Genomic DNA, 57,671 nt, shown 5'->3' with positions numbered 1-57,671 from the left:
TCCCGTACGTTCCACTCCGTGAGTCAGGTAGACCGGAGGTCAGATGTCGCCGCACCGCACTGCCGCACTCCCGCACGGGGCCCGCACCGTCCTGCCCGTCCAGCGGGCCGGCTCGACCGGCCTGCGCACCCTGGTCGTCGGGGCCGGCTCCGCCGGCACCGCCCTGGTCCGCGACCTGGACCGGACCCCGGACTTCGGCCTCCACCCGGTCGGCGTCCTGGACGACGACCCGGGCAAGGCCGGCCTGCACGTCTCCGGCAGCCCCGTCCTCGGGCCGCTGGCCGACCTCACCGACCTGGCCCTCGCCCACGACGTCCAGGTCGTGGTGCTGGCCATCCCCGGCCTGCCGCACCAGCGGGTGCGCGAACTCGCCACCGCCGCGGCCGCCGCCGGCGCGGCCGTCCGCTACCTGCCGTCCTTCCTGTCCGCGCTGCGCCGCGAGGTGGTCGGCTCCGACATGCGCACCCTGGACGTCAACCGGCTGATCGGCCGGCACGAGGTCCACGTGGCCTCCCCGGACGTGCGCACCGTCATCGAGGGCCGGCGCGTCCTGGTCACCGGCGCCGGAGGCTCGATCGGCAGCGAACTGTGCCGCCAGGTCCAGGCGTTCGGGCCCGCCGCGCTCTACATGCTCGACCACGACGAGTCCAACCTGCACCGGCTCCAGCTCGACATCTGGGGCGAGGCGCTGCTCACCGACGAGTCCCTGGTGATCGCCGACATCCGGGACCGCCCCCGGATCCAGCAGATCTTCCGCGACCTGCGGCCCGACGTGGTCTTCCACGCCGCCGCGCACAAGCACCTGCCGCTGCTGGAGCGCCACCCCAGCGAGGCCGTGAAGTCCAACGTGCTGGGCACCGACCACCTGGTGGAGGCCGCGCTCGACACCGGCGTGGAACGCTTCGTGCTGATCTCCACCGACAAGGCCGCCGACCCGACGTCCGTGCTCGGCGCGAGCAAGCGGCTGGCCGAACTGATCGTCCAGGCCAACGCCCGCGACGCCCGCAACCTCGGCACCGGCGTCTTCGCCGCCGTCCGCTTCGGCAACGTCCTCGGCTCGCGCGGCTCGCTGCTCTCCGTGCTGGAGGAGCAACTGCGCAGCGGCGGCCCGGTGACCGTCACCCACCCCGACGTCACCCGCTTCTTCATGACCATCGAGGAGGCCGTCGGCCTGGTCCTGGAGGCCGGGCGGATGGCCGAGGGCGGCGAGGTGTTCGTCCTCGACATGGGCGAGCCGGTCCGGATCGTCGACCTGGTGCACAACTTCGCCGAACAGGTGCAGCTCGACGCGGACGAGGTGGAGATCCGCTACACCGGCCTGCGGGCCGGGGAGAAGCTCAACGAGGCCCTGTTCTCCGACAACGAGGAACGCCTCCCCACCGCCCACCCGCGCATCTTCGCCACCGTCGCCGACCACGCCACCGTCCCCGAGGACCTGGCCGGCGGCCTCACCGGCCTCTACGGCGCCGCCACCGTCAACTCCGACCCCGAAGTCCGCGAACGCCTGGCCGCCCTCCTCCCGGGCTACCAGACCGCCCGCACCAAGCCCCTGGCCCTGTCGACCCCGTACCCGGACGGCTTCTAGGCGCACGAACGCGAAGGGGGCGGACCCCGGGTCTCGCCGTTCCCCGGGCCCCTGCCGGGGCTTCAGCCCGCGCGGTCGAAGGGAGCGACCAGGTTGCGCAGGAGGGCGGCGAGTTCGGTCTGCTGGGCGGGGGCGAGCTGGGAGAGGATCTCGCGCTCGTGGGCGAGGAGGCCGGCCAGGGCCTGGTCGGCCTTGTCGCGGCCGGCGTCGGTGAGGCGGACCAGGACGCCGCGGCGGTCGTCGGGGTCGGGGAGGCGGACGACCAGGCCCTTGGCGGTGAGGCGGTCGATGCGGTTGGTCATGGTGCCCGAGGTGACCAGGGTCTGGGTGAGGAGCTGGCCGGGGGAGAGCTGGTAGGGGTCTCCGGCGCGGCGCAGGGCGGTGAGGACGTCGAACTCCCAGGGTTCGAGGCCGTGCTCGGCGAAGGCGGTGCGGCGGGCCCGGTCCAGGTGGCGGGCGAGGCGGCTCACCCGACTGAGGACCTCAAGCGGTTCCACGTCGAGGTCGGGGCGCTCTCGGCGCCATGCTGCGACCAGGCGGTCGACCTCGTCCTCCATGTCGATCAGTGTATCGGGGGGTGTGTCGATGTGAAGTCTCTTGACATCAAGAGATAACAAAGGAAGTCTCGCCGGTAACAGGAATATCTTGACGTCGAGATACTTCGGGAGCCGCGCCATGCCCGCCCACTGGGACGCCGACCAGTACCTGCGCTACGCCGACCTGCGGGGACGCCCGTTCGCCGACCTGCTCGCCAGGGTCCCCGAACTGCCGCCCGGCCCCACCGTGCTGGACCTCGGCTGCGGGCCGGGCAACTCCACCGCCGCCCTGCGCCGCCGCTGGCCGGACGCCCGGCTGCTCGGGCTGGACTCCTCGCCCGAACTGCTCGCCGAGGCCCGCGGCGCCGGGGGCGAGCCCACCGCCGAGTACCTGGAGCGGGACGTCACGGCGTACGACCCGGCGCCCGAGCGGCCCGACCTGATCGCCTCCAACGCCGCACTGCACTGGATGGACACCGACACCGCCGACCACCTCGACCTGCTGCCGCGCTGGGCGGCCGCGCTGCGCCCCGGCGGGGTGATCGCCTTCCAGTTGCCCGGCAACTTCGCCGCCCCCAGCCACACCCTGCTCGCCGAACTGCGCCGCGCCCCGCGCTGGCGCGGACGCCTGGCCACCGCCCGCCCGGACGCCTCCTGCCACGAGCCGGAGCGCTACGCCCGTGCGCTGCTGGATGCCGGCTGCGCCGCGGACGTCTGGGAGAGCACGTACACGATGGTGCTGCCCGGCCCCGACCCGGTGCTGGAGTGGGTCAAGGGCTCCACCCTGCGCCCGGTGCTGGACCGGCTGCCCGGGGCGGCGGAGCGGGCGGAGTTCCTGGCCGAGTACGGGGCGCTGCTGCGCGAGGCGTACCCGAGGACGGAGCACGGCACGCTGTTCCCGTTCCGCCGGGTCTTCGCGGTCGCGGTCCGGAAGTGACGGCGGGTCACCTGGCGCCGGGCAGCGCCGGGTGGCGGCCCAGCACCACCACGCCCACCACGACCGCGACCAGCCCGGCGCTCTGCCAGGCCAGCGCCGCCGGGGTGAGGCGCAGCCGGTCGCCGAGGAAGCCCACCGCGCAGGCGATCCCGGCCAGCGGCTGGGCGGCGGTCAGGGCGGGCAGCGACATCCGCAGCGGCGCCGCCTCGAACGCGGACTGCACCAGCAGCAGGCCGATCACGCCCAGCCCGAGCACGGTGTACGGCGGCCAGGAGGCCAGCGCGGCGGCCGCCCCGTCCCGGTCGATCCGGTCGAAGGTGGCGCGGGTGAGCGCGTCCTGGAGGCCGTAGAGCAGCCCGGCGGCCAGCGCCAGCAGGGTCGCCTCCTCGAACAGCGGCAGTTGGCGGGCCACCGTGACCAGCAGCAGGGCCAGGCCGGAGACGATCCCGAACACCAGCCAGTACCGCAGCGGCCCGGCGGCGGGCCCGCCGCCCTCGGGCCGGCCGGCCGCGATGAACGCGGTGACGCCGAGGGCGATCAGGGCGACGCCGATCCAGCCGGAGCGGCCCAGCCGGGTGCCGGTGATCCGGCGGGCCAGCAGCATCGCCCAGACCAGGTTGGTGGCCAGCAGCGGTTCCACCAGGGTGACCTCGCCCTGGCTGAGGGCCAGCGCGGAGAGCGCCTGGCCGCCGATCATGAAGGCGATGCCGAGCAGCCAGTCCGGCATCCGCATCAGGTCCAGCAGCAGCCGCCAGCGCAGCAGGTCGCCACCGGGCGCGCGCTGGGCGGCGTGCTGCTGCAGGACGAATCCGGCGCCCAGGCAGCAGGCCGCGCCGAGGGACAGCAGGAAGACCGCCACGGGTGCTCCTGTCGCGGGGCGGCCCGGGGGGCCCCGGGCCGGTCGTCAGTTCTTGCGGTCGCCGACCAGCTTGGGGTGCCGCTCCAGGCCCTCCAGGCCGTGCCAGGCGAGGTTGACCAGGTGGGCGGCGACCTCCGCCTTGCCGGGCTTGCGCACTTCCAGCCACCACTGGCCGGTCAGTGCCACCATGCCGACCAGCATCTGCGAGTACATCGGCGCCAGCCTGGCGTCGAAGCCCCGGGACTTGAACTCCAGGCCGAGGATGTCCTCGACCTGGGTGGCGATGTCGCCGATCAGCGAGGCGAACGAGCCGGTGGCCTGGGTCACCGGCGAGTCCCGGACCAGGATCTTGAAGCCGTCGGTGGAGGTGTCGATGTAGTCCATCAGCGCGAACGCGGCCTGCTCCAGCAGCTCGCGGGAGTGCCCGCCGGTGAGCGCGCCGGTGACCATGTCGAGCAGCAGCTGCATCTCGCGGTCGACGACCACCGCGTACAGGCCCTCCTTGCCGCCGAAGTGCTCGTACACGACGGGCTTGGAGACCCCGGCGCGCTCGGCGATCTCCTCGACCGAGGTGCCGTCGTAGCCGCGTTCGGCGAAGACCGACCGGCCGATCTCCAGCAGCTGCTCGCGGCGCTGCTTGCCGGTCATCCGCACCCGGCCGCCGCCCTTGCCCCCGGCGCGGCGCGCGGGTTGATGGCCGGTGCTGTCTCCGTTGGTCCCGTTCACCCCTCCATCATGCTGTAGGCGCTGACTCATGCGGCGCGGCGGGCGGCGATCCGCTCCGCGCCGGGCCAGCGGACGTCGTGCGCCCAGCCCGCCCGTTCGAACCAGCGGATGACCCGGGCGGAGGAGTCGACCTGGCCGCGGAGCACGCCGTGCCGGGCCGAGGTGGGGTCGGCGTGGTGCAGGTTGTGCCAGGACTCGCCGCAGGACAGCACGGCCAGCCACCACACGTTGCCGGAGCGGTCGCGGGACTTGAACGGGCGCGAACCCACCGCGTGGCAGATCGAGTTGATCGACCAGGTGACGTGGTGCAGCAGCGCGACCCGGACCAGCGAGCCCCAGAAGAAGGCGGTCAGCGCGCCCTGCCAGCTCCAGGTGGCCAGGCCGCCGACCAGCGGGGGCAGGCCGAGCGAGACCAGCGTCCACAGCCAGAACAGCCGGGAGATGCGCCTTATGGCCGGGTCGCGGACCAGGTCGGGGGCGTACTTCAGCTGCGGGGTCTGCTCCTCGTCGAACATCCAGCCCATGTGCGCCCACCACAGGCCCTTGAGCAGCGCGGGCACGCTCTCGCCGTAGCGCCACGGCGAGTGCGGGTCGCCGTCCTTGTCGGAGTAGCGGTGGTGCTTGCGGTGGTCGGCGACCCAGCGGACCAGCGGGCCCTCGACGGCCAGCGAGCCGAGCACCGCCAGGCCCAGGCGCAGCGGGCGGTTGGCCTTGAACGCGCCGTGGGTGAAGTAGCGGTGGTAGCCGACGGTGATGCCGTGGCAGGTCAGGAAGTACATGCCGACGGCGAGGCCGGCGTCCAGCCAGGACAGCCCCCACCCCCAGGCCGCCGGGACGGCGGCGAGCAGGGCCAGGAACGGCACGGCGATGAACAGGGACAGGGTGAGGCGCTCCAGCGCGCCCTGCTTCTCGCCGCCCCTGGTGGCGGACAGCGCGGTGGCGTCCCGCTCGGCGGCGGTTCGGTCGTTCTCGGCGGCGCGCGGCGGCGCCTGCCCGGCCTGGATGGTCATGGCGCTCCCGGGGGTGAAGGGACCGGCAGATACCTACGTATCCGTAACTTACGGCATCGTAGGTAGCGGGCCCGGGCAAGCGGAAGGGCCCCGGACGGACGTGTCGCACTGTTCGCCCGCCGGGCCCCGGCCCGTCGTCGGGCCGGGGGAGGGGCGTCGTTCGTGTGCCTTCGCGGAAGGTGGTGGAGCAACGGGCCGTCAAGCCGTAGGCTGTGCTGGGCGCGCGACGCGCCCTTTCCGCCGTGGTGTAATGGCAGCACAGGGCCCTTTGGAGGCCTTTGTCTGGGTTCGAATCCTAGCGGCGGAGCCCGTTCCGACCGGTTTCCGGTCGGCCCGACCGTTTCGGTCGGTTTCCGTTGCTTTCCGCTCGGTATTCTCGGTGCGCCCTCAACCCCGCATCGACCGAGGAGTCCTCCCGAGTGAGTGCCAACCAGCCCGCCGCCGTGATCGTGCTCGCCGCCGGGGGCGGTACCCGGATGAAGTCCAAGGCCCTGCCGAAGGTGCTGCACGAGATCTGCGGGCGCTCCCTGGTGGGCCACGCGGTCAGCGCGGCCCAGGAGTTGACGCCGCGGCAGCTGGTGGTGGTGGTCGGCCACCTGCGCGAGCTGGTGCAGGCCCACCTGACCGAGCACTACCCGGCCGCCCGCCAGGTCGTCCAGGACGAGCAGAACGGCACCGGCCACGCCGCGCGCACCGCGCTGGCCGCGCTCGCCGCCGACGGCGTGGAGCTGGACGGCACCGTGCTGGTCACCTCCGGCGACACCCCGCTGCTCACCGGCGCCACCCTGGCCGCGCTGACCGCCGCGCACGCCGAGCAGGGCAACGGCGTCACCGTGCTGACCGCCCGCGTCCCCGACCCGACCGGCTACGGCCGGATCCTGCGCGGCCCGGACGGCGCGGTCGCCGCGATCGTCGAGCACAAGGACGCCAGCGCCGAGCAGTTGGCCGTGGACGAGATCAACTCCGGGGTGTTCGCCTTCGACGCCAAGCTGCTGGCGCTCGCCCTGTCGCTGGTCGGCACCGACAACGCGCAGGGCGAGGAGTACCTGACCGACACCCTGGAGATCCTGCGCCGCGAGGGCCACCGGGTCGGCGCGGTGGTGGCCGCCGACCACCGCGAGATCGTCGGCATCAACGACCGGGTGCAGCTCGCCGAGGCCCGCCGGCTGCTCAATGACCGGCTGCTGGAGAACGCCATGCGGGCCGGCGTCACCGTGGTCGACCCGGCCTCCACCTGGTTCGACGTCCAGGTGACCTACGAGCCGGACGCGCTGGTCCACCCGAACACCCAGCTGCACGGCGCCAGCCACCTCGGCGAGGGCTGCGAGGTCGGCCCGAACACCACGCTGACCGACACCCCGGTCGGCGCGGGCGCCCGTGTGAGCAACACCACGGCCGACCGCGCCGAGATCGGCCCGGACGCCGCCGTCGGCCCGTACGCGTACCTGCGGCCGGGCACGAAGCTGGCCCGGGGGGCGAAGGCCGGCACCTACGTCGAGATCAAGAACTCGGAGCTCGGCGAGGGGGCGAAGGTGCCGCACCTGTCGTACATCGGGGACGCGACGATCGGCGAGGGCACCAACGTCGGTGCGGCGTCCGTCACAGTGAACTACGACGGCGTGAACAAGCACCGGACGGTCATCGGGGCCCACTGCCGCACGGGTTCCGACAACATGTTCATCGCTCCGGTGACGGTCGGAGACGGGGCCTACACGGCCGCCGGATCGGTGATCACCAACGACGTCCCGGCCGGTTCGCTGGGCGTCGCGCGGGCCCAGCAGCGCAACATCGCGGGCTGGGTTGAGCGGAAGCGGCCGGGTTCGGCCTCGGCCCGCGCGGCCGCCGAGGCGGGTGGGACGCAGTAGTCGGACGGGGCGGCCGGGATCTTGAGGAGTGGTCCCCGGCCGTCGACCGCGGCCCGGGGCGCGTAACCTGAAGTACATACGTGCGCCATCGGGCCTGTCCGGCCGCGCCTCGGCGTACTCACCCAGAGTGGCAATACATCGAGGAGACGGTGCAGTGAGCGGGATCACGACCTCCGGTGAGAAGAAGCTCAAACTCTTTTCCGGCCGTGCCCACCCCGAACTTGCCGAGGAGGTCGCCCGCGAACTGGGCACCGAACTCGTCCCGACCAAGGCCCTGGACTTCGCCAACGGCGAGATCTACGTCCGCTTCCTGGAGTCCGCCCGCGGCGCGGACTGCTTCGTGATCCAGAGCCACACGGCTCCGATCAACCAGTGGATCATGGAGCAGCTGATCATGATCGACGCGCTCAAGCGCGCGTCGGCCCGCAGCATCACCGCGATCCTCCCGTTCTACGGCTACGCCCGGCAGGACAAGAAGCACCTCGGCCGCGAGCCCATCTCGGCCCGCCTGGTCGCCGACCTGCTGCGCCAGGCCGGCGCCGACCGGCTGATGGCCGTGGACCTGCACACCGCGCAGATCCAGGGCTTCTTCGACGGCCCGGTGGACCACCTGTTCGCGCTGCCGATGCTCGCCGACTACGTGGGCGACCGCGTCCCGGACCGCTCCAAGCTGACCGTCGTCTCCCCGGACGCCGGCCGGGTGAAGGTCGCCGACCAGTGGTGCGACCGGCTCGGCGCCCCGCTGGCGATCATCCACAAGCGCCGCGACATGTCGCAGGCCAACACCATCGTGTCCGCCGAGGTGGTCGGTGACGTCAGGGACCGGGTCTGCGTCCTGGTCGACGACATGATCGACACCGCCGGCACCATCTGCGCCGCCGCCGACGCGCTCTTCGACGCCGGCGCCTCCGACGTCCTGGTCGCCGCCACCCACGGCGTGCTCTCCGGCCCCGCCGCGGACCGGCTGAAGAACTCCCGGGTCAGCGAGTTCGTGTTCACCAACACCCTGCCGACCCCGGCCCAGCTCCAGCTGGACAAGATCACCACGCTGTCGATCGCCCCGTCGATCGCCGCCGCGGTGCGCGAGGTGTTCGAGGACGGATCGGTCACCAGCCTCTTCGAGGGCGTGCACTGACCCCCCGTCAGCCGACGGATCGGCCCCCGGCTCCGCACGGAGCCGGGGGCCGATTTCACGTCCGCGCCACCGCCCGGTTAGTCTAGGGAGACTGCTCGGCGAGGGATGCCCGTTAGGTGCTCCGTGATCGACGCGCGAGAACGATGCGCCTTGATCGAACCGCCGAGCGTTCCCCCAACGTACTTGAGGGTGTGGCCCGGCGGTTCTGTCGTTCCTGCACCCCTTCGCTTCACGAGGAGTGCAGCCGTGTCCGAGATCCGCCTTGCCGCCGAAGCCCGCACCGAGTTCGGCAAGGGTGCCGCCCGCCGCGCCCGCCGCGCCGGCTTCGTCCCCGGTGTCGTGTACGGCCACGGCCACACCCCGGTGCACCTGAACCTGCCCGGCCACGACCTGATGATGGCCCTCAAGACCCCCAACGCCCTGCTGGTCGTCCCGATCGACGGCAAGGACGAGTACGTGCTGCCGAAGGCCGTGCAGCGCGAGGCCATCAAGCGCTCCATCGAGCACGTCGACCTGCTGCTGGTCAAGCGCGGCGAGAAGGTCACCGTCGAGATCCCGGTCCACACCGAGGGCGAGCTGGCCCCCGGCGGCAACCTGATCGAGAACGTGCTGAACGCCCTCCCGATCGAGGCCGAGGCCACCCACCTGCCCGAGTCGGTCACCGTCTCGATCGAGGGCCTGGAGGCCGGCGCCTCCATCACCGCCGGCGACATCACCCTGCCCTCCGGCGTGACCCTGGCCGTCGAGGCCGACGCCGTCGTGCTGCAGGTCATCGGCGCCCAGGCTCCGGAGGCCAGTGAGACCGAGGAGGCGGCGGACGAGGCCGCCGCCGGCGAGGCCGTCGAGGCCTGACCACCGCCTTCCCGCCGCTGCCCCGGCCCCCGTCCCGCCCCGTGCGCGGACGGAGCCGGGGCAGCGGCGTGTCCGGGATGATGTGACGGTACGGAGAACACCCGCGTGAGGAGCGGCATGAGCGAGTACGACGGCCCCTGGCTGGTGGTGGGCCTCGGCAACCCGGGCAAGGAGTACGCCCGCAACCGGCACAACATCGGCTTCATGGTGGTCGAGCTGCTGGCCCAGCGGATCGGCGCCAGGTTCAAGGCGCACAAGAGCCGCGCCCAGGTCGCCGAGGGGCGGCTGGTCGGCAGGCGGGTCGTGCTCGCCGAGCCGATGAGCTTCATGAACCTCTCGGGCGGGCCGGTCACCGCGCTGCGCGACTTCTACAAGGTGCCGACCTCGGCGGTCGTCGCCGTCCACGACGAGCTCGACCTCGACTACGCGGCGCTGCGGCTCAAGACCGGCGGCGGCGACAACGGCCACAACGGCCTCAAGTCGATCACCAAGTCGCTCGGCCCCGACTACCACCGGGTGCGCTGCGGCATCGGCCGCCCGCCCGGCCGGATGGAGGTCGCCGACTTCGTGCTCAAGGACTTCTCCGCCACCGAGCGCAAGGACCTCGACTGGTTTGTCGACCGGGCCGCCGACGCCGTCGAGGCGCTGCTCTCCGAGGGCCTGGAGCGGGCCCAGCAGAACTACAACTCCTGACCGCGGCGGGCCGGGCGGCGCGCACCGGAGGCCGCTGCCTTCCGTACACAACGTTCATGCAACGCTTGCCCGGAGGAAGCTGACCTGGGGTCAGAAACGGCGCGGGATCCGATACCGTCGAGGCCGGTACAACAAGGATTGAAGTGCCGTCTATGGGGGTATGGGCCGTGATCCGGTCGAAGCGCGTGGGCAAGGTCGTCGGAGGCACCGTCCTGTGCCTGGCCGCCGGGGGGTGGGGGGCCCAGGCCGCCGCGGCCGTCGAGCCCAGCACCGTTCCCGAGCCCGCCGCCGCCCGGCTCGCGCCGCCCACCGGCTCCGTCGGCGCGGCCGGCGCGTACGCCGTCGGCGGCGGCCTGGTGGTGGTGGCCGGCGGCGCGGCCGCCTGGCTGCGCAAGCGCAAGAAGGCCTGAACGGCGGCGGCCCGCCCCCTCGGTGACGAGGGGGCGGGCCGCCGCGGTCTCCGGCCGGGGCCGGATCAGCCGGTGTTGCGCAGGCCGGCCGCGATGCCGTTCACGGTGAGCAGCAGCGCGCGGGCCCGCAGCGGGTCCTCCGGGCGGCCGGCCGCGACCTCCTCGCGCTGCCGGCGCAGCAGCGCGACCTGCAGGTAGGAGATCGGGTCGAGGTAGGCGTCGCGCACGGTGAAGGTCTGCTTGAGGACCTCGTTGTGCTCCAGCAGCTCCGACTCGCCGGTCAGCCGCAGCACCTCGCGCAGGGTGAGGTCGTGCTCGGCGACGATCTGGTCGAAGATGTGGTGCAGCTCGGCCGGGACCAGCTGCTCGACGTAGTGGCGGGCGATCCGCAGGTCCGTCTTGGCCAGCGTCATGGCGACGTTGGACAGGAAGTTGCGGAAGAAGTGCCAGTTCCCGTGCATCTCGTCGAGCACGTCCGTCAGGCCGGCCGCGCGGGCCGCCGCCAGGCCGGAGCCCACGCCGTACCAGCCGGGCACGATCTGCCGGGACTGCGTCCAGCCGAACACCCACGGGATGGCCCGCAGGCCGTCCAGGCCCGCGCCGCTGTCGGGGCGGCGGGACGGGCGGGAGCCCAGGTGCAGCGAGGCCAGCTGGTCGACCGGCGTCGCGGCGAAGAAGTACTTCGGCAGGTCCTCCTGCTCGACCAGCGCCCGGTACGCGGTGTGCGCGGCCTCGGAGACCCGGTCCATCGCGGCGTCCCAGCGGGCCAGCTCCTCCGGGGCCTGGCGGGGCGCGGTGTGCAGCGCGGACGCGGCCAGCGTGGCGGAGAGGGTCAGCTCCAGGTTCTCCCGGGCCAGCGACGGCAGCAGGTACTTGTCGGAGATCACCTCGCCCTGCTCGGTGACCTTGATCTCGCCCTCCAGGGTGCCCCACGGCTGGGCCAGGATCGCCTCGTGCGAGGGGCCGCCGCCGCGGCCGACGGTGCCGCCGCGGCCGTGGAAGAGCCGCAGCCGGATGCCGTAGCGGTGCGCGACGTCGCGCAGCCGGCGCTGGGCGCGGTGGATCTCCCACTGCGAGGTGGTGATGCCGCCGAACTTCGAGGAGTCCGAGTAGCCGAGCATGACCTCCTGGATGTCGCCGCGCAGCGACACCAGCAGCCGGTACGACGGGTCGGAGAGCATCTCGTCCAGGATCCGGTCGGCCTCCTGGAGCTCGTCGGTGGTCTCCAGCAGCGGCACGATGCCGATCTTGGCGATGCCCGCGTGCAGGTCGATCAGGCCGGCCTCGCGGGCCAGCACCACGGCCGCGAACACGTCGTCCGCGCCCTGGCACATCGAGATGATGTACGACTCGACGATCTCGTCGCCGAAGCGCTCGAAGCCCTCGCGGATGGTGGTGAACACGCCCAGCGTCTTGGCGCCCGCGGCGTCCAGCGGGGCCGGGGTCGGGGCCAGCGGGCGGCGCGAGCGCATCTCCTTGGACAGCAGCCGCTGGCGGTACTCGCGCGGCATGTCGGTGTAGCGCCAGGCCTCCTCGCCGAGCCGGTCGAAGAGCTGGCCCAGCGCGTGGTGGTGCGCCTCGGCGTGCTCGCGCACGTCCATGGTGGCCAGCTGCAGGCCGAACGCCTCGATGGTGCGGATCGCCCGGGCCAGGCGGCCGTCGGCGATCAGGCCGCCGCGGTGGGCCCGCAGCGAGTCCTGGATCAGGCGCAGGTCGGCGATCAGGTCCCGGGTGCCGACGTAGTCGCGGCCCGGGACGGACGGGGTGCCGGCGGCCAGCCGGTCGCGGGTGTTCTCCAGCTTGATCCGGATGCAGGTGGCCTTCAGCCGGTACGGCTCCTCGGCGTTCATCCGCTTGTAGCGCGGGCTCAGCTCCGGCAGGTGCGCCAGGTCGTCGTCCAGCGAGGCCAGCAGCTCCTCCGAGGCCCCGGCCAGGCGCACCGAGGTGGAGAGCGAGGCGCGCAGGTCGTCGACCGCCGCCAGGGCGTCCTTGATGCCGTACTCGTGCTGGAGGTTGAGGACGTCCCAGGTGACCCGCGGGGTGACGTTCGGGTTGCCGTCGCGGTCGCCGCCGATCCAGGTGCCGAAGGTCAGCGGGCGCACGCCCTCGGGCAGCGTCAGGCCGACCCGGGCCAGCTCCTCGTGCAGCTCCTCCAGCACCTCCGGGACGGCGTCGCGGTACAGCTCGTCCAGGTAGTAGACGGCGTTGCGGGCCTCGTCGGTGGGCTCGGGGCGGGCGATGCGCAGCTCGTCGGTCTGCCACAGCAGGTCGATCACCTCGGCGAGGCGGCGGTCGGCCTGGCGGCGGGCCGAGGTCTGCCGGGCGCTGTCGACCCGGCCGGTGGCGGCCTGCTCGCGGTGGATGCGCTCCAGCAGCTCGCCGACCCGGCGCAGCTTGTTCAGCACCGAGCGGCGGGCCGCCTCGGTGGGGTGCGCGGTGAACACCGGGCGCACCGCGAGGTTGGCCAGGGTGTCCGCCAGGTGCTTCGGGTCCGCGTCCTTCAGCTGGTCCACGGTCTGCGACAGCAGCGAGCCCTCGCGGGCCCGGCGGGAGGCGAACTCCCGGCCGCGGTGCACCTGCTCGGTGACGTTCGCCAGGTGGAAGTAGGTGGAGAAGGCGCGCACCAGCTTCGCGGCGGTGTCCAGGTCGATCTCCGCCAGCAGCTGCGCCGTCGCCTCGCCGTCGGTGCGGCTCAGCAGGCGCACCTGCTCGACCAGGCCCAGCAGTTCGGGGCCCTCCTGGCGGACCAGGGTCTCCCCGAGCAGATCGCCGAGGCGGCGGATGTCCGCACGCAGCGCGGCATTGTCGTCCGCGTCGGCGATCACGGAGGGGTTGTCCGCCGGAGTGGGGACCGGAGCGGTCACGGCTGTCTCCCTGTGGTGGTGGGGTTCGGCAACGGCTCTGACATCACCGCGGTGCGGGTGACGGGTGCGGACCGCGCTGTCCGACGGGCAACAGCATAGGTGGCACGGGGTGCCAGCACGGAGAGGTGGCCGGATGGCGGACAGGTCGCGGGGGGCGACTGCGTATCGTGTCGGTCATGAGTGAGAAGCCGGCGGGGGACGGCCTGTGGTGGTGGGCGCGTAGGCGCAGCGCGGTGCTGGACGTGGGACTGGCGGTGGTCTCCGGGCTGGAGTGCGCCTTCGGGGCGTACGGGCTGCTCCGGGACCGGCTGGGCTGGGGACTGCCGGTCACGGTGGTGTGCGTGGTGCTGGGGGCGCTGGCCGGGGCGTCGCTGCTGGTGCGGCGCCGGTGGCCGGTGGTGCCGGTGGTGGTGGCGCTGGTGTTCGTGCCCGGCTTCTTCGGCGTGGTGCTGCTGGTGGTGTCGCTGTACACGCTCGCGGCGACCTGGGAGTGGCCGCTGCGGCGGGCCCGGATGGTGGTGCTGTCGGCGGTCGCGACGGTGGAGACCTTCGGCATGGTGCTGCTCGCGATGACGGAGCCGCCCGAGGCGCCGACGGCCGAACCGCTGCCGCCGAACTGGGTGCTGGCGGTGATCGCGGCGTTCGTCGCGGTCGGCATGGCGGTCGCCCCGATGGTGACCGGCCTGTACGTGGGGGCCCGGCGGCGCCTGGTGGAGTCGCTGGAGGACCGGGCGCAGGGCCTGGAGACCGAGCTGACCCTGCTGGCCGAGCAGGCCAGGGAGCGGGCCTGGCGGGCCCGGGCGGAGGAGCGGACCAGGATCGCCCGCGAGATGCACGACGTGGTCGCGCACCGGGTCAGCCTGATGGTGGTGCACGCCGCCGCGGTGGAGCGGATCGTCCCCAAGGACCCGGCGAAGGCCCAGCAGTCGGCGAAGCTGATCGGCGAGACCGGCCGGCAGGCGCTGGACGAGCTGCGGGAGATCCTCGGGGTGCTGCGGATGACCGAGCCGCAGGAGCAGGTGGAGGCCCCGGTGGGCGGCCTGGCCGAGCTGCCGGAGCTGGTCGAGCAGTCCCGGGTGGCGGGCATGGCGGTGGCGCTGACCGTCACCGGCGAGCGCCGGGAGTACGTCGCGGAGGCCGAGCAGACCGCGTACCGGGTGGTCCAGGAGGGCCTGACCAACGCGCACAAGTACGCGGGCGGGGCCCGGGTGTCGGTGCTGCTGGCGTACGTGCCCAACGGGGTGCGGGTGTCGGTGGTCAACGAGTGCCCGGGCGGGGCGGCGCAGGTGGCGCTGCCGAGCGGCGGCAACGGGCTGGTCGGGATGCGCGAGCGGGTGGTGGCGCTCGGCGGCGCCTTCCACGCCGGGCCGGACGACGGCGGCGGGTTCCGGGTCGAGGCGGTGCTGCCGTCCCGGCTGCGGCGCCCGGTGGTGCCCGGCGGCTGACCGGTCAGTCCGCCGCGGTGCGCAGCCGGTGCGGGGCGAGGCCCAGCACCAGGGTGCCGATCGCCCGGTCGACGCTGGGGCCGAGGTACCACTCGCCGGTGTGGTCGAGGCTGTAGACCCGGCCCCGCTCGTCGATCGCCAGCAGGGCCTGCCCGTACAGCTCCTCGCCCAGCGGGGCGAGCCGGGTGTCCAGGGCGCGGCCGAGGTCGGCCAGGGTGCGCGGGGCGTGCAGGCCGCAGCGCGGGTCGAGCAGGAACGGGGTGCGGGCCAGCGTGTCGCCCGCCCCGGGGACGTCGAAGGCCAGGCCGCCGAACTCGGCCCAGGCCTCGATCGCGGCCGGGAACACCGAGTGCTGCGGCTCCAGCGGGCCGCCGTACGCGACCAGGGCGTCGGCCCACTGCTCGGCCTGCCGGATCTCCCAGCGGCCGGGGTGCCAGCCGGCCTGCTTGAGCGCGGCGGCCACGTCGGCCGGGAAGCGGGGCTGGGTGCGGACGGTGCTGGCGTTCAGGGCGTGCTCCGGTGGTTCGGGGGACGGGGGCCTTCGGGCGCCGCGCGGCGCTCAGCGGCCGGGCGGGCCGACCGCGACGCTGGCCACGTTCAGGTGGTCCAGCAGCGGGGCGCAGGAGCGGCACGGCGGTGCGTGCGTGCCGTGCGCCGGGTCGCCCTCCTCGCGGATCCGCAGCGTGGTCATCCGGGCGCCCTTGAGCGCCTTGCGCGCCTCCTGGACCGTCATCGGCTTGCGCGCGGCCCGCTTCGAACGGGACGCGTCGACCTGGCCCAGGTACTGGGACAGCAGCGCCGCCTCCGGGCAGCGGCCCATGAAGCGCTCGCGCTTCTCCACCGGCAGCGCCGCCAGGAACTCGCCGACCAGCGGGTGCAGCATCGGCGCCGGCTCCGACTTCTCGCCGGCCAGGGTGTGCACCTCGCCGCCGCGCAGCGACAGCGCGGCCGCGACCGCGGGCAGCAGGCTGTCGCGCTGGTGCCGCAGCACGGGCGGGCCGGACTGGTCCATTGACTGCTCCTCGGCGTTGTGCGGCGCACCGGCAGTTCTCCGCTGCCGGGGGTCTGCTGACGGACGGTGTGGATCACGCACGGTAGCGGGACCCACGGACAGTGAATCCTCGCCCAGAGCGTCCAGCCTGCCAAACCGATTCGGGGCGCGCCGCGCCGGGGTGCGGACACGGGGCGCACGGAGGTGTACGGAGGGCCGAACCGCCGCCGCGCACGCCCCCGGTGGCCGTCACGGGTTTTGCCGATTGTGCCCCGACCGGCCCGGCCGGGCCGGTACCGTTCGAGCGACGCGGCGGCAAGGGGGGTCTTGCGATGGGGTCGAACGTCGTGGCGCACGAGGCGCCAGGGGAACACGTGCCCACACCGGGCAGCACCGAGCAACAACCCGACCGGCGGATCGGCCTGGCCGTGATCGGCGCCGGCTACTGGGGGCCGAACCTGGTCCGCAACGCCCAGCAGACCGCCGCGCTGCGGCTGCACTGGCTGTGCGACCTGGACGAACAGCGCTCCCGGAAGGTCCTCGGCGAGTACTCCACGGTCGCCTCCACCACCTCGTACGAGCGGGTGCTCGCCGACGAGCGGGTCCAGGCGGTGGCCATCGCCACCCCCGCCGGCGCGCACCACCGGCTCGCCCGGGCCGCGTTGGAGGCGGGCAAGCACGTCCTGGTCGAGAAGCCGATCACCACCACCGTCGAGGAGGCCGCCGACCTGGTCGCCCTCGCCGAGGAGCGCGGCCTGGTCCTGATGTGCGACCACACCTTCTGCTACACGCCGGTGGTGCGCCGGATCCGCGAACTCGTGCACGGCGGCGAGATCGGCGACGTCCAGTTCTTCGACTCGGTGCGGATCAACCTCGGACTCGTCCAGCCCGACGTCGACGTGCTGTGGGACCTCGCCCCGCACGACCTGTCCATCCTCGACTTCGTGCTGCCGCCGGGCGTCGAACCCGTCGGCGTCAGCGCCCAGGCCGCCGACCCGATCGGCGCCGGCCGGGCCTGCGTCGCCTACCTGACGCTGCGCCTGTCCAACGGCGCGCTCGCCCACTGCCACGTCAACTGGCTCTCCCCGACCAAGGTCCGCACCACCCTGATCGGCGGCTCCCGCCGCACCCTGGTCTGGGACGACCTCAACCCGCAGGCCCGGCTCGCCGTCCACGACCGCGGCGTCGACCTCACCCCGCCCGACGAACTCACCGACGCCATCCGGCACCGCGCCCTGATCTCCTACCGGGTCGGCGACGTGGTGGCCCCCGCCCTGGTCGAACAGGAGGCGCTGCGCAACGTGATGGGCGAGTTCGCCGCCGCCATCACCGAGGGCCGCGCCCCGCTCACCGACGGCCGCGCCGGACTGCGCGTGCTGCGCCTGCTGCACGCGGCCTCCCGCAGCCTCGAACTCGGCGGCGCGACCGTCCCGGTGGACGGCACCGCCGGCACCGCGGCCGACACCGCCGCCCTGATCACCCGCCAGCCCGCCACCCAGCAGAAGGCCGTCGCCCGATGAACGCCGCCGTCACCCTCGAAGGCTCCCGCTGCCTGGTCACCGGCGGCGCCGGAACCATCGGCTCCACCGTCGTCGACCAGCTGATCGAGGCCGGTGCCCGCGAGGTCGTCGTCCTCGACAACTTCGTCCGCGGCCGCGCCGCCAACCTGGCCCGCGCCCGGGAACTCGCCGCCCCCGGACAGCTGAAGGTCGTCGACGGCGACATCCGCGACCGCGCCCTGCTGCGCGAACTGCTCGCCCCCGGCACCGACGCGCTGTTCCACCTCGCCGCGATCCGGATCACCCAGTGCGCCGCCGAACCCCGGCTCGCCCTGGAGGTCATGGTGGACGGCGCCTTCGACGTGGTCGAGGCCGCGGCGGAGACCGGCGTGGGCAAGGTCGTCGCCTCCTCCACCGCCTCGGTGTACGGCCTGGCCGACACCTTCCCGACGCCCGAGACCCAGCACCCCTACAACAACGACACCCTGTACGGCGCCGCCAAGGTCTTCAACGAGGGCCTGCTGCGCAGCTTCCACGCCATGTACGGCCTCGACTACGTCGCGCTGCGGTACTTCAACGTGTACGGCCCCCGGATGGACGTGCACGGCCGCTACACCGAGGTGTTCATCCGCTGGATGGAGCGGATCACCGCCGGACAGCCCCCGCTGATCTTCGGCGACGGCACCCAGACCATGGACTTCGTCCACACCGAGGACATCGCCCGGGCCAACCTGCTGGCCGCCGCCGCCCCCGTCACCGACCGGGTCTACAACATCGCCTCCGGCTCCGAGGTCTCGCTGCGCGGCCTCGCCGACGCGCTGCTCACCGCCATGGACTCCGGCCTCGACGTCGAGCACGGCCCCGCCCGGGACACCGCCGGCGGCGTGGTCCGGCGCCTGGCCGACGTCTCCGCGGCCGAGCGCGACCTCGGCTGGAAGCCCGAACTCGGGCTCACCGACGGGCTGCGCCGGCTCGTCGCCTGGTGGCGCGAGCAGGCGTAACCCCGCGCGGCCCCCGGGCCGCCAGTCCCGCGCGACGCGAAGGAGCACCACCACCGTGTCCACCATCCCCGTCATGATCCCGTGGCTCGGCGACGAGGAGGCCGAGGCCGCCGCCGAGGCGGTCCGCTCCGGCTGGGTCGCGCAGGGCCCCCGGGTGGCCGCGTTCGAGCGGGCGTTCGCCGAGCACCTCGGCGTGCCGCACGCCGTCGCCGTCTCCTCCTGCACCACCGCCCTGCACCTGGCGATGATCGGCGCCGGCGTCGGCCCCGGCGACGAGGTCGTCGTCCCCTCGCTCTCCTTCATCGCCACCGCCAACGCCGTCACCTACGTCGGCGCCGTCCCGGTCTTCGCGGACGTCGACCCGGCCACCGGCAACCTCACGCCCGAGACCGTCGCCCCGCTGCTCACCGACCGCACCCGGGCCGTCGTCGCGGTCGACCAGGGCGGCGTCCCCGTCGACCTGGACGCGATCCGGGCGCTGGCCGCACCGCGCGGCGTCACCGTGGTCGAGGACGCCGCCTGCGCGGCCGGCTCCACCCTGCGCGGCCGCCCGGCCGGCGCGGACGCCGAGATCGCCGCTTACTCCTTCCACCCGCGCAAGCTGCTCACCACCGGCGAGGGTGGCATGGTCACCTGCCGGGACGCCGGTCTCGCCGCCCGGCTGCGGCGGCTGCGCGAGCACGGGATGAGCGTCTCGGCCGCCGACCGGCACGCCGGCGCGGGCGGCGCGGGCGTGGTGGAGACCTACGACGAGATCGGCTTCAACCACCGGATGACCGACGTCCAGGCGGCCATCGGCCTGGTCCAGCTCGGCAAGCTGCCCGCGATGGTCGCCCGGCGGCGCGAACTCGCCGACCGCTACCGGGAGTCGCTGGGGGAGGAGCTGGCCGCCCGGCTGGTCCGCGACCCGGCGCACGGCACCTCCAACTTCCAGTCGCTGTGGCTGCGGCTGCCCGAGGACGCCCCCGACCGCGGCGAGGTCCTGGCCCGGCTGGCCGCCGACGGCGTCTCGGCCCGGCGCGGCATCATGGCCGCCCACCTGGAGGCCCCGTACAAGGGCACCGCGCGGGTCCCGCTCCCGGCCACGGAGGAGATCACCGCGCGGACGCTGATCCTGCCGCTGTACCACTCGCTCACCCACGAACAGCAGGACCGCGTCGTCTCGGCGCTCAAAACCGCGCTGGGACGGTAGACCTCCCCCCTGCACCCCGGCTCCGCCAACGAGAGGCCCACCCCGTGACCGACATCCCCCTGGTCGACCTGCACGCCTCGCACGCCGAGATCGCCGACGAGGTCCGGGCGGGCTTCGACGCGGTGCTGGCGAGCGGGGCCTACATCAAGGGCCCGGACGTGACCGCATTCGAGCGGGAGTACGCGGCGTTCTCCGGCGTCGGGCACGCGGTGGGGACGGCGAACGGCACCGACGCGCTCGAACTCGCGCTGCGGGCACTGGAGTTGAAGCCGGGCGGCGGGGTGGTGCTGCCCGCGAACACCTTCGTGGCGACCGCCGAGGCGGTGGTCCGGGCCGGGCTGCGGCCCGTCCTGGTGGACGTGGACGAGGAGCACCTCCTGATCGACGTCGAGCAGACCGCCGCCCGGGTGACCGAGGCCGTCGCGCTGATGCCCGTCCACCTGAACGGCCAACTCGCCCCGATGGAGGGCCTGCTGGAGATCGCCGACGGCCTGCCGGTGGTCGAGGACGGCGCCCAGTCGCAGGGCGCCACCCGGCACGGGCGGCCGTCCGGCGCCTGGGGGCGGATCTCGGCCACCAGCTTCTACCCGGGCAAGAACCTCGGCGCGTACGGCGACGCCGGCGCCGTGGTCACCGACGACGCCGAACTCGCCGACGCGGTCCGGCTGATCGGCGACCACGGCTCGGCCCGCAAGTACGTCCACGAGAAGTTCGGCTTCAACTCCCGGATGGACACCCTGCAGGCCGTGGTGCTGCGCGCCAAGCTCCGCCGGCTGCCCGGCTGGAACGAGCTCCGCCGGGCCGCCGCCGAACGCTACGACAAGCTGCTCGGCGGCCTGGACGGCGTCACCGTGCCGCGCACCCTGCCCGGCAACGAGCACGTCTGGCACCTGTACGCGGTCCGGGTCGAGCACGGCCGCGACGGCGTGCTGGCCGCCCTCCGGGAAGCCGGGATCGGCGCCGGCGTGCACTATCCCGTCCCGGTGCACCTGCAGCCCGCGTTCCGGCACCTGGGGCACGCGGAGGGCGCGTTCCCGGTCACCGAGCGGGCCGCCGGGCAACTGCTCACCCTGCCGCTGTTCCCGCAGATCACCGAGGGACAGCAGGCCCGGGTCGCCGAGACGCTGGCCGCCGCGCTGCGCCGGCGCTGACCCGCGGCGGGTGCCCGCCCGGCCGGTGCCCGGCCGGGCGGTCCGACGGGGTGGGCCCGTGCCCCTGAACGCGAACGGCCGTTGCCCTACGCTGGTCCCCGAGGAAATCGGCTTCTGCCAGTGGGGGACCACAGATGACGACAGGTCGGCCCGGCACCGCCGCCGCGCCCAACGCGGCGTACGCGGGCCAGGTGGTGCAGTTCCCGGACCCGGTCCGGGCCCAGCGGCACCCCCAGGGCGTGCGCGTCGACGAGAACGGCTACCCCGACTTCGCGCCGTACGCGGCCGCCGCCGCCGAGGTCGCCGACCCGCCGGAGGGCTTCGGCGTCGACGAACTGCGCCTGACCGACTACGTCTCGGCCAACGCCGCGCTGTACACCGGGGGCCACGAGCTCTGGGCCGACCTGGAGACCGCCGTCGCCACCCCGCCCGGCTGGACCTGGCACCACGCGGTGGGCGGCGCCCCCGCGGGCTGGCGCCGGATGGAACTCGTCCCGGTCGAGGTCAAGGCGCTGCTGCGGCACCACGGCGGCCTGGCCCGCTCCACCGCCGACCACACCCGCCGCGGCACCCGCCCGCTCCAGGACCGCCGCCCCGCGCACTTCGCGCTGGCCAAGGACGGCGGCGACCCGCTCGCCGTCACCGAGGACCTCGTCCAGCGCGCCGAGCAGCGCCTCGGCCACCCGCTGCCCACCGCCTACCGGGACTTCCTGAAGCTCACCGGCGGCCGCGGCCCGGTCGGCGTCGCCCTCGACGTCGACCTCGGCCTGCTGGTCGACCAGCCCTTCCTCACCCTCAGCGAGGAGTACGGCACCCAGGACCTGGTGTACGCCAACAAGTGCCTGCGCGACCACCTCACCAAGGACCACCTCGCCGTCGCCTACCTGCAGGGCGGCCTGCTGACCGTCAAGGTCCGCGGCGAGGGCACCGGCTCGGTCGGCTTCCTGCCCTACGACGACGCCCGCGACGACGGCTCCGAGGAGCCCGTCGAGCAGCGCGTGCAGCGCCTCCTGCTGCCCTGCGGCGACAGCTTCGACGCGTTCCTGCTGCGCCTCGCGGGCAGCCCCGCGGAGCTGGAGACCGTCGCCGAACTCATGGTGGACGGCGGGTTCGCCCGCGCCGTCCCGGTGAACTGACCGAAGGACGAGGGTGGGACGAGACGTGGTGACCACGTACGCGCAGGCGCAGGAGACCGCCGAGGACTGGATCAACGCCGGGGTGCCGCGCTCGCAGCACCGCGAGGTGAAGGTCCGCGAGTTCGACCTCGGCTACGTCTGCTGGGCCGTCGACGGCAGCGAGCACACCGGCGGCCCCGGCACCTCGCCGCGCCTGGTGATCGCCCGCGACAGCGGCGCCAGCACGCTCTGGCCGCCGCTGCCGGTCAACGAGGTGGTCCGGCAGTACGAGGAGCTGTACGGCACCGAGAGCGCCCCCAACCCGGCCGGCGCCGCCAAGCCGGTGCGCGGGGCGGTCGAGGCCACCTCCTTCCTGCTCAGCCCCCCGCAGTGGCTGCAGGAGGCCGGGGCCGCCGCGATCGCCGCCGAGGCCGACCGTCTCGCCGCGCCGCCCGCCGCCGCGCCCGCGCCCGCCGCCGCGCCCGCGCCCGCCGCCGCGCCCGCGCCCGCGCCCGGGCCGCAGCCGCCCGTCCAGCAGGCCGCGCAGGCGCCGGAGCCCGGCGGCGAGGGCCCCAGCTACTTCACCGGCACGTCCGGCGCCGGCCTGCCCGTCCCGCCGCCGGTCGGCGCCCCCGGCTCCGAGGACGCCACGGTGCTCGCCCCGGGCGGCCTCGTGCCGCCGCCCGGCGCGCCCGTGCCGCCCGGGGCCACCCCGCCGTACCCCGCGCCCGGTGCGCCCGCCGCTCCCGGGCCCGCGGTCAACTACGCGGCGACCATGCTCGCCACCGACGGCCCGCCCGGACTGATGGGCCTGCCCGGCGCCCCCGGCCCCGGCGCGCCGCTGCCCGGCGTTCCCGGTGCCCCCGGCGTTCCCGGCCAGCTCGGCCGCGGCGGCCCGGGCGCGCCCCCGCCGCCCCCGCCCAGCGACCTGCTGCCGTCCAGCGGCGGCCCGGCGCAGGTCCAGCTCGGCCGCGGCGGTCCGGGCGCGCCCCCGCCGCCCCCGCCGAACGAACTGCTGCCCTCCTACGCCGGCCCCGCCCAGGGCCCGGGCGGCCGCGGCGGCCCCGGCGTGCCGCCGCCGCCCGCCCCGGCCGGCCTGCGCGCCGAGGGCGCGCCGCCCGCCGCCGCCCCGCCCGCGCCGGAGGCCGCCGCCGTCGCCTACCAGGCCACCCAGCTGGCCCCGGCGATCGAGCTGCCGCCGGGCGCCACCCCGCCGTTCCCGATGCCCGGCGCCCCCGGTCCGCTCCCCGGCGCGTCGGCCCCGCAGGGCGCGCCGCCGTTCCAGGCGCCCCCGCCGCCGCCGTTCCCCGGCGCCCCGCAGCCGGGCGGCTTCCCGCCCGGCGCGCCCGCGCCCGTGGCGCCGCCGCCGGCCGGCCCGCCCACGGTCGGCCCCGGCACCACCGCCGTGGTCAACTACCGGGGCCCGGACGGTTCCGAGCTGAGCATGGTGATGACCTCCGAGCTCGGCACCCCGCACCCCGAGTGGAAGGCGTTCCAGGAGCTGCGCCGCCTCGGCGTACCCGCCGACCAGGTGCTGGAGGTGCACACCGACCTGGAGCTGTGCGACCTGCCCGGCGGCTACTGCGCCCGGATGGTCCGGGCGTCCTGGCCGAACGCCCGGATCAGCCACACCGCCCCGTACGGGCGCGACGCCGCCGCCCGGCAGGCCGGCATGAACGTGCTCAGCGAGCACGTCGAGCAGATGCACCAGCTGGTGTCCGCGCCGCCGCGCCCGCGCACCGTCCGGGTGCCGCTGCCCCCGCCCGGCACCGTCCCGGTGCTGCCGCCCCCGCCGCCGCAGCAGCTCGCGGCGGAGTTCGGCAGCATGTTCGGCCCCTCGATGTTCCGGTTCGAGCAGCGCGCGGTGGCCCGCCAGGGCGTGCCGGAGCCGGTGGCCCAGACGCTGATGTGGATCGGGCTGCCGCGCGAGTTCCCGCCGTTCTTCTGGGCCCAGGCCCAGGAGGGCCGCCCCATCCCGACGCTGGCCGAGCTGGCCGCCGAGCGCGGCCTGCCGCCCGGCCCGGACTTCGGCGGCTACCTGGTCCTCGGCAACGACTACGGCCGCCAGCTGTGCGTCCAGTACGGCACCGCCGCGGTGGTCGCCGTCGACGTCGAGAACCCGGCCGAGCCGCCGCGCTTCGTCAACACCGGCGTCCCCGAGTTCGTCGGCTGCCTGGCGGTGCTGGCCCGGATGTGGCGGCTGCGGCTCGGCCTCAACCCCGAGCAGGCCGGCCGCTGGACCACCGACTTCCAGGCCCAGCTGATGGCCGTCGACCCGGCCGCCGTGCACACCCCCGAGAGCTGGTGGGCGGTCCTGGTCGAACAGCTCTGGGACGGCCTGCTGTAGTGCCCCGTCGCGCGGCCGGTTTCTCCGGCCGCGCGACGACCCCCTGTTTGGTTTGCGTTCGTATCTGCGCAAAATAGGTCAATGGGGCGGTTCGTCCGCCCCACCTGCACCCAGGCAAACCCGGCGGGGCCGCGCAGCCCGCGAGCACGAGGAGAACAGCCGAAATGAGCGACGCCGTGTCCCAGTACGGCTTCACCCCGTCCCGGCGCGGCTACGCGCCCGACCAGGTCGACGCGGCCGTCACCGCCCTCAGCCGCGCACGCGACGAGGCATGGGAGCGGCTCAGCGTCCTCGGCGGGGGCCTGCGCGAGATGGAGAAGCGCCTCGCCGACATCAAGCAGACCGCCGAGGAGGCCCCCGACCCGGACTTCGCCGAACTCAGCGACCAGGCCGCCGTCCTGCTCGGCATCGCCCTCAACGAGGCCGACGCCATCCACGCCAAGGCCAAGCGCGCCGCCGAGGACGCCCGGGACGCCGCCCACGAGGCCGGCGAGGCCGCCGCCAGGGCCGCCAAGGAGCACGCGGCCAAGCTCCGCGAGGAGACCGACCAGTTCGTCCGCCGCACCGACGAGCGCAGCCGTGCCGAGGCCGAGCGGATCCGGTCCGAGGCCGACGCCGAGTGCCGCGCCCTCCTCCACGCCGCGACCGGTCACGCTGCCCGGGTCCGGGTCGCCGCGGCCAACGCCTCCGAGCAGTCCGAGAGCGCCCTCGCCGAGCGCCGCCGCAAGGCCGACGAGGAGTTCGCCGCCGCCGAGGCCGCCGCCGACGCCGCCGTGGCCAAGGTCACCGCCGCGGCCGACGCCCGGGTCAAGGAGGCCGAGCAGCACCGTGAGGCGATGCTCGACGAGGCCCGCCGCCTCGACGCCGAGGCCCAGGCCAAGGCGGACGCGGCGATCGCCGCCGCGAAGGAGAAGGCCGCCCGGATCAAGGCCGCCAGCGACCGCGAGCAGGCCGACTTCACCAAGCGCCTCGACAAGGTCCAGACCCACCTCGACCACATCAAGGGCACCCTCGCCTCCCTCACCGGCGCGGCCGTCGGCGCCATCGAGGACCCGGAGGACGCGGCCGAGGCCGTCGCCGCCAAGAAGGCCGACCTCACCAAGCCGCCGGCCACCGACCAGCCCACCACCGTCCTGGGCCCGGTCAAGCCGAAGGCCGGGCAGGGCGACCCCCGCAAGCCCTACGTCCCGGCCGCCCCCGCCCAGCCCCCGGCCCCGCCCGCCAAGCCCGCGAGCTTCGCCAAGGAACCGCTCCTCCCGAAGCCCGGGGCGGAGCCGGACGCCAAGCCGGAAACCAAGCCGGAAGCCACCGTGGAGGACCGGATCGTCCCCAAGATCGTCATCGTCGACGACGGCATCGACCACGACACCCGCCCGGACCGCAACCGCATCCAGCGCCGGGGCTGAGAACCCCCGGCGGCGCTCTCCCCCTCGCCTACAGGACCTCGACGGTCGCTCCCGTCAGCCGGCGGCGGCAGTCGAGGACGTAGCGGGCGTGGGTGGTGACGGCCTCGTAGTCGAACTCGTCGTGGTCGGCGAGCAGGACGACGGCGTCGGCGGCGGCCAGTTCCTCGGGGGTGGCCTCGACCCGGTGGACGGCGGCGAGCGGGCCGCCCTCGTGGGCGGCGGTGCGCTGGCCGGGCACGTGCGGTTCGGCGACGTGGACGCCGGCCACCACGTGCGGGTCCGCGGCGCGGACCTCCGCGCCCTGGCGGGTGAGCAGGTCGACGACCCGGGCCGCCGGGGTCTCCCGCGCGTCCCCGGTGTTGGCCTTGTACGCCAGGCCCAGGACCAGCACCCGCGAGCCGTTCACGCTGCGGCGGCGCTGGTTGAGCGCCTCGGTGAGGCGGCGCACCACGTAGTCCGGCATGTGGCTGTTGACGTCGTTGGCGAGCTCGACGAACCGGAAGGACTGCCCGAGGGCGCGCTCGACCCGCCAGGACAGGTACGAGGGGTCGATCGGCAGGCAGTGCCCGCCCACGCCGGGGCCCGGGGTGAAGCGCAGGAAGCCGAACGGCTTGGTGGAGGCCGCGTCGATGGCCTCCCAGACGTCGATGCCGAGGTCGTGGGCGAACATCGCGAGCTCGTTGACCAGGGCGATGTTGACGTGCCGGAAGGTGTTCTCCAGCAGCTTGGTCAGCTCGGCCTCCTTGCAGGAGGAGACCGGCACGGTCCGCTCGACCAGCTGCCCGTAGAAGCCGGTGACGGCCTCCAGGCCCTCGGGGGTGGTGCCGGAGACGACCTTCGGGGTGTTCTCCAGCTTCCACACCGGGTTGCCGGGGTCGATCCGCTCGGGGCTGTAGCCGAGGTGGAAGTCGGCGCCCGCCCGCAGCCCCGAGCCGGCCTCCAGCAGCGGGGCGAGCAGTTCCTCGGTGGTGCCCGGGTAGGTGGTGGACTCCAGCACCACCGTCGCGCCGGGCTTCAGGTGCCGGGCCAGCAGCCTCGCGGACGCCTCGATGTAGGAGAGGTCGGGCGCGCCGTCGCGCAGCGGCGTCGGGACGGTGATCACCGCGACGTCGAACCCCGCCACGTCCGCCGGGTCGGCGGAGGGCAGGTACGCCCCGGCGTCGAGCAGCGGACGCAGCCGCTCCCCGGGGATGTCCTCGACGTACGACTCGCCGACCGCGAGCCGCTTGATCCGGCGCTCGTCCACGTCGTACCCGACGACCCGGTGGCCCACCTCGGCGGCGCGGACCGCGAGCGGAAGTCCGACATAGCCCTGACCTGCGATGACGACGCGCATGACGAAGAAACCCCCTGGAAACGACCGGTGTCCCCACACCTTCTTCACACGAGGGTACGGAGCGGCGGCCTCCGTGCGGGCGGCTTCGCCCGAAGTGGTGCGCGAGCGGCGGGAGGGGCCCGGACGCCAGGACGCCGAGAGCCGCGGCGCCCGCCCGGGAGCGGACGCCGCGAGTCCCGGCGTGAGTGGCACGGGCGCCCCCACCCAGGGTCGCCCGGCCTTCGCACTCCCGACCCCCATCGAGGTGCGACCGCGCTTCCACAGCCATCCCCCACGGTTGGATGCGGCCTGCGCTGACATCAATGGTGCGCGGTGACCATGGACGCACAGTGACAGCAATGTGTCGGCCGCATGATCTCTGGACGAGCCCGTACCCCGGAGGGGAACCGGGAGGAGAACGGGGGGAGAAGGAGGGCGGGCCGTCCGCCGAGTCGGCCGTCGCGGGCCGTTGTGGGCGCCGCACCGCGTGCGCGGCGGCGGCGCGGCGTAGGCTGGACACCCCCCGGGGCGCACCGCGTTCCGGGCTGTCGCGCTGCCCGGCCGACTCCTGCGCCGGGCCACTCCCCGTCGTGGAGAAACTGACGTATGAGCCTGTCCGGACTGCTCGATGTCGTCGTACGGGACGCCGCCCTCGCCGAGGCGATCGAGGCGGCGGCCACGGGGCACAGGCAGCACCTCGACCTGGTCGGCCCGCCCGCCGCCCGGCCGTTCGCGATCGCGGCGCTGGCCCGTTCGCTGGCCGCCCGCGCGGGTGAGCGGGGCCGGCCGGTGCTGGCCGTGACCGCCACCGGCCGGGAGGCCGAGGACCTCGCGGCGTCGCTGCGCTCGCTGCTGCCCCCCGACGCGGTCGCCGAGTTCCCGGCCTGGGAGACGCTGCCGCACGAGCGGCTCTCCCCGCGTTCCGACACCGTCGGCCGCCGGCTGGCGGTGCTGCGCCGGATCGTCCACCCCAGGGCCGACGACCCGGCCGCCGGGCCGGTGCAGGTGGTGGTCGCGCCGGTGCGCAGCGTGCTGCAGCCGCAGGTGAAGGGGCTGGCCGAGCTGGAGCCGGTGGCGCTGCGGCGCGGCGAGCAGCACGACTTGGGCGAGATCGCCCGGCGGCTGGCGGCCGCGGCCTACGCCCGGGTCGAACTGGTCGAGAAGCGCGGCGAGTTCGCGGTGCGCGGCGGCATCCTGGACGTCTTCCCGCCGACCGAGGAGCACCCGCTGCGGGTGGAGTTCTGGGGCGACGACGTCGAGGAGATCCGCTACTTCAAGGTCGCCGACCAGCGCTCGCTGGAGATCGCCGAGCACGGCCTGTGGGCGCCGCCCTGCCGGGAGCTGCTGCTGACCGACGCGGTCCGCGCCAAGGCCGCCGCGCTGGCCGCCGACCACCCCGAGCTGGGCGAGATCCTGGACAAGATCGCGCAGGGCATCGCGGTCGAGGGCATGGAGTCGCTGGCCCCGGTGCTGGTGGACGACATGGAGCTGCTGCTCGACGTGCTGCCGACCGGTTCGATCGCCGTGGTGTGCGACCCGGAGCGGGTCCGCACCCGGGCCGCCGACCTGGTCGCCACCAGCCAGGAGTTCCTGGCCGCGTCCTGGGTGGCCGCCGCGGCGGGCGCCGACCGCCCGATCGACCTGGAGGCGATCGACGTCTCGGCCGCCTCGCTGTGGTCGCTGGCGGACGTCCGGGAGCACGCCGCCGGGATCGGCCTGCCGTGGTGGTCGGTCAGCCCGTTCGCCACCAGCGACTCCAGTGTGAGCGACATCCTCGAGTTCGACGCGGACACGCTCACCCTCGGCATGCACGCGGTCGAGGCGTACCGGGGCGACACCGCGCGGGCCATCGCCGACGCCAAGGACCGGCTGGCCGCCGACTGGCGGGTGGTGATGGTGACCGAGGGCCACGGCCCGGCGTCCCGGCTGGCCGAGGTGCTCGGCAACGAGGGCATCGCGGCCCGGCTGGTCGCCGACCTCGCCGAGGCCCCGACCCGGGACGTGGTGTACGTCTCCTGCGGCTCGATCGAGCACGGCTTCGTCGACGAGGAGCTCAAGCTCACCGTCATCACCGAGACCGACCTGTCCGGCCAGAAGTCCTCCACCAAGGACATGCGCCGGATGCCGTCCCGCCGCCGCAACGCGATCGACCCGCTGGCGCTGGCGGCCGGCGACTACGTGGTGCACGAGCAGCACGGCGTCGGCCGGTACGTGGAGATGGTGCAGCGCACCGTGCAGGGCGCCACCCGCGAGTACCTGGTGCTGGAGTACGCGCCCGCCAAGCGCGGCCACCCCGGCGACCGGCTGTTCGTGCCCACCGACCAGCTCGACCAGGTCACCAAGTACGTGGGCGGCGAGGCCCCGACGCTGCACCGCCTGGGCGGCGCGGACTGGGCGAAGACCAAGCAGCGGGCCAAGAAGGCGGTCAAGGAGATCGCCGCCGACCTGATCAAGCTGTACTCGGCCCGGATGGCCGCCCCCGGCCACGCCTTCGGCCCGGACACCCCGTGGCAGCGCGAGCTGGAGGACGCCTTCCCGTACGCGGAGACGCCCGACCAGCTGACCACCATCGCCGAGGTCAAGGCCGACATGGAGAAGTCCGTCCCGATGGACCGGCTGGTCTGCGGCGACGTCGGCTACGGCAAGACCGAGATCGCCGTGAGGGCGGCTTTCAAAGCCGTCCAGGACGGCAAGCAGGTGGCGGTGCTGGTGCCGACCACGCTGCTGGTGCAGCAGCACTTCTCGACCTTCGCCGAGCGGTACGCCAACTTCCCGGTCAACGTGAGGGCGCTGTCCCGGTTCCAGACCGACACCGAGGCGAAGGCCGTGCTGGAGGGCCTGTTCGACGGCTCGGTGGACGTCGTCATCGGCACCCACCGGCTGTTCTCCTCGGAGACCAGGTTCAAGGACCTGGGCCTGGTGATCGTCGACGAGGAGCAGCGCTTCGGCGTCGAGCACAAGGAGCAGCTGAAGAAGCTGCGGGCCAACGTGGACGTGCTGACCATGTCCGCGACCCCGATCCCGCGCACCCTGGAGATGGCGGTCACCGGCATCCGTGAGATGTCCACCATCACCACCCCGCCGGAGGAGCGGCACCCGGTGCTGACCTTCGTCGGCCCGTACGACGAGAAGCAGATCTCCGCCGCGATCCGGCGCGAACTCCTGCGCGAGGGCCAGGTGTTCTACATCCACAACCGGGTCGAGTCGATCGACAAGGCGGCCGCCCGGCTGAAGGACCTGGTGCCGGAGGCCCGGGTGGCGACCGCGCACGGGCAGATGGGGGAGACCCAGCTGGAGAAGGTCGTGGTCGACTTCTGGGAGAAGGAGTTCGACGTCCTGGTCTCCACCACCATCGTCGAGTCCGGCATCGACATCTCCAACGCCAACACCCTGATCGTGGAGCGCGGCGACACCTTCGGCCTCTCCCAGCTGCACCAGCTGCGCGGCCGGGTCGGCCGCGGCCGCGAGCGCGGCTACGCGTACATGCTGTACCCGCCGGAGAAGCCGCTCACCGAGACCGCGCACGAGCGGCTGGCCACCATCGCCCAGCACACCGAGATGGGCGCGGGCATGTACGTGGCGATGAAGGACCTGGAGATCCGCGGCGCCGGCAACCTGCTGGGCGGCGAGCAGTCCGGGCACATCGCGGGCGTCGGCTTCGACCTCTACATGCGGATGGTCGGCGAGGCGGTCGCCGAGTTCCGCGAGTCGCTGGACGGCGGCGGGGAGCCGGAGGAGGAGCCGCTGGAGGTGAAGATCGAGCTGCCGGTGGACGCGCACGTCCCGCACGACTACGCGCCGGGGGAGCGGCTGCGGCTGCAGGCGTACCGCTCGATCGCGGCGGTCAACTCGGAAGCCGACATCGTGCAGGTCCGCGAGGAGCTGACCGACCGCTACGGCAAGCTGCCCGAGCCGGTGGAGAACCTGCTGCTGGTGGCGGGGCTGCGGCTGTTCGCCCGGCGCTGCGGCATCGGCGACATCACGCTGCAGGGCAACTTCGTCCGGTTCGGGCCGGTCGAGCTGCGGGAGTCCCAGCAGCTGCGGCTGAACCGGCTCTACCCGCGCACCCAGGTCAAGTCCGCCGCCCAGCAGCTGCTGGTGCCGCGGCCGGGCAGCGGCGGCCGGATCGGCGGCAAGCCGCTGGTCGGGCGGGAGCTGCTGTCCTGGTGCGCCGAGTTCCTGAGCACCATGTTCGAGGACCTCAAGCGGTAGGACGCCGAGCGGTGGGAGACACCGGGCGACAGGGCGCCGAGCGGGCGCCCGCGCACCCGTCAGCGGGGGCGCCGGAGGGGCGGCAGGCAGGCGCCCCCCGGCGCCCCCGTCCGCGTTCCGGCGCCCGCCCCCGGCGGCGCGGCCCGGCGGCGCCGGTCACGCCAGCTTCCACTGGCCCGACTGCTCGGCGAAGCCGCTGTTCAGGGCGTACTGGACCTTGTCGATCTTGGCGTCGGACGGGATCTCGAAGGTGACGAAGCCGAGGCTGCTCTCCCCGGGGGCGATGTTCACCGAGCCGGGGAACTCCGGGCCGGCCTTGGTCTCCGCGAAGGTGGAGGTGAAGCCCTGGCCCTGGGTGTCGATCAGCTTGGCGCCGGTGACCGGGGTGTCCGTGTAGGCGCCGGAGCCGGTCGCCTTGATCCGGAACTGGACCGAGACGTAGCGCTTGCCCTCGGCGGGCTGGAGGTACTCGTTCGCGCTCTCCGCCGGGTCCACCACCTTCACCAGGGTGACGTCCGCGGTGTCCTTCTTCTCCAGGCCGGTCAGCGCGATGGTGTCGCCGACCTTCGCGACCGCCGGGGCCTTGGCGGCGCCCGACTCCGGCGCGGCGGCCGGGGAGCCGTCGCCGCCGGCCGCGGCGGGCGCGGCGGCGCTGCTCTTGGGGACGGTGGAGACGGTGCCGTCGGTCGGGCCGCAGGCGGTGGCGGCGGTGAGCAGGGCGGTGCCGAGCAGGACGGCGGCGGTGCGGCGGGTGCGGATGCGGACGGACATGGCGGGTTCCCCCCGGGAGGTTCTGCGGTGGCCGGCGGTTCCGGCGACGGCCCTACTGAACCACTCTGCTGTGAACAGTGTCAATTGCTATTCATGAAACGTATCCGTTCACGTGTGAACGTTCGAGGAGGGCGGGGTTGCTATGCTGCGTGGCCACGCCCGCCGCCGCGAAGGAGACCGCAGATGCCGGACCGCCCCGAGGTCACGGCCGCCGAGATCGCCCGGCTGGCCGGCGTCGGCCGGGCCGCGGTCTCCAACTGGCGCCGTCGCCACCCGGACTTCCCGAAGCCCGCCGGCGGCACCGAGACCAGCCCCACCTTCCGCCTCGACCAGGTCGAGCAGTGGCTCCGCGAACAGGGCAAACTCGCCGAACTCCCGCTGCTGGAACGGGTCTGGCGGCAACTGGAGACCCTCCGCGACCCCGCCGGGCCGGCCGCCGCCCCGCTGGTCACGGCCGGCGCCGTCCTCCTGCTGCTGCACCGCGACCCGGCCGCCCGCGCCGACCTCGACCGGCAGCCCGACACCCGGCTCGCCACCGCCCTCCCCAAGGCGCTGCGCCGCACCGCCGCCGCCACCCTCGGCCCGGACGCCCCCGCCGCCCTCGACCTGCCGCTGATCGCCGGAGCCACCCACCTCGACCTGGCCCGCCTGCTGGCCCGCCTCGCCGCCGACACCGCCCCCGACGCCGCGTACGGGCAACTGCTCGCCCGGTACGCCGAGGCCAACCCCCGGCTCCAGCCGCCCCTCCCGGCCGACACCGCCGCCCTGCTCGCCGCACTCGCCCTGCCCGACGACCCGGAGCCCGCCGGTCGCACGCTGCTCGACCCGGCCTGCGGCACCGGCGGCACCCTGCTGGCCGCCCCCGGCACCGAACGCCTCGGCCAGGAGGGCGACCCCGCGCTGGCCGGCGTCGCCCTGCTCCGCCTCGCCCTGGCCGCCCCCGCCGACGCGCCCGGCCCGCTCCCGCTGGACGTCCGCGCCGGCGACGCGCTGCGCGCCGACGCCTTCCCCGGCCGCACCGCCGACGCGGTGGTCTGCCGCCCGCCCTACAACGAACGCGACTGGGGCCACGACCAGCTCCAGTACGACTCGCGCTGGCCCGGCCGGCTCGTCCCGCCGCGCGGCGAGTCCGAACTCGCCTGGGTGCTGCACTGCCTGGCGCACACCCGCCCCGGCGGCACCGCCGTCCTGCTGCTCCCGCCCACCGTGGCCTCCCGCCGGGCCGGCCGCCGGGTCCGCGCCGAACTCGTCCGCACCGGCGCCCTGCGCGCCGTGGCCGCGCTGCCCGCCGGGACCGCCCCGCCGTACGGGGTGCCGCTGCACCTGTGGGTGCTGCGCGGACCGCGGCCCGGCGACGAGTTCCGGCACGTCCTGCTGCTGGACGCCGCCGCCGACGGCGGCACCGGCCGGACCTCGCCGGCCGACGCCGTGCTGGCCGCCTGGCGGGAGTTCGACACCGCCGCCCGCACCGGCGCCCCGCTGCCCGCCGACCGCCCCGGCCGCTCCCGGGCCGTCCCCGCGATCGACCTGCTGGACGACGAGACCGACCTCACCCCCGCCCGCCACCTGCCCGCCGCCCCCGCCGAGGCCGCCCCCGACCTGCTCGCCGGACTCCGCGAACGGCTCACCGCCGAACTCGCCCGGCTCGCCGACCTGGACACCGCGCTGCCGGCCGTCACCGCCGCCGCCACCCCCGCACCGCCGCAGGTCAGCATCGGCGAACTCGCCCGCGCCGGAGCCCTGGAGGTGCACTCCTCCGGCCAGGGCGCCCCCGCCCGGCCCGGCGGCCGCACCCCGCTGCTCACCGACCAGGACCTGCAGGCCGCCGCCCCGCCGAGCGCCGCCACCGACGCCGAGGACACCCTGACCGTCCGACACGGCGACGTGCTGGTCCCGGCCCTGGGCGACGAGGGCGCCCGGGCCGTGCACCCCGGCAGCCCCTACGCCGGAGCCGCCCTCGGCCCCCGGCTGCACCTGCTGCGGCCCGACCCCGACCTGCTCGACCCCGACTTCCTGGCCGGCCAGCTGCGCGCCACCGGCGCCGGCCGGCGGGCCAGCAGCTACGCGTCCACCACCACCCGGCTGGACATCCGCCGGGTCGAACTGCCGCGCGTCCCGGTCGAACGGCAGCGCCGCCTCGGCGCCGCGTTCCGCCGGATCGCCGCCTACGAGAGCGCCCTCGCCGCCGCCGCCGCCGAGGCCCGCACCCTGACCAGGGCGCTCACCGACACCCTCGCCGCCGGGGCCACCGAACCGGCCTGACGGCGCGTCGGCCCGGCAACGGCTCGGCAACGGCCTCCCGGCGGGTCCGCCCGGGCCGGTACCGTGTGCGCAGCACGTCCCGCCGCCGCCGAGGAGCCACCATGCCCGCCCGCGCCGTCCCGTACCGGAAAGGGCTGACGGCGCTGCTCGCCCTGATACCGGTGCTGACCCTCGGACTGCTCGGCACGGTGCCGTCGATGGTGCTGGCCCTCGACCGGCGGCGCCGGGCCGACAAGATCGGCGCGGCGGTGTTCGGCCTGATGCAGGTCGCGCTGTTCGTCTCGATCGGGCTGACCCCGAAGGACGAGCCGATCGACAACCTGACCGGCGGGCTGCTCCTGCTGCCGCTCTTCCTCGCCGCCCCCGTGCACTTCCTGCTGATGAACCGGCGCGAGCAGTGGCCCGCCACCGCGCCGGCCCCCTACCCGTACCCGTACGCCTACCCGCAGGCCGCCCACCCGCAGGCCGCCTACCCGCAACCCGTCCATCCGCAGGCCGCCTACCCGCAGCCCGCCCACCCCGTCGGCTCCTACCCGCCCGCGCAGCCCTACCCGCCCGCCGCCCCGGCCGGGCCCACCGTGCCCGCGGCGCCCGCCGTCCCGACCGGGGTCGCCGAACTGCGCGAACTCGGCGAACTGCTGCGCCGGCAGGCCGGGGACGGGCAGCCGTGACCAGGGTCGTCGGCGAGCGCTACCTGCTCGACGAGAAGATCGGGCACGGCGGGATGGGCCAGGTCTGGGCCGCCCACGACCAGCGGCTGGAACGCCGGGTCGCGGTGAAACTGCTGCGCACCGACGCGCTGCCCCGCCCGGCCGGGCGCGGCGACAGCCAGGCCGACCTGCTGCGCCGCCGCTTCCTGCGCGAGTGCCGGATCGGCGCCGCACTCGACCACCCCGGGCTGGTCACCGTCTACGACGCGGGCACCGACGGCGAGGAGCTGTACCTGGTGATGCAGCGCGTCCCCGGCCTCAGCCTGGCCGACCTGGTCGCCGAGGAGGGCCCGCTGCCCGTCGGCCAGGCCGCCGCCGTCGCCGGACAGCTGTGCGCCGCGCTGGCCGCCGTGCACGGCGCCCAGGTGGTCCACCGCGACCTCAAACCGAGCAACGTGATGATCCGCCCCGACGGCCGGGCGATCCTGCTCGACCTCGGCATCGCCACCGCCCTCGACCCCGGCGCCACCCGGCTGACCCTCACCGGCAGCCCGATCGGAAGCCCCGCCTACATGGCCCCCGAACAGGCCATGGCCGCCCAGGCCGACCGCCGCAGCGACCTGTACGCGCTCGGCTGCATGCTGCACGAGATGCTCGCCGGCGAACCGCCCTTCCCCGCCCCCACCGCGCTCGCCGTGCTGCGCCGCCAGGTCGACGACCCGCCCGTCCCGCTGCGCCGGCTGCGCGCCGAGGTGCCCGCCGCGCTGGAGGCGCTCGTCCTGCGGCTGCTCGCCAAGCGCCCCGAGGAGCGGCCCGCCGACGCCGCCGAGGTGCACGCCGTCCTGCTGCCGATGCTGCCCGCCCCCACCGGCCGGGTCCGCACCCGGCTGCCCGCCGTCCCCGACCCCGGCGACCCCTACCGCTACCCCCACCACCCGCAGCCCGCCCCCGTCCCCGGCGCGTTCCCGGCCCCGCCCGCCGCGCCGCCGCAGCCCGCCCCGCCGCCCGTCCCGGCCCCGCTCGCCGCACCGCCCGGTACCGAGACGCTCGGCGCGGCCTGCGCCCGGCTCTCCGACCTGGTCGAATCCGGACGCCACACCGAGGTGCTCGACCTGTCCGCCCGCCTGCTGCCCCGGGCCGCCGCCGAACAGGGCGAGGACGCGCCGCTGGTGCGCACCGTCCGCGCGATCCGGGCCCGCACCCTGCTCGCCGAACAGCGCTGGTCCGAGGCGCTGCCCGAACTGCGCCGGCTCGCCGCCGGCGCCGCACCCCACGACCCCGCCGCGCTCGACCACCGCCGGCACGCCGCCCGCTGCCTGGACCACCTCGGCCTGGCCGCCGAGGCCCTCGCCGAGTACCGCGCCGTCCTGGCCGCCCTCCCGCCCGACTCCCCGCACGCCGTCGAGGTCCGCGAACGCACCGGCCTGCTGCTCGCCGCCACCGGCCACCCCGAGGCCGGCTGGCACGGCCTGCTCGAACTCCTCCTGGAGACCGAGCGCCGCCACGGCCCGCACCACCCCGACGTCCGCCGGCTGCGTTCCCACCTCGAACGGCTCGGCCGCCACCGCACCACCACCAACCCGTACGCGACGTAGGGCACGTCCGGCGGATCCCGCCGCGCCGCAGGACGACGGGGGTCTGGCCCTCGCGGGCGGCGGTCAATAATGTTCGTCCCAACCACGTACGCAGAGCACCACCGGACCGCGCTCCACCGCCCAGGAGGCCCCAGTGATCCGCACCAGCTCCGCCCGCCGACTGCGCGCCGCACTCGGCACCGCGGTCGCCGCCGCCGCGCTCGCCGCCTGCGGCGGTGCCCCGGCCCACCAGGGGGCGGCCGCCGTGGTCGGCAGCGACCGGATCAGCATCGCCCAGGTCGAGGCCCGGGTCGCCGCCGTCCGGAACGGCGCCGCGCCGACCGGCGCCGCCGAGGAACAGCCGGGCCTGGCCCGGCACGCCGTCTCCGACCTGATCCTCGGCAAGGTCGTCGCCCGCGCCCTGGCGGACCACCGGCTCGCCGTCAGCCAGTCCGAGATCGACCAGGCCAGGTCCGCGGACGTGCGCACGGTCGGCAGCGACACCAAGCTCGCCGAACTGCTGCGCGCCAAGCAGGGCGTCCCGGCGGGCGACGTCGACTCCTTCTACCGCCAGCAGATCGGCCTGGTGAAGCTGGCCGGCGGCCAGGACCCGAACAGCGCCGCCGGCGACGCCGCCATCCGCAAGGCCCTGGTCGACGCGGGCACCGCCCTGCACATCGAGGTCAACCCGCGCTACGGCAGCTGGGACACCGCCCGGATCGGCCTCACCGGCAGCACCGAGAACTGGCTGCCGGCGAACGTCCAGACCCTGTAGGCGAACGGCCGGGGCGCTCCTCGGCCGGACGGGTGAGCGACCCCCGCACCCCGCCGTGTCCGCGGGGCGATCCCGGGCGGGCCGGTGAGGCTGGGCCTCCCAGCCCAGTTCGCGCACCGGTTGCGAGGTCGCCCGTGGTCCAGCGCCGTCCGCCCCTGTCGAGGACGCCGCGCGCCCTGTGCGCGGCGCTGCTCACCGCCGGACTGCTCGTCCCGCTCGCCGCGGCCCCCGCGGTGTCCGCCACCCCGCCCGGGGCGGGCGCCCAGCGGCCGACCGGGCCGGGCCCGGCCCGACCCGGTGACCTCGTCGCCCGTTCCCTGGCTGCCGGGGCCCCCGGCCCCGGGCCGTCCACCGGCGACGCCCCGCGGTCGGCGCCCGGCCCCGGCGAGGGCGGCCGCCTCCCCGACACCGGGAGCGCCGGGGCCCTCCCGCTGATCGGCCTGGCCGCCCTCGGCTGCGTGCTGGCCGGCCTGATGGCCCTGGCGGCCAGGGCCCGCCGCCGCCACTGACCGCGCCCGCGGTCCGCGGGCGCCGCACGGTAGGTTCGGATCCCGTGGAGACCCCGAAGCTGATCCTGCTGACCACCACCCACCGCGTCGCCCCCGGCCTGCTCACCTGGCCGGCCTGGGAGGCGCTCCGGTCCGCGCCCAAGGTGCTGGCCGGTGTCGCGGACCACCCGCAGCTGGCCGCCCTGCGGGCGGCGGGCGTCGAGCCGGAGGTGGTCGAGCGGCCGTCGGCCCCCGCGCTGGCCCGTCGGTTGCTGGCCGAGGCTCCGGCGCTCTGGCTGGAGAGCCCGGACGGCGACCCGGGGCTGACCGACGCGCTGGCGCGGATCGCGGTGGAGGAGGCCGGCGAGCACCCGGAGATCGAGGTGCTGCCCGGCTCCTACGACCTGCCGGGTGCCCGGCTGCTCGACCTGGTCTCGGTGATGGACCGGCTGCGTTCGCCCGGCGGCTGCCCGTGGGACGCCGAGCAGACCCACGAGAGCCTGGTGAAGTACCTGGTGGAGGAGGCGTTCGAGCTGGTCGAGGCGATCGAGGAGGGCGACCGGGAGACCCTGCGCGAGGAGCTCGGCGACGTGCTGCTGCAGGTGTTCTTCCACTCGCGGATCGCCGAGGAGGACGCCGGCGACCCGTTCTCGATCGACGACGTCGCGGGCGACATCGTCGAGAAGCTGATGTACCGCCACCCGCACGTGTTCGGCGACGTGAGCGTGTCCGGCTCCGCCGAGACCGAGGCCAACTGGGAGCAGCTGAAGGCGGCGGAGAAGCAGCGCGAATCGGTGCTGGACGGCGTGCCCTCCGGCCTGCCCGCGCTGGCGTACGCGGCCAAACTGGTCTCCCGGGTGCGCCGGGCCCACTTCACCGGCGTGCCGGACGCGCCGTACGAGCTGCCCGCCGAGCTGACCGCCCGCTCCGCGGGGGAGCTGCTGCTGGCGGTCGCCCAGCGGGCGCACGACCGGGGCGTGGACGTGGACGCGGCCCTGCGCGCGGCGGCCCGCCGCTACCGGGCGGCGGTCCGGGCGGCGGAGGGCCTGCCGGAGGAGTAGGGGGCCGGTCCTAGCCCGCCAGCGGGACGTCCGCGACCGGGCGGCGCTGGGCCGGGACGACCTCGCCGATGGCCTCGCCGACCAGGGCGAGCACCTCGGCGAGCGGGTTCAGGTGGCCGGGCAGTTCGGCGAGCTGGACGATCCGCTCGCCGTCCGGGCCGGCCACCGCGAACAGGTCGATCGGGCCGAGGTGCTTGACGGCGGTGTCGACCAGCGCGGCGATGTCCGCCGGGTGGTGGATGTCGCCGCAGACGCCGACCACCGGGCAGCCGGGGCGGTCGAGTTCGGCGGCCAGGTCCTCGGCGATGCCGGGGCGCAGGTCGGCGATGAGCAGGCCGGCGGCGCCGGCGGCGGAGAACCGGCGGGCCAGGTCGGCCCCCGAACCCCCGTCGAGCACCGCGATGACCACCACTGCACCGGCTACTCGCATGGCCTGCTCCCCTTTCAGAGCGCAACCCGTGGCCGGCCCGCACGCCGCCCACTGTGGTTATCGGAGGATCGTAGGCTCGCCCCGACGCTCCGCAACAGGGATTACCCACCAGGTGACCAGACTCACGCGACGGCGGTTCCGGATACGGTCAAGACATGCCAGACCAGCCCCGCGCCGCCCAACCGCAACTCTTCACCTGGGAGTTCGCAGCCGACCCCTACCCGGCGTACGCCTGGCTGCGGGAGCACGCGCCGGTGCACCGCACCACCCTGCCGAGCGGGGTCGACGCCTGGCTGGTCACCCGCTACGCGGACGCGCGGCAGGCGCTGGCGGACGCCCGGCTGTCCAAGAACCCGGCGCACCACAGCGAACAGGCCCACCGCAGCGGGCGGGTCGGCATCCCCGGCGAGCGGCAGGCCGACCTGATGACCCACCTGCTGAACATCGACCCGCCCGACCACACCCGGCTGCGCCGGCTGGTCTCCAAGGCGTTCACCCCGCGCCGGGTGGCCGAGTTCGAACCGCGGGTGCGGGAGATCACCGACCGGCTGATCGACTCCTTCGCCGGCCGCGGCGAGGCCGACCTGATCCACGAGTTCGCCTTCCCGCTCCCCATCTACGCGATCTGCGACCTGCTCGGCGTCCCCGCCGAGGACCAGGACGACCTGCGCGACTGGGCGGGCATGATGATCCGGCACACGGGAGGCAAGAGGGGAGGGGTCGGCCGCGCGGTCAAGCAGATCCGCGGCTACCTGGCCGACCTGATCCACCGCAAGCGGGCCGACCTCGGCGACGACCTGATCTCCGGCCTGATCCGGGCCAGCGACCACGGCGAGCACCTGAGCGAGAAGGAGGCCGCGGCGATGGCCTTCATCCTGCTCTTCGCCGGCTTCGAGACCACCATCAACCTCATCGGCAACGGCATGTACGCGCTGCTGCGCAACCCGGACCAGCGCGCGCTGCTCCAGGAGTCGCTGGGGCGCGGCGAGTCCGCCCTGCTGGAGACCGGCGTCGAGGAACTGCTGCGCTACGACGGCCCGGTGGAGCTGGCGACCTGGCGGTTCGCCACCGCGCCGCTGGCCATCGGCGGGGTGGACGTCCCGGTCGGCGACCCGGTGCTGGTGGTGCTGGCCGCGGCGGACCGCGACCCGGCCCGGTTCTCCGCCGAGAACACCCTCGACCTGGCCCGCTCGGACAACCCGCACCTGGGTTTCGGTCACGGCATCCACTACTGCATCGGCGCCCCGCTGGCCCGGCTTGAGGGGCAACGTGCGATCGGCAGCCTACTGACCAGGCTTCCGGACGTCCGGCTGGCGGCCGATCCGGAGGCGCTGCGCTGGCGGGGCGGGCTGATCATGCGCGGTCTGCGCGACCTCCCGGTCTCCTTCACGCCCCGCTGACGCCGTTTCGGCACCCGCGACACGCCGCCGGACTGGGCCGACGACGCGCCGGGGCGGGGGCGCGTTTCGCACTCCCGCTCGGGACGAATCCGGACATACCTGGATCGTTCGTGTACGAGAATCGGGGATCCGTAATTTCGGCGTGATCATGGTGATATGAGCTTGTGATTGCTCGTCAGCTTTGCCTACTCTCCGACATGCCCGCAGCTGCGGGCCCCGGTCGCGGCACGCCGAGTCCTGTCCGCCGCGTTCTCGGGCCACCTACCAGGTACCGGACAGGAGCGGGGGAACCAGTGTGAACGCCGTAGTCCCGACGGCTTGGGGTGAAGCCGCCGAGCAGCGGACGCGACCGCGTCCGAACCGCCCGGCGGCCGGGCCAGCCTCCCGGTCCGAACCCGACAGCTCACCTCGCAGGCGTGCGGAGAGGATGTCCCGTGCTGTTCGCCAACACCCCTCGCCACCGCCGTAGTACCAAGGCCGAGAAGGTCATCGCCGCCGCCGGCGTGGCCTCGGTCGGCCTGGCCCTGCCACTGTTGGCCGCCACCGGAGCGGCAGCCGCACCCGTCGACACCTGGGACCGCGTGGCCCAGTGCGAGAGCGGCGGCGACTGGAACATCAACACCGGGAACGGTTTCTACGGCGGTCTGCAGTTCACCTCCTCCACCTGGCGCGCCTTCGGCGGCGGCCAGTACGCGGCCCGCGCCGACCAGGCCAGCCGCTCCCAGCAGATCGCGGTGGCCGAGCGGGTGCTCGCCTCCCAGGGCCCCGGCGCCTGGCCGGTCTGCTCCAAGCGGGCCGGGCTCGCCAGGGGCGGCGCGCCCGCCGAGGTCTCCGGCGACGCCGCCTCCCGCTCCGAGGAGCGCCCGACCGCCCCCCGGCAGCCGAAGAGCGCGCAGTCGAAGAAGCCCGCGAAGCCCGCTGCCGAACCCGTCGGGTCCGCCGAGGCCGACGAGGCCGACGAGTCCGCCGCCGCGCCCCAGGCCGCCCCGCAGGACCCGGCCGCCGGCGGCTACACCGTCCAGGACGGCGACACGCTCTCCGGCATCGCCGTCGCGCGGAACGTGTCCGGCGGCTGGGAGCGGATCTACCAGGCCAACCACGAGCTGATCGGCGCCGACCCCGACCTGATCGTGCCCGGCCAGGTGCTCGCCCTCTGACACCGGTCCGGGCCCGGTCCCGGCATCCGGGACGCGACGGGCCGGCGGCCTGACGAGGCCCCCCCGCCGCCCTGACGAGGGCCGCGTCCCCTGACGACCCGTCCGCTCCCGGCGTGCGCCGAGCAGTTCGCGCCGCCGGGGGCGGCGGGACGGCCGTCAAACAGGTGAACTACCGATGAGTAGCCGGGCCACACCGTGAGACGGGGCCCGGCCGGGCGTGGCCGCACGGCGCTGTGCGGCTAGGCTCTGGTCGTAACGACCACACATCCGCTTCCGCTAGGAGATGCCTCGTGCCGTCCATTGATGTCGTCGTAGCCCGTGAGATCCTCGACTCCCGCGGCAACCCCACGGTCGAGGTCGAGGTCGGTCTCGACGACGGCAGCACCGGTCGCGCGGCCGTCCCGTCGGGTGCCTCCACCGGTGCCTTCGAGGCCCTGGAGCTCCGCGACGGTGACAAGAACCGCTACTTCGGCAAGGGCGTCGAGAAGGCCGTCCTCGCCGTGATCGAGCAGATCGGCCCCGAGCTGGTCGGCTACGACGCCACCGAGCAGCGCCTGATCGACCAGGCCATGCTCGACCTGGACGCCACCCCGGACAAGTCCTCGCTCGGCGCCAACGCCATCCTGGGCGTCTCGCTCGCCGTGGCGCACGCCGCCTCCGAGGCCAGCGACCTGCCGCTGTTCCGCTACCTGGGCGGCCCGAACGCCCACGTGCTGCCCGTCCCGATGATGAACATCCTCAACGGCGGCTCGCACGCGGACTCCAACGTCGACATCCAGGAGTTCATGATCGCCCCGATCGGCGCGGAGTCCTTCTCCGAGGCCGTCCGCTGGGGCGTCGAGGTCTACCACACCCTCAAGGGCGTGCTGAAGGAGCGCGGGCTCTCCACCGGCCTGGGCGACGAGGGCGGCTTCGCCCCGAACCTGGACTCCAACCGCGAGGCCCTGGACCTCATCACCGAGGCCATCAAGAAGGCCGGCTACACCCCGGGCAAGGACGTCGCGCTCGCCCTGGACGTCGCCGCCTCCGAGTTCTACAAGGACGGCGCCTACCAGTTCGAGGGCAAGGCGCTCTCCTCCGCCGACCTGACCGCGTACTACGCCGAGCTGGTCGCCGACTACCCGCTGGTCTCCATCGAGGACCCGCTGGACGAGTCGGACTGGGACGGCTGGAAGACCATCACCGACGCGCTGGGCGACAAGGTCCAGCTGGTCGGCGACGACCTGTTCGTCACCAACCCGGAGCGCCTGCGCAAGGGCATCGAGACCGGCACCGCCAACGCGCTGCTGGTGAAGGTCAACCAGATCGGCTCGCTCACCGAGACCCTGGACGCCGTCGAGCTGGCCCAGCGCAACGGCTACCGCTGCATGATGTCGCACCGCTCCGGCGAGACCGAGGACGTCACCATCGCCGACCTCGCCGTCGCCACCAACTGCGGCCAGATCAAGACCGGCGCCCCGGCCCGCTCCGAGCGCGTCGCCAAGTACAACCAGCTGCTGCGCATCGAGGAGATCCTCGACGACGCCGCCGAGTACGCGGGCCGTTCCGCGTTCCCCCGGTTCCGCTCCGCGGACAAGTAAGCACGGCGGGGGCCGAACGTCCTGAGCCTGTTGTGACCGGTGCCCCGGTCCCCACCGCGTAGGGTGGGGCCGGGGCACCGGCGTGCGCAGGAGGGGCGAGCAGATGGCCAAGTGGAGGATCCCCGGGTTGGCGGCGCGGCCGCGCTTCACCAGCCGGGCCACCGTGCTGGTGCTCGTGCTGTGCTCGCTGGTGGCGATACTCGCCTACCCGGCCCGCCAGTACATCGCCCAGCGCGGCGAGATCGCCGCCCAGCGGGCCAAGGCCGAGCACGCCCGCCAGCAGGTCGACGAGCTGCGCCGGGAGAAGGCCCGCTGGCAGGACCCGGAGTACGTCAAGGCCCGGGCCCGGGAGCGGCTGCACTACGCGCTGCCCGGCGAGACCCCGTTCGTCTCGGTCTCCCCGCCGCCCCCGCCCGGCGCGAAGCCCTCCTCGGACGACGCCGCGGCCGGCCGGCCGAAGGCGCTCAAGCCCTGGTACGCCACCCTCTGGGACTCGGTGGACGCCGCCGACGCCGCCGGCGCCGCACCGCGGCCGGCCCCCTGACGCCCCGGCGTCCCCCCAACGACCCCCGCCCCCTCTGACGAACAGACTCCCGATGAGCAACCAGAACCCTCCCGCGCCCGACGCCCCCGAGGTGTCCGACCGCGACGTCGCCGCCATCGCCGCCCAGCTCGGCCGGGTCCCGCGCGGGCTGCGCGCCGTCGCCCACCGCTGCCCGTGCGGCAACCCGGACGTGGTGGAGACCGCGCCCCGGCTGCCCGACGGCACGCCGTTCCCGACGCTCTACTACCTGACCTGCCCCCGGGCCGCCTCGCTGATCGGCACCCTGGAGGCGGACGGCGTGATGAAGGAGCAGACCGCCCGGCTCGCCGAGGACCCGGAGCTCGCCGCCGCCTACCAGAAGGCGCACGAGGACTACATCGCCCGCCGGGACGCCATCGAGGTGCTGGAGGGCTTCCCCAGCGCCGGCGGCATGCCCGACCGGGTCAAGTGCCTGCACGTGCTGGTCGGGCACTCGCTGGCGGCCGGGGAGGGCGTCAACCCGCTCGGCGACGAGGCGATCGGGATGCTGGAGCAGTGGTGGGCCAAGGGCCCGTGCGTCAGCCCCGCCGAGGTCGACGCGGCCGGGGAGCGGGTCGCCCGCAACCGGGCCAAGGCCAAGGACCACGACGCGGTGATCGCCGCCAAGGAGGCGCTGAGCGCCGAGCGGGCCGCCCGCAAGGCCGCCGAGCAGCAGGAGGACGGGGAGTGAGCGCCACCCGCGTCGCCGCGATCGACTGCGGCACCAACTCGATCCGCCTGCTGATCGCCGACCTCGACCCGGAGACCGGGGAGATCACGGACCTGGACCGGCGGATGCTGATCGTCCGGCTCGGCCAGGACGTCGACCGCACCGGGCGGCTGCACCCCGAGGCGCTGGCCCGCACCTTCGCGGCCTGCCGCGAGTACGCGGAGGTGATCGCCGAGCACGGGGTCGCCCCCGACCGGATCCGGATGGTCGCCACCTCCGCCTCCCGGGACGCCGAGAACGCCGCCGAGTTCACCGCCGGGGTCGAGGAGATCCTGGGCGTCACGCCGAGCGTGGTCAGCGGCGACGAGGAGGCCCGGCTGTCCTTCACCGGCGCCACCCGCGAACTGCTCGGCGGCCCGCGCCGGCCGCCGTACCTGGTGTTCGACCTGGGCGGCGGCTCCACCGAGTTCGTGCTCGGCGAGCAGGACGTGCGGGCCGCGTACTCGATGGACATCGGCTGCGTCCGGATGACGGAGCGCCACTTCGCGGGCGGGCGGCCCACCGAGGCGCAGATCGGGGCGGCGCGGGCCGACATCCGGGCCGCGCTCGACACCGTCGCCGAGACGGTGCCGCTGGACTCCGGCGCCACCCTGATCGGGCTGGCCGGCACCGTCACCACCGTCGCCGGGATCGCCCTGGAACTGCCCGGCTACGACTCCGAGCGGATCCACCACGCGGTGATCGGCGTCGAGCGGGTGCGGGAGACCGCCCAGTGGCTGCTGCACTCCTCGCACGCCGAGCGGGCCGCCGTCCCGGTCATGCACCCCGGCCGGGTGGACGTGATCGCCGCGGGCGCGCTGGTGCTGCTGGAGGTCATGGAGCGCACCGGGGCCGCCGAACTGCTGGTCTCCGAGCACGACATCCTGGACGGGATCGCCTGGTCGATCGCCTGATCCACCGGCCGTCGGAAGGCCCCCGGAGGGCGCGCGGGAGACCCCCGCGGGCCGCTCCGGGGGCCTTCCGGCGTGTCGCGGCGAGAAGCTTCGTGAATTTCTTCACATGGCAATCCAGCCTTTCGACCCACTCCGGGCCACTGCGGCGACCGAAATGTGGACCGAAGGCCCCGTCGGCGGGTCGCTCGTGGGATCGCAGGCAACCTGCGGTTCATCCCGGAGAAATCGAAACCTCGCGCGGGAACCCGTGCGGGGCCGGGATCGTTGCTGCTCAGCGCGGCACCGCGGCCCGGACCGCTCACCGAGGTCGGCCGGCGGGGGTGAGGAGGCCCCTCCGGGGCGGAAATGCGGGCGCGTAGTGTAGCACCCGGTGTCCAGGAGCTTGTGACGGGCCTCACGAATGGCCCGTCAGGCGGGGGTGGATACTTTCGGATATGAGCACCACGGAGCGTCCTCGCATCCTCATTGTCGGCGGTGGTTACGTCGGCCTGTATGCCGCGATGCGCATCCTCAAGAAGATGCGCTACGGCGAAGCGACCGTCACGGTCGTCGACCCGCGGTCGTACATGACGTACCTGCCCTTCCTCCCCGAGGCGGCCGGCGGCAACGTCGCCCCTCGCAACCTCGTCGCGCCGCTGCGCAGCGCCCTCAAGAAGGCGGAGGTGCTCACCGGTCACGTGACCGAGGTGGACCACGCCCGCAAGGTCGCCACCATCCAGCCCGCGGCCGGCGACTCCTACGAACTGCCCTTCGAGTACCTGGTCGTCGCGACCGGCTCGGTGTCCCGCACCTTCCCGATCCCGGGTCTGGCGGAGCACGGCATCGGCATGAAGACGGTCGAGGAGGCGATCAGCCTCCGCAACCACGTCATGGCGCAGCTCGACAAGGCCGAGTCCACCACGGACGAGGACGTCCGGCGCAAGGCCCTGACCTTCGTGGTCATCGGCGGTGGCTTCGCCGGCATCGAGACCGTCGCCGAGATCGAGGACATGGCGCGCGACGCCGCCAAGATCTACAAGACCGTCAGCCGCGACGACATGCGCTTCGTGGTGGTGGAGGCGGCCAACCGCATCCTCCCCGAGATGGGCCCGGACCTCGGTCTGTGGACCAAGGAGCGCCTGGAGGAGCGCGACATCGAGGTCTACATCGAGACCTCGATGGACTCCTGCGTCGACCAGCACGTGGTGCTGAAGAACGGCATGGAGTTCGACGCCTCCACCATCGTGTGGACCGCGGGCGTCAAGCCCAACCCGGTGGTCAACCGCTTCGGCCTCCCGCTCGGCCCGCGCGGCCACGTGGACACCGCGGCGACCCTCCAGGTCCAGGGCTTCGACTACGTGTGGGCGGCCGGCGACAACGCCCAGGTCCCCGACCTGGCCGCCGGTGAGGGCGCCTGGTGCCCGCCGAACGCGCAGCACGCCGTCCGCCAGGCCGCCGTCCTCGGTGACAACGTCATCGCGGGCATGCGCGGCTTCCCGCAGGCCGAGTACAAGCACAAGAACCTCGGCGCGGTGGCCGGCCTCGGCCTGCACAAGGGCGTGGCGATCCTGTTCGGCAAGGTCAAGCTGAAGGGCCGCCTGGCCTGGTGGTTCCACCGCGCCTACCACGGTGCGATGGTCCCGACCATGAACCGCAAGATCAGGGTCTTCACCGACTGGACCCTCGCGATGTTCCTCAAGCGCGAGACCGTCGGCCTCTCCGAGATGGAGAAGCCCTTCGACGCCTTCCAGGAGGCGACCGCCCCGGCGCCGAAGCCCGCCGCGGCCGAGCAGCCGAAGAAGGAACTCGCCGCGAGCAAGTAAGTCGCGACAAGCAAGCGACCCAGACCCGGCCCCAGGCCGGGTACGAGTCGGAGGCCCTCCGCCCGGCAGCGCCGCCGGACCACGACCTCCGTGGTGCTCAGCCGGCCCCGCCACCGGGCGGAGTACAGCAGGCAGTTGACGAAGGCCCCCACCCTCCACCGGGTGGGGGCCTTCGGGCGTTCCGGGGCCGTCAGGCCCCTCCGGCGGGCGCGGTGCGCTCGCCCAGCCGCTCGTGCCGCTGCCGGGCGGCCTGCGGGGTGCCCAGGCCCAGCCCGAACGCGATCTCCTGCCAGGTCATCCCGCGTCCGCGCGCCATGGTGAGCAACCCGGCCTCCAGCTCGTCGAGTTCGGCCCGCACCAGCGGCAGCAGGGTCAGCGCGGCCAGCACGTCGGCCCGGTCGACCTCCGGCTCGTCCTCCTCGGCCAGGGCCGCCCCGCTGAGCAGGAACGCCACCAGTCGCACCGCCTCGTGCGGGGCGAGCATCGCGGGGTTGGTCTGCCGCCGCCGCTGCCCGTCGGTGGCGGCGTGCCGCTCGGCGATCCAGAACAGCGAGGCGTACACCCGCTGGGCGCGAACGTGCTCGTTCGATTACAAATCGTCACGGAAGGTGGGCAGGAGAGTGCCCAGAGCCGGACTCGAACCGGCACGGCCTCGCGGCCAAGCAGTTTTAAGCTGCCCGTGTCTGCGTTCCACCATCTGGGCCTGGGAGCGCGGCGAACTCAGTCGCTGAGCCTAGTCGGCCGGGCGGCCGTTTCGCATATTTCCAGGTGCGGAAGTTGTCATGCATCCATGCCATCTGACGATGCGTCCGGTGTTTCGGCCAGGCACCGGTCGTTCTCGGCCATCCGCGCCTCGGGGGCGGAGTCATCCCGCAGGAGGAGGCGGCCCCGGGGGCCGTACGCCTGGCGGCGGTGGGCCAACCCTTCGGCGGAGCGACGTGGACGGCCGGGGGTGCGGCGAGGATGGAGTAGCGGTCGGAGGAGTCCTCGGAGCGGCCGCGCCGTGACGAACCCGCCCTCCCGGACTAAGGAGTCCACCGTGAGCACCTCGACCGCGTACGCAGCCCACACCGGCCTGGCGGCGGCCCGCGCCACCGGCCTGAACAAGGTCTACGGCGAGGGCGAGACCAGGGTCGTGGCGCTGGACGACGTCTCGGTCGCCTTCGGGCAGGGCGAGTTCACCGCGATCATGGGCCCGTCCGGCTCCGGCAAGTCGACGCTGATGCACTGCATGGCCGGGCTGGACAAGGTCACCTCCGGGTCGGCCACCATCGGCGACACCGAGCTGGTCGGGCTGAAGGACAAGCAGCTGACCAAGCTGCGCCGGGACAAGATCGGCTTCGTCTTCCAGGCGTTCAACCTGCTGCCCACGCTGACCGCGCTGGAGAACATCACGCTGCCGATGGACATCGCCGGCACCAAGGTCGACCGGGCCTGGCTGGACCGGGTGGTGGAGACCGTCGGCCTGTCCGGCCGGCTCTCGCACCGGCCCGCCCAGCTGTCGGGCGGCCAGCAGCAGCGGGTGGCGTGCGCCCGGGCGCTGGCCTCCAAGCCGGAGATCATCTTCGCCGACGAGCCCACCGGCAACCTGGACTCCCGCTCCGGCGCGGAGATCCTCTCCTTCCTGCGCAACTCGGTGCGCGAACTCGGCCAGACCGTGGTGATGGTGACGCACGACCCGGTGGCCGCCTCGTACGCGGACCGGGTGGTGTTCCTGGCCGACGGCCGGATCGTCGACGAGCTGCACCGCCCCACCGCCGACACCGTCCTGGACCGGATGCGCCGCTTCGACGCCAAGGGCCGCACCAGCTGACGGCCCGCCGCCCGCTCGCCGGGCCCCGCCGCCACCTACCGCACCCACCTCCCCGGGACTGACCCCATGTATCGCACCGCACTGCGCAACGTGCTGGCCCACAAGGGCCGACTCCTGATGACGGCGCTGGCCGTGCTGCTCGGCACCGCCTTCGTGGCCGGCACCCTGGTGTTCTCCGACACCATGGGCCGGGCCATGCGCGACAGTTACTCCACCAGCTTCTCGGACGTCTCGGTGCTGGTCTCCGCCACCGGCGCGGACGGCGGCGGCCCGACCGGCGGCGACGACCAGCCGAAGGAGCGGGCCTCGCTGACCGGGGCCACCGTCGAGCAGCTGGCCGCGCTGCCCGGCGCCGAGCGCGCCCGCGGCGTGGTCTCCGGCTTCACCGCCGTCGCCGACAAGAAGGGCAACCTGGTCGGCCAGGCGTGGAGCGCCCGCGGCGCCAACTTCGTCCCGGACGGCTCCGGAGCCGACACCCGCTACCCGATGGCCGAGGGCCGCGGCCCGCGCACCGGCGGCGAGATCGCGCTGAACCGGCAGGCCGCCGACAAGGCCGGCTACCACGTCGGCGACACCGTCCGGGTGGCCGGCAACGGCGCCGCCCGGGACGCGGTGCTCACCGGCGTCTTCACCACCGACGACCCGCAGGTCACCTCCGGCGGCACCCTGGTGCTGATGGACACCGCCACCGCCCAGCGCGAACTGCTGGAGCCGGGCCGGTTCAGCTCCGTGGTGCTGACCGCCAAGGCCGGCACCACCGAGGCCCAACTGCTCGACCAGGCACGGGCGAAGGCCCCCGCCGAGGGCACCGAGCTGAAGACCGGCCAGGAGCTCAAGGACGAGCAGACCAGGATGGTCGCCGACTCGGTCAGCGGCATGAAGACCATGCTGCTGGTGTTCGCCGGGATCTCGCTGTTCGTCGGCATCTTCATCATCGTCAACACCTTCACCATGCTGATCGCCCAGCGCATCAAGGAGTTGGCGCTGCTGCGGGCGGTCGGCGCCAGCCGCGGCCAGGTCACCAAGTCGGTGCTGGTCGAGGCGCTCGCCATCGGCGTGGTCGCCTCCGTCGGCGGCCTGCTCGCGGGCGTCGGCATCGGCGCGGGCCTGCAGTCCCTGCTGCACGCCTTCAACGAGGGCCTGCCCACCGGCTCCCTGGTGATCGCCCCGGTGACGGTCGTCGGCACCCTGGTGACCGGCGTGGTGGTCACCGTGCTGTCCGCGCTGCTGCCCGCCGTCCGGGCCTCCCGGATCCCCCCGGTGGCGGCGATGAGCAGCGGCGACCAGCCCAGCACCCAGCGCGGCCTGCTGATCCGCAACTCGATCGGCGTGCTGGTGGCCGGCTCCGGCCTGGGCCTGATCCTGGCCGGCGCCAACGGCGAGGGCTCGAACGCCCAGCACATGCTGGAGCTGGGTGCCCCGCTCACCCTGATCGGCGTGTTCGTGCTGCTGCCGCTGCTGTCGCGCCCGGTGATCGCGCTGGTCGGCCCGGTGCTGGCCAGGGTGTTCGGCACCCCCGGCAAGCTGGCCCGGCTGAACGCGGTGCGCAACCCGCGCCGCACCGCCAGCACCGCGGCCGCGCTCACCATCGGCCTGACCCTGGTCACCGCGCTGACCGTGATCGGCAACTCGGTCACCAGCGCCGTCACCTCGATGGTCGGCAGCTCGATGAAGGCCGACTACGTGGTCGGCATGGCCGACGGCCGCGAGCTGTCCACCGACCTGACCGGCCTGGTCGCCAAGGCGGACGGGGTGAAGGCGGCCAGCCAGGTCGACAACGTCTGGTGGGACATCGAGGGGGTGGGCGGCAGCCGCGCCATCGAGGGCTACGACGCCGCCGCCTTCGACCAGTTGGTCAACCTGACGATGAAGTCCGGCTCCACCGCGGCCCTCGGGCAGGACCAGGTCCTGGTCAACGACGAGTTCGCCACCAAGCACCGGCTCTCGGTCGGCTCCACCCTGCGGGCCACCGCGGACCAGGGCGGGCCCGTGACGCTCACCGTCGGCGGCGTCTTCGAGCGCAACGACGGCGTCTCCCCGATCGTGGCGTCCAACCGGCTGATCGAGAGCCACGACGCCCACCCGCTGGTCCAGCAGATCCTGGTGAAGGGCGCCGACGGCCCGACCGCCGCACTGAAGCAGTCCATCAAGGACGCCACCGGCCGCAACCCGGTGATGGAGGTCCGCACCCTGAAGGACATGGTCGACGAGTTCAGCCGGATCATCTCGACCATGCTCAACCTGATGTACGGCCTGCTCGGCATGGCGGTGATCGTCGCCGTCCTCGGCGTGATCAACACGCTCGCCATGTCGGTGTTCGAGCGCAAGCGCGAGATCGGCATGCTGCGGGCGATCGGCCTGGAGCGGCGCGGCATCAAGCGGATGATCCGCCTGGAGTCGGTGGTGATCTCGGTCTTCGGCGCCCTGATCGGCGTCCTGCTCGGCTGCTTCCTGGCCTGGGCCGCGACCCGCGTCCTGGCCTCCGAACTGAAGGGACTGACCACCGTGATCCCGTACGGCAGCGTGCTCCTCTTCCTCGGCCTGGCCGCCCTGGTCGGCATGGTCGCCGCGCTCTGGCCGGCCCGCCGGGCCTCCCGGCTGGACATCCTGAGCAGCATCAAGACCGACTGACGCCGCGCACGGAGCCGCCCGCCCCGGGACCGGGACGGGCGGCTCCCGCGTGCCGGGGGGCGTCAGCGGGTCTCGATGACGACCTTCTCGATCACCACGTCCTGCACCGGGCGGTCGTTGCGCGGGTTGGTGTCGGTGTTGGCGATGGCGTCCACCACCTTCTGGCTGGCCGCGTCGGTGACCTCGCCGAAGATGGTGTGCTTGCCGGTCAGCCAGGTGGTGGCGCCGACCGTGACGAAGAACTGCGAACCGTTGGTGCCCGGGCCCGCGTTGGCCATCGCCAGCAGGTACGGCTTGGTGAACGCCAGGTCCGGGTGGAACTCGTCGGCGAACTCGTAACCCGGGCCCCCGGTGCCATTGCCCAGCGGGTCGCCGCCCTGGATCATGAACCCCTGGATCACCCGGTGGAAGACCGTGCCGTCGTACAGCGGGGCGTTGCTCGGCTGCCCGGTGTTCGGGTCGGTCCACTGGCGCTCACCCGTCGCCAGCTCCACGAAGTTCTTGACCGTCTTGGGGGCGTGGTTCGGCAGCAACCGTACCTCGATGTCGCCCTTGTTGGTCTTCAGAGTGGCGTACAGTTCCTCGGCCATGGGGCCGCCTTTCTGGGTATGCGTCAGGTGCGCCACCCACCCTGCCCCTTCCACGGCCACCCGCGCAGGCGACACGGGATCATCCTCACGACCGACGCGGAATACTTTGCCAAACCATTACTCTTGTGCTCTGTGTGGGTGGTGCCGTGCCGCCCCGGAAGGAATGTGATGAGAAGCAGGAACCCGGTCTTCTCGCGGGAGGGGTCCTTCACCCGCGACAACCAGTACGCGGGGTTCGGCACGCAGACGGCCGGCCAGCCGGGCCAGCAGGCCTACGGCAACCCGTACGCGGGCCACCAGGGCGCCGGACAGCCGCCGTTGACGGACGAACAGCTCGCGGGCATGTACGAGGCCCCGTCCGCCGGCCCGCTCCAGACCGGCCGGATGACCATGGACGACGTGGTCGCCCGGACGGCCATGACGCTGCTGACCCTGGTCGCCTTCGGCGCGGTGGCCTGGTTCACCGTGCCGATGGACAACTTCGCCCCGGCGATCGGCGCGGCCCTGGTCGCGATGGTCATCGGCCTGGTGGTCAGCTTCAAGCGCAGCGTCAACCCCGGTCTGATCCTGGCCTACGCGGCGCTCGAGGGCTTCTTCCTCGGCGCGATCAGCAAGGCCTTCGAGACGTTCTGGCCGGGCATCGCGATCCAGGCCGTGCTGGGCACCTCGGCGGTCTTCGCGGCGACGCTGTTCGCCTACAAGAGCGGCCGGATCCGGGTCACCCCCCGGTACACCCGGATCGGCATCTCGATCGCCATCGGCTTCGTGCTGCTGATGCTGGTCAACGTGGTGGCGATGGCCTTCGGCGCCGACTTCGGCCTGCGCTCCGGCCCGTTGGGCATCCTGGTCGGCCTGGTCGGCATCGCCCTCGGCGCGTTCTTCCTCACCCTCGACTACGCCGAGATCGAGGAGGGCATCCGGATGGGCGCCCCCGAGAAGGAGGCCTGGCGGGCCGCCTTCGGCCTGACGCTGTCGCTGGTGTGGATCTACATGGAGATGCTGCGCCTGATCGCCATCCTGCGCGGCGACGACTGACCCGCGCCCGGCGCACACCCGCGGCGGGCCCCGGGGGAACGTTCCTCCGGGGCCCGCCGCGGCCGTTCCCGGCCGGGACAGGGCGGGGCGGTTGGCTAGTCTCGGGGCATGTCCGAGCAACTGCCCGCCGCCGCCGCGCGGCTGACCACCGCCGTCGACCGGCTCGCCGACCGCTTCCGGGCGATGCCGCAGAGCCGCCTGCTGGGCGCCGTCCCCGGGTACCCGTCCCGGGCCGCCGCCGTGCTCGCCCTGGCCCGGCGGCTGGCGGACGCGGGACGCGCGCTGGAGGGGCTGCCCGCGCTGGAGGTGCCGGACTGCGGGGCGTTCGCGGTGGGCGACCAACTCGCCGTCACCGGGCACGACCTGGCGCTCGCCGCGGGCGACGGGCACCCCGGGGCGCTGGCCGCCGCGCTCGCCGACGTCGAGGCCACCGATCGGCTCACCGCCTGACGTCCCGTCAGGAGCCGGACGCGCCGACGGGGCGCCGAGCCGGCCGGGCAACCCCTTGCCGGGCGGTCGGCGCCCCGTCGCGGGCGCGGGCGGGCGGCCGTCAGATCGAGGCGACCACCCGGTCGGCGAGGACGTAGACCGTCTCGTCGTCGGTGGAGAAGGTCAGCGAGTACGAGCCGGAGAACCGGGACCCGCCGAGCAGCCGGACGTCCTCGCCGGCCCGGACGGCGTCGATCAGCCGGTACGCGGCCTCCCGGTCGCCGGGCGCGACGCAGAGCGTGGTGCCGTCGGCGAAGGCGTACACGTCCAGGGTGCCCAGCGGGCCGGGGCGGACGTCGGTCAGGCCGATCCGCTCCTCGGCCAGCGCGGCCAGCCGGTCGTCGGTCCACTCGCGGGACGGGGTCGGGCTGGGCACGAAGTCCGGGTGCGAGGGGTGCCGGCGCGGGTCGGGCGCGGTCGCGGGCTCCGCCTCGGCGTCCAGCAGCCCGGCCTCCAGGCCGGTGGCCAGCAGGTCGGCCTCCCGGCGGGCCTGCACGTCGCCGCCGTCGCCGGGGGCGGGCAGGGCGCCGCCCTGCGAGGGGTGCGCGGTCCGGGTGCCGCCGGCCGGGGCGCCGTCCGCCGGGGCGTCCTTGATCAGGTCCTCCAGCGCGTGGCGCAGCGCCTCGCCGAACTCCGGGTCCATCACGCCGTTGTTGTCGGCGGCGTCCTGCGGGCCGGTCGGGCGCGGGAAGAAGATCGGCCAGTCCTCGCCGACGGTGGTGAACGGGGTGTCGAACAGCGGGGAGTCCTCGGCGGCGCGCGCCTCCTGCTCGGCCCAGAACGCCCGGGCCTCGGTGATCTCCCGCTCCCGGTCGGTGGCCAGCGCTTCGGCGACGGCGCGGCGTATCAGCGCTTCGTCCAGCTGCGGGGCGGCTGGCTGCCGCGCGTCCAACTTCCGCGTCAGCGCGCGGAGGTGGAACAGGACGGCGGTGGTCAGGGCGATCAGTGCCAGCAGCAGGGAGAGGAAGGCGGCGCTCACGGAACGTACTCCCAACGAGGAGCGGAACGGGGTTACGCCTCCACACTGCCGTATCGGCGGCCGTTACTGCAGTGGCTGATGTCGGATTTGTCAGTGACTTTCCTCCTTGTCCGCAAATTGTTGGGTAATACCTTTCTACGCTGCGGAGTTGATCCAATCCGCTGCGTCGAACATTCGGCCCCGGAGGGGCGAAAAAAGGGCCGGATCGCACCTTCGGTGTGATCCGGCCCTCAATTACCCAGCGTCACTCCGGATGGGTGAGACGCCTGTCACATCGGTCAGCTCAGGCGCTCGATGACCATCGCCATGCCCTGCCCGCCGCCCACGCACATGGTCTCCAGGCCGAACTGCTTGTCGTGCCACTGCAGGGAGTTGATCAGGGTGGTGGTGATCCGGGCGCCGGTCATGCCGAACGGGTGGCCCACCGCGATCGCGCCGCCGTTCACGTTCAGCCGGTCCAGGTCGACGCCCAAGTCCCGGTAGGACGGGATGACCTGGGCCGCGAACGCCTCGTTGATCTCCACCAGGTCGATGTCGCCGATCGACAGGCCGGCCCGCTTCAGCGCCTGCCTGGACGCCTCCACCGGGCCGTAGCCCATGATCTCCGGGGAGAGCGCCGAGACGCCGGTGGAGACCACCCGGGCCAGCGGGGTGATGCCCAGCTCGCGCGCCTTGGTGTCCGACATGACCACCAGCGCGGCCGCGCCGTCGTTCAGCGGGCAGCAGTTACCGGCCGTCACGGTGCCGTCGGGGCGGAACACCGGCTTCAGCCCGGAGACGCCCTCCAGCGTCACGCCCGCGCGCGGGCCGTCGTCCGCGCTCACCACCGTGCCGTCCGGCAGCGTCACCGGGGTGATCTCGCGCTGCCAGAAGCCGGCCTCGATCGCCGCCTCGGCCAGGTTCTGCGAGCGCACGCCGAACTCGTCCTGCTCGGCCCGGGTGATCCCCTTCAGCGCCGCCAGGTTCTCCGCGGTCTGGCCCATCGCGATGTACGCGTCCGGCAGCAGGCCGTCCTCGCGCGGGTCGTGCCACTCGCCGCCGCCGGTCTCCGCGCGGTGCCCGGTGCGCGCCTGCGCCTCGTCGAACAGCGGGTTGGTGGTGCCCGGCACGTCCGAGGTGCCGTTGACCGAACGGGAGACCGTCTCCACGCCCGCCGAGACGAAGACGTCGCCCTCGCCCGCCCTGATCGCGTGCAGCGCCATCCGGGTCGTCTGCAGCGACGAGGAGCAGTAGCGGGTGATCGTGGCGCCCGGCAGGTAGTCCATGCCCATCTGGACGGCCACGATCCGGGCCAGGTTGTGGCCCTGCTCGCCGCCCGGCAGGCCGCAGCCCAGCATCAGGTCGTCGATCTGCCGCGGGTCCAGCTGCGGGACCTTGGCGAGCGCCGCGCCGATGACCTGCGCGGTCAGGTCGTCCGGGCGGACGTCCTTCAGCGAGCCCTTGAACGCCCGGCCGATCGGCGAACGGGCGGCGCTGACGATGACGGCTTCGGGCATGGCGGGCTCCTCGCTGAGTGACCTCGGGACGCGATCCGGTGGATCTCCCCGGGAAAGTTACCGCTTGGTAGCTCCGGCGTCATCCGACTCCGGATGTGAGTTCGCCGACGCGATCGCCCGCCGCCCCGGCTCGCCCTCGACCCCGGCCCGCTCCGCCCCGGCGGGCTCCGCGTCCTCGCCGTGCGGCAGGGCCAGCCGGAACCGCTGCTTGAGCGTCGCCCACCGCCAGGTGCCGTTCGCCGGACCGGCCGCCGTCACCTCGGTGCCCGAACGCCCGGCCGCTGCGGCGGCCGCCACCGCCACCGGCAGCACCGCCTGCGGCTCCACCGCGCCGCCGGCCGCCGGCGACTCCTGCGGCCACAGCTCCAGCGCCGCGCACAGCGAAGGCAGCAGCGCCATCGACGCCGTCGCGTACCCCTGCGCGGACGGGTGGTAGCGGTCCGCCGCGAACAGCTCCGGCCGGGACGCGAACTCCGGGCCCAGCAGCGAACCCAGCGAGACCGTCCGTCCGCCCGCCTCCACCACCGCGATGGTCTGCGCCGCCGCGAGCTGCCGGCTCAGCCGCCGCGCCACCCAGCGCAACGGCGGCCGGACCGGCTTGATGGTGCCCAGGTCCGGGCAGGTGCCCACCACCACGTGGCAGCCCGCCGAGACCAGCACGCCCACCGCCTCGCCCAGCTCGCGCACGCTGCGCGCCGCCGGGGCGTGCCTGGTCACGTCGTTCGCGCCGATCATCAGCACCGCGACGTCCGGCCGGTGCGGCAGCGCCAGCTCCAACTGCCGGGCCAGGTCGGACGAGCGCGCCCCCGACTTCGCCACGTTCACCAGCCGCACCCGGCGCTCCGCGATCGAGGCCAGCCCCGAGGCCAGCAGCGCGCCGGGGGTCTCCTGCGCCCGCTGCACGCCCAGCCCCGCGGCCGTCGAATCGCCCAGGAACGCCAGCACCAGGGGGCCCCGCGAGTCGGACGGATCGGCGAACGCCTCGCCGTACACGCCGTCCGCGCGCGGCGGGTCGCCGTCCAGGATGCCGATCGCCCGGATCGCCATCCGGCTCTCGGTCAGCAGCACCCCGGCCAGACCCGCACCCAGCAGCCCCAGCCCACCACCCCCGTACGCCGCCGCGGTGGCGATCCGCCGCGCCACCCGGGCCCTCGACGCCTGCGAGCCGGACATCGGCAACCCCCTCTCCACTCCGCACGCCGCTACCCCAGTGGTACCCCCCGGCCACCCGGCCGTACCGGACCCCCGGGGCAGAACCACCCGCCCGCCGCACCGGGCCGGCGGGGCGCGGGACGCGGGGCGCGTCGGGCGGGGCGCGGGGTGTGAGGGATCGGGGGGCGGCGGGTGGGCCCTAGGC

Annotated in this window: 47 protein-coding genes, 2 tRNA genes, 1 pseudogene and 1 riboswitch; of the genes and pseudogenes, 34 read left to right on the top strand and 16 right to left on the bottom strand. The window is 74.2% G+C overall.

The window, feature by feature from the left end; all coding sequences use genetic code 11:
* The first annotated feature begins 43 nt into the window (after positions 1–43).
* Positions 44–1,585, top strand: coding sequence for a polysaccharide biosynthesis protein (locus tag OO48_RS21615; RefSeq protein ID WP_033218788.1), 1,542 nt, complete (start codon positions 44–46; stop codon positions 1,583–1,585).
* Between the two features lie 62 nt (positions 1,586–1,647).
* Here OO48_RS21615 and OO48_RS21610 read toward each other — a convergent pair whose 3' ends face one another.
* A complete protein-coding gene (locus OO48_RS21610) occupies positions 1,648–2,142 on the bottom strand; it encodes a MarR family winged helix-turn-helix transcriptional regulator (RefSeq protein ID WP_033218786.1) in 495 nt (164 codons plus the stop codon).
* Positions 2,143–2,260: 118 nt separating this feature from the next.
* Between OO48_RS21610 and OO48_RS21605 the strand changes: the two genes are divergently transcribed.
* Positions 2,261–3,058: a methyltransferase domain-containing protein gene (locus OO48_RS21605; protein WP_033218784.1), complete on the top strand. Its 798-nt coding sequence runs from the start codon at positions 2,261–2,263 to the stop codon at positions 3,056–3,058.
* A gap of 7 nt (positions 3,059–3,065) precedes the next feature.
* On the opposite strand, the gene OO48_RS21600 is transcribed toward OO48_RS21605, so the two are convergent.
* The 3 genes from OO48_RS21600 to OO48_RS21590 are packed head-to-tail and all read right to left on the bottom strand — an operon-like array spanning position 3,066 to position 5,653.
* Positions 3,066–3,917, bottom strand: coding sequence for a DMT family transporter (locus tag OO48_RS21600; RefSeq protein WP_033218782.1), 852 nt, complete (start codon positions 3,915–3,917; stop codon positions 3,066–3,068).
* A gap of 45 nt (positions 3,918–3,962) precedes the next feature.
* Positions 3,963–4,673 carry a TetR/AcrR family transcriptional regulator gene (locus tag OO48_RS21595; protein ID WP_051732420.1) on the bottom strand — a complete coding sequence of 237 codons (711 nt, stop codon included), beginning with the start codon at positions 4,671–4,673 and terminating at the stop codon, positions 3,963–3,965.
* Complete coding sequence (locus tag OO48_RS21590) at positions 4,670–5,653, bottom strand: acyl-CoA desaturase (RefSeq protein ID WP_245194743.1); 984 nt, start codon at positions 5,651–5,653, stop codon at positions 4,670–4,672. Before OO48_RS21590 ends, OO48_RS21595 begins: the two co-directional genes overlap by 4 nt.
* A 236-nt stretch (positions 5,654–5,889) precedes the next feature.
* On the opposite strand from OO48_RS21590, the gene OO48_RS21585 reads away from it, so the two are divergent.
* The 6 genes from OO48_RS21585 (at position 5,890) to OO48_RS21560 (ending at position 10,608) form a co-directional block, all read left to right on the top strand.
* Positions 5,890–5,960: transfer RNA gene (locus OO48_RS21585), tRNA-Gln, on the top strand.
* A gap of 112 nt (positions 5,961–6,072) precedes the next feature.
* Positions 6,073–7,518 (top strand): bifunctional UDP-N-acetylglucosamine diphosphorylase/glucosamine-1-phosphate N-acetyltransferase GlmU, encoded by a 1,446-nt coding sequence (gene glmU, locus OO48_RS21580; RefSeq protein ID WP_033218778.1) that lies wholly within the window; start codon positions 6,073–6,075, stop codon positions 7,516–7,518.
* A 154-nt stretch (positions 7,519–7,672) separates the two neighbouring features.
* On the top strand, positions 7,673–8,653 hold the full coding sequence (locus OO48_RS21575; protein ID WP_033218776.1) for a ribose-phosphate diphosphokinase: 981 nt from the start codon (positions 7,673–7,675) through the stop codon (positions 8,651–8,653).
* 246 nt (positions 8,654–8,899) lie between these two features.
* Positions 8,900–9,505, top strand: coding sequence for a 50S ribosomal protein L25/general stress protein Ctc (locus tag OO48_RS21570; RefSeq protein WP_033218775.1), 606 nt, complete (start codon positions 8,900–8,902; stop codon positions 9,503–9,505).
* A 117-nt stretch (positions 9,506–9,622) separates the two neighbouring features.
* Positions 9,623–10,198, top strand: coding sequence for an aminoacyl-tRNA hydrolase (gene pth / locus OO48_RS21565; protein ID WP_033218773.1), 576 nt, complete (start codon positions 9,623–9,625; stop codon positions 10,196–10,198).
* Between the two features lie 185 nt (positions 10,199–10,383).
* Positions 10,384–10,608: a hypothetical protein gene (locus tag OO48_RS21560; RefSeq protein ID WP_157845503.1), complete on the top strand. Its 225-nt coding sequence runs from the start codon at positions 10,384–10,386 to the stop codon at positions 10,606–10,608.
* 65 nt (positions 10,609–10,673) lie between these two features.
* Here the strand turns inward: OO48_RS21560 and ppc are convergent, their stop codons facing one another.
* Positions 10,674–13,433 carry a phosphoenolpyruvate carboxylase gene (gene ppc, locus OO48_RS21555; protein ID WP_425338568.1) on the bottom strand — a complete coding sequence of 920 codons (2,760 nt, stop codon included), beginning with the start codon at positions 13,431–13,433 and terminating at the stop codon, positions 10,674–10,676.
* Between the two features lie 215 nt (positions 13,434–13,648).
* Here ppc and OO48_RS21550 point away from each other — a divergent pair, with 215 nt between their 5' ends.
* Positions 13,649–14,917, top strand: a complete 1,269-nt coding sequence (locus tag OO48_RS21550) for a sensor histidine kinase (protein WP_051732427.1) — start codon at positions 13,649–13,651, stop codon at positions 14,915–14,917.
* A 4-nt stretch (positions 14,918–14,921) separates the two neighbouring features.
* On the opposite strand, the gene OO48_RS21545 is transcribed toward OO48_RS21550, so the two are convergent.
* Complete coding sequence (locus OO48_RS21545) at positions 14,922–15,380, bottom strand: SUKH-3 domain-containing protein (RefSeq protein WP_245194742.1); 459 nt, start codon at positions 15,378–15,380, stop codon at positions 14,922–14,924.
* Positions 15,381–15,476: 96 nt separating this feature from the next.
* Entirely contained in the window at positions 15,477–15,929 is a 453-nt protein-coding gene (locus OO48_RS21540) for a YwqJ-related putative deaminase (protein WP_081952279.1), read from the bottom strand.
* 353 nt (positions 15,930–16,282) lie between these two features.
* Here OO48_RS21540 and OO48_RS21535 point away from each other — a divergent pair, with 353 nt between their 5' ends.
* The 7 genes from OO48_RS21535 to OO48_RS21505 all read left to right on the top strand — a co-directional run bounded on the left by OO48_RS21535 (position 16,283) and on the right by OO48_RS21505 (position 25,619).
* The gene (locus tag OO48_RS21535; protein ID WP_033218766.1) at positions 16,283–17,428 is read left to right on the top strand and encodes a Gfo/Idh/MocA family protein; all 1,146 of its coding nucleotides are present in this window, start codon (positions 16,283–16,285) and stop codon (positions 17,426–17,428) included.
* Positions 17,425–18,408 (top strand): NAD-dependent epimerase/dehydratase family protein, encoded by a 984-nt coding sequence (locus OO48_RS21530; protein ID WP_033218764.1) that lies wholly within the window; start codon positions 17,425–17,427, stop codon positions 18,406–18,408. The genes OO48_RS21535 and OO48_RS21530 overlap by 4 nt, the downstream gene beginning before the upstream one ends.
* Positions 18,409–18,463: 55 nt before the next feature.
* On the top strand, positions 18,464–19,600 hold the full coding sequence (locus tag OO48_RS21525; protein WP_245194741.1) for a DegT/DnrJ/EryC1/StrS family aminotransferase: 1,137 nt from the start codon (positions 18,464–18,466) through the stop codon (positions 19,598–19,600).
* Between the two features lie 44 nt (positions 19,601–19,644).
* The gene (locus OO48_RS21520) at positions 19,645–20,751 is read left to right on the top strand and encodes a DegT/DnrJ/EryC1/StrS family aminotransferase (RefSeq protein WP_033218762.1); all 1,107 of its coding nucleotides are present in this window, start codon (positions 19,645–19,647) and stop codon (positions 20,749–20,751) included.
* 134 nt (positions 20,752–20,885) lie between these two features.
* Positions 20,886–21,887, top strand: coding sequence for an SMI1/KNR4 family protein (locus OO48_RS21515; RefSeq protein ID WP_033218761.1), 1,002 nt, complete (start codon positions 20,886–20,888; stop codon positions 21,885–21,887).
* Positions 21,888–21,900: 13 nt separating this feature from the next.
* On the top strand, positions 21,901–24,213 hold the full coding sequence (locus OO48_RS21510) for an SUKH-4 family immunity protein (RefSeq protein ID WP_245194740.1): 2,313 nt from the start codon (positions 21,901–21,903) through the stop codon (positions 24,211–24,213).
* Between the two features lie 164 nt (positions 24,214–24,377).
* Positions 24,378–25,619: a hypothetical protein gene (locus OO48_RS21505; RefSeq protein WP_033218760.1), complete on the top strand. Its 1,242-nt coding sequence runs from the start codon at positions 24,378–24,380 to the stop codon at positions 25,617–25,619.
* A 28-nt stretch (positions 25,620–25,647) separates the two neighbouring features.
* On the opposite strand, the gene OO48_RS21500 is transcribed toward OO48_RS21505, so the two are convergent.
* Complete coding sequence (locus tag OO48_RS21500; protein ID WP_033218759.1) at positions 25,648–26,955, bottom strand: nucleotide sugar dehydrogenase; 1,308 nt, start codon at positions 26,953–26,955, stop codon at positions 25,648–25,650.
* 585 nt (positions 26,956–27,540) lie between these two features.
* Between OO48_RS21500 and mfd the strand changes: the two genes are divergently transcribed.
* Positions 27,541–31,146, top strand: a complete 3,606-nt coding sequence (gene mfd, locus OO48_RS21495) for a transcription-repair coupling factor (protein ID WP_033218757.1) — start codon at positions 27,541–27,543, stop codon at positions 31,144–31,146.
* Positions 31,147–31,302: 156 nt separating this feature from the next.
* On the opposite strand, the gene OO48_RS21490 is transcribed toward mfd, so the two are convergent.
* Positions 31,303–31,917: a DUF4352 domain-containing protein gene (locus OO48_RS21490; RefSeq protein WP_033218755.1), complete on the bottom strand. Its 615-nt coding sequence runs from the start codon at positions 31,915–31,917 to the stop codon at positions 31,303–31,305.
* 183 nt (positions 31,918–32,100) lie between these two features.
* On the opposite strand from OO48_RS21490, the gene OO48_RS21485 reads away from it, so the two are divergent.
* From OO48_RS21485 to OO48_RS21460, 6 genes are all read left to right on the top strand, one after another.
* Positions 32,101–34,179: an N-6 DNA methylase gene (locus tag OO48_RS21485; protein ID WP_033218750.1), complete on the top strand. Its 2,079-nt coding sequence runs from the start codon at positions 32,101–32,103 to the stop codon at positions 34,177–34,179.
* A gap of 101 nt (positions 34,180–34,280) precedes the next feature.
* Positions 34,281–34,850, top strand: coding sequence for a hypothetical protein (locus OO48_RS21480; RefSeq protein WP_033218748.1), 570 nt, complete (start codon positions 34,281–34,283; stop codon positions 34,848–34,850).
* Positions 34,847–36,424 (top strand): serine/threonine-protein kinase, encoded by a 1,578-nt coding sequence (locus OO48_RS21475; protein ID WP_033218747.1) that lies wholly within the window; start codon positions 34,847–34,849, stop codon positions 36,422–36,424. The genes OO48_RS21480 and OO48_RS21475 overlap by 4 nt, the downstream gene beginning before the upstream one ends.
* Before the next feature lie 133 nt (positions 36,425–36,557).
* Positions 36,558–37,178, top strand: a complete 621-nt coding sequence (locus tag OO48_RS21470) for a SurA N-terminal domain-containing protein (protein WP_051732416.1) — start codon at positions 36,558–36,560, stop codon at positions 37,176–37,178.
* A gap of 134 nt (positions 37,179–37,312) precedes the next feature.
* Positions 37,313–37,687, top strand: a complete 375-nt coding sequence (locus OO48_RS21465) for an LPXTG cell wall anchor domain-containing protein (RefSeq protein WP_033218745.1) — start codon at positions 37,313–37,315, stop codon at positions 37,685–37,687.
* Between the two features lie 44 nt (positions 37,688–37,731).
* Positions 37,732–38,727: a nucleoside triphosphate pyrophosphohydrolase gene (locus OO48_RS21460; protein WP_033218744.1), complete on the top strand. Its 996-nt coding sequence runs from the start codon at positions 37,732–37,734 to the stop codon at positions 38,725–38,727.
* Between the two features lie 10 nt (positions 38,728–38,737).
* On the opposite strand, the gene OO48_RS21455 is transcribed toward OO48_RS21460, so the two are convergent.
* Positions 38,738–39,157 (bottom strand): SDR family NAD(P)-dependent oxidoreductase, encoded by a 420-nt coding sequence (locus OO48_RS21455; RefSeq protein ID WP_081952278.1) that lies wholly within the window; start codon positions 39,155–39,157, stop codon positions 38,738–38,740.
* Between the two features lie 155 nt (positions 39,158–39,312).
* Here OO48_RS21455 and OO48_RS21450 point away from each other — a divergent pair, with 155 nt between their 5' ends.
* The 7 genes and pseudogenes from OO48_RS21450 (at position 39,313) to OO48_RS21420 (ending at position 47,281) form a co-directional block, all read left to right on the top strand.
* The gene (locus tag OO48_RS21450) at positions 39,313–40,557 is read left to right on the top strand and encodes a cytochrome P450 family protein (RefSeq protein WP_033218742.1); all 1,245 of its coding nucleotides are present in this window, start codon (positions 39,313–39,315) and stop codon (positions 40,555–40,557) included.
* Between the two features lie 232 nt (positions 40,558–40,789).
* Positions 40,790–40,988: riboswitch (cyclic di-AMP (ydaO/yuaA leader) on the top strand.
* 3 nt (positions 40,989–40,991) lie between these two features.
* Complete coding sequence (locus OO48_RS40755; RefSeq protein ID WP_033218740.1) at positions 40,992–41,714, top strand: LysM peptidoglycan-binding domain-containing protein; 723 nt, start codon at positions 40,992–40,994, stop codon at positions 41,712–41,714.
* 290 nt (positions 41,715–42,004) lie between these two features.
* Positions 42,005–43,294 (top strand): phosphopyruvate hydratase, encoded by a 1,290-nt coding sequence (gene eno, locus OO48_RS21440; RefSeq protein WP_033218738.1) that lies wholly within the window; start codon positions 42,005–42,007, stop codon positions 43,292–43,294.
* Between the two features lie 103 nt (positions 43,295–43,397).
* Positions 43,398–43,838, top strand: coding sequence for an FtsB family cell division protein (locus OO48_RS21435; RefSeq protein WP_051732414.1), 441 nt, complete (start codon positions 43,398–43,400; stop codon positions 43,836–43,838).
* Between the two features lie 52 nt (positions 43,839–43,890).
* Positions 43,891–44,427: pseudogene (locus OO48_RS21430) on the top strand (DUF501 domain-containing protein); the annotation flags it as partial.
* Positions 44,428–44,543: 116 nt separating this feature from the next.
* On the top strand, positions 44,544–45,479 hold the full coding sequence (locus tag OO48_RS21425) for a Ppx/GppA phosphatase family protein (protein WP_033218732.1): 936 nt from the start codon (positions 44,544–44,546) through the stop codon (positions 45,477–45,479).
* 434 nt (positions 45,480–45,913) lie between these two features.
* Positions 45,914–47,281, top strand: coding sequence for an NAD(P)/FAD-dependent oxidoreductase (locus OO48_RS21420; RefSeq protein ID WP_033218731.1), 1,368 nt, complete (start codon positions 45,914–45,916; stop codon positions 47,279–47,281).
* A 190-nt stretch (positions 47,282–47,471) separates the two neighbouring features.
* Here the strand turns inward: OO48_RS21420 and OO48_RS21415 are convergent, their stop codons facing one another.
* Entirely contained in the window at positions 47,472–47,843 is a 372-nt protein-coding gene (locus OO48_RS21415) for a hypothetical protein (RefSeq protein WP_051732412.1), read from the bottom strand.
* A gap of 59 nt (positions 47,844–47,902) precedes the next feature.
* Positions 47,903–47,984: transfer RNA gene (locus OO48_RS38455), tRNA-Leu, on the bottom strand.
* A 336-nt stretch (positions 47,985–48,320) separates the two neighbouring features.
* Between OO48_RS38455 and OO48_RS21410 the strand changes: the two genes are divergently transcribed.
* Both OO48_RS21410 and OO48_RS21405 read left to right on the top strand, forming a co-directional pair.
* A complete protein-coding gene (locus OO48_RS21410) occupies positions 48,321–49,094 on the top strand; it encodes an ABC transporter ATP-binding protein (protein ID WP_033218729.1) in 774 nt (257 codons plus the stop codon).
* 66 nt (positions 49,095–49,160) lie between these two features.
* Positions 49,161–51,725: an ABC transporter permease gene (locus tag OO48_RS21405; protein ID WP_033218728.1), complete on the top strand. Its 2,565-nt coding sequence runs from the start codon at positions 49,161–49,163 to the stop codon at positions 51,723–51,725.
* A 62-nt stretch (positions 51,726–51,787) separates the two neighbouring features.
* Here OO48_RS21405 and OO48_RS21400 read toward each other — a convergent pair whose 3' ends face one another.
* A complete protein-coding gene (locus tag OO48_RS21400; protein ID WP_033218727.1) occupies positions 51,788–52,315 on the bottom strand; it encodes a peptidylprolyl isomerase in 528 nt (175 codons plus the stop codon).
* Between the two features lie 168 nt (positions 52,316–52,483).
* On the opposite strand from OO48_RS21400, the gene OO48_RS21395 reads away from it, so the two are divergent.
* Together OO48_RS21395 and OO48_RS21390 are read left to right on the top strand one after the other, a co-directional pair.
* A complete protein-coding gene (locus OO48_RS21395; RefSeq protein ID WP_033218726.1) occupies positions 52,484–53,350 on the top strand; it encodes a Bax inhibitor-1/YccA family protein in 867 nt (288 codons plus the stop codon).
* Between the two features lie 108 nt (positions 53,351–53,458).
* Complete coding sequence (locus OO48_RS21390) at positions 53,459–53,800, top strand: hypothetical protein (RefSeq protein ID WP_245194739.1); 342 nt, start codon at positions 53,459–53,461, stop codon at positions 53,798–53,800.
* A gap of 100 nt (positions 53,801–53,900) precedes the next feature.
* Here the strand turns inward: OO48_RS21390 and OO48_RS21385 are convergent, their stop codons facing one another.
* From OO48_RS21385 to OO48_RS21375, 3 genes are all read right to left on the bottom strand, one after another.
* The gene (locus OO48_RS21385) at positions 53,901–54,818 is read right to left on the bottom strand and encodes a hypothetical protein (protein WP_051732410.1); all 918 of its coding nucleotides are present in this window, start codon (positions 54,816–54,818) and stop codon (positions 53,901–53,903) included.
* A gap of 278 nt (positions 54,819–55,096) precedes the next feature.
* Positions 55,097–56,314, bottom strand: coding sequence for an acetyl-CoA C-acetyltransferase (locus tag OO48_RS21380; protein ID WP_033218724.1), 1,218 nt, complete (start codon positions 56,312–56,314; stop codon positions 55,097–55,099).
* 57 nt (positions 56,315–56,371) lie between these two features.
* Complete coding sequence (locus OO48_RS21375; RefSeq protein ID WP_033218723.1) at positions 56,372–57,487, bottom strand: SGNH/GDSL hydrolase family protein; 1,116 nt, start codon at positions 57,485–57,487, stop codon at positions 56,372–56,374.
* Positions 57,488–57,671 lie beyond the last annotated feature (184 nt).

Source organism: Kitasatospora phosalacinea (genome assembly GCF_000716545.1).
Classification (GTDB): domain Bacteria; phylum Actinomycetota; class Actinomycetes; order Streptomycetales; family Streptomycetaceae; genus Kitasatospora; species Kitasatospora phosalacinea.
The sequence above is the reverse complement of the archived record's forward strand: the minus strand, read 5'-3'. Positions and strand labels throughout refer to the sequence as shown.

What these genes read in the sequence shown, in the direction of transcription:
- OO48_RS21615 (WP_033218788.1), top strand. Translation starts at nt 44, where the DNA reads ATGTCGCCGCACCGCACTGCCGCACTCCCGCACGGGGCCCGCACCGTC.
- OO48_RS21610 (WP_033218786.1), bottom strand. Translation starts at nt 2,142, where the DNA reads ATGGAGGACGAGGTCGACCGCCTGGTCGCAGCATGGCGCCGAGAGCGC.
- OO48_RS21605 (WP_033218784.1), top strand. Translation starts at nt 2,261, where the DNA reads ATGCCCGCCCACTGGGACGCCGACCAGTACCTGCGCTACGCCGACCTG.
- OO48_RS21595 (WP_051732420.1), bottom strand. Translation starts at nt 4,673, where the DNA reads ATGAGTCAGCGCCTACAGCATGATGGAGGGGTGAACGGGACCAACGGA.
- OO48_RS21590 (WP_245194743.1), bottom strand. Translation starts at nt 5,653, where the DNA reads ATGACCATCCAGGCCGGGCAGGCGCCGCCGCGCGCCGCCGAGAACGAC.
- pth (WP_033218773.1), top strand. Translation starts at nt 9,623, where the DNA reads ATGAGCGAGTACGACGGCCCCTGGCTGGTGGTGGGCCTCGGCAACCCG.
- OO48_RS21550 (WP_051732427.1), top strand. Translation starts at nt 13,649, where the DNA reads ATGAGTGAGAAGCCGGCGGGGGACGGCCTGTGGTGGTGGGCGCGTAGG.
- OO48_RS21540 (WP_081952279.1), bottom strand. Translation starts at nt 15,929, where the DNA reads ATGGACCAGTCCGGCCCGCCCGTGCTGCGGCACCAGCGCGACAGCCTG.
- OO48_RS21530 (WP_033218764.1), top strand. Translation starts at nt 17,425, where the DNA reads ATGAACGCCGCCGTCACCCTCGAAGGCTCCCGCTGCCTGGTCACCGGC.
- OO48_RS21515 (WP_033218761.1), top strand. Translation starts at nt 20,886, where the DNA reads ATGACGACAGGTCGGCCCGGCACCGCCGCCGCGCCCAACGCGGCGTAC.
- OO48_RS21505 (WP_033218760.1), top strand. Translation starts at nt 24,378, where the DNA reads ATGAGCGACGCCGTGTCCCAGTACGGCTTCACCCCGTCCCGGCGCGGC.
- OO48_RS21500 (WP_033218759.1), bottom strand. Translation starts at nt 26,955, where the DNA reads ATGCGCGTCGTCATCGCAGGTCAGGGCTATGTCGGACTTCCGCTCGCG.
- mfd (WP_033218757.1), top strand. Translation starts at nt 27,541, where the DNA reads ATGAGCCTGTCCGGACTGCTCGATGTCGTCGTACGGGACGCCGCCCTC.
- OO48_RS21490 (WP_033218755.1), bottom strand. Translation starts at nt 31,917, where the DNA reads ATGTCCGTCCGCATCCGCACCCGCCGCACCGCCGCCGTCCTGCTCGGC.
- OO48_RS21485 (WP_033218750.1), top strand. Translation starts at nt 32,101, where the DNA reads ATGCCGGACCGCCCCGAGGTCACGGCCGCCGAGATCGCCCGGCTGGCC.
- OO48_RS21480 (WP_033218748.1), top strand. Translation starts at nt 34,281, where the DNA reads ATGCCCGCCCGCGCCGTCCCGTACCGGAAAGGGCTGACGGCGCTGCTC.
- OO48_RS21455 (WP_081952278.1), bottom strand. Translation starts at nt 39,157, where the DNA reads ATGCGAGTAGCCGGTGCAGTGGTGGTCATCGCGGTGCTCGACGGGGGT.
- OO48_RS21450 (WP_033218742.1), top strand. Translation starts at nt 39,313, where the DNA reads ATGCCAGACCAGCCCCGCGCCGCCCAACCGCAACTCTTCACCTGGGAG.
- OO48_RS21435 (WP_051732414.1), top strand. Translation starts at nt 43,398, where the DNA reads ATGGCCAAGTGGAGGATCCCCGGGTTGGCGGCGCGGCCGCGCTTCACC.
- OO48_RS21420 (WP_033218731.1), top strand. Translation starts at nt 45,914, where the DNA reads ATGAGCACCACGGAGCGTCCTCGCATCCTCATTGTCGGCGGTGGTTAC.
- OO48_RS21405 (WP_033218728.1), top strand. Translation starts at nt 49,161, where the DNA reads ATGTATCGCACCGCACTGCGCAACGTGCTGGCCCACAAGGGCCGACTC.
- OO48_RS21400 (WP_033218727.1), bottom strand. Translation starts at nt 52,315, where the DNA reads ATGGCCGAGGAACTGTACGCCACTCTGAAGACCAACAAGGGCGACATC.
- OO48_RS21395 (WP_033218726.1), top strand. Translation starts at nt 52,484, where the DNA reads ATGAGAAGCAGGAACCCGGTCTTCTCGCGGGAGGGGTCCTTCACCCGC.
- OO48_RS21390 (WP_245194739.1), top strand. Translation starts at nt 53,459, where the DNA reads ATGTCCGAGCAACTGCCCGCCGCCGCCGCGCGGCTGACCACCGCCGTC.
- OO48_RS21380 (WP_033218724.1), bottom strand. Translation starts at nt 56,314, where the DNA reads ATGCCCGAAGCCGTCATCGTCAGCGCCGCCCGTTCGCCGATCGGCCGG.
- OO48_RS21375 (WP_033218723.1), bottom strand. Translation starts at nt 57,487, where the DNA reads ATGTCCGGCTCGCAGGCGTCGAGGGCCCGGGTGGCGCGGCGGATCGCC.